The sequence below is a fragment of the Polynucleobacter sp. AP-Sanab-80-C2 genome (genome assembly GCF_035012965.1).
Lineage (GTDB): Bacteria > Pseudomonadota > Gammaproteobacteria > Burkholderiales > Burkholderiaceae > Polynucleobacter.
The window spans coordinates 230127-275698 of record NZ_JAYGQS010000004.1 but is presented as its reverse complement, the minus strand read 5'-3'; the positions used below and the strand labels follow the sequence as shown (position 1 = coordinate 275698).

Annotated in this window: 53 protein-coding genes (1 of these 53 only partly in view); 17 read left to right on the top strand and 36 right to left on the bottom strand. The window is 44.6% G+C overall.

The genetic code is table 11. The annotated features are described in order from the left end of the window. Positions 1-246: 246 nt before the first annotated feature. A complete protein-coding gene (locus tag VC178_RS08525; protein ID WP_251369930.1) occupies positions 247-1275 on the top strand; it encodes a Bug family tripartite tricarboxylate transporter substrate binding protein in 1029 nt (342 codons plus the stop codon). 5 nt (positions 1276-1280) lie between these two features. Here the strand turns inward: VC178_RS08525 and VC178_RS08520 are convergent, their stop codons facing one another. Continuing rightward, complete coding sequence (locus VC178_RS08520; RefSeq protein WP_323482218.1) at positions 1281-2939, bottom strand: thiamine pyrophosphate-binding protein; 1659 nt, start codon at positions 2937-2939, stop codon at positions 1281-1283. A 176-nt stretch (positions 2940-3115) separates the two neighbouring features. On the opposite strand from VC178_RS08520, the gene VC178_RS08515 reads away from it, so the two are divergent. The 5 genes from VC178_RS08515 to VC178_RS08495 all read left to right on the top strand — a co-directional run bounded on the left by VC178_RS08515 (position 3116) and on the right by VC178_RS08495 (position 8686). Continuing rightward, the gene (locus VC178_RS08515) at positions 3116-3985 is read left to right on the top strand and encodes a fumarylacetoacetate hydrolase family protein (RefSeq protein ID WP_323482217.1); all 870 of its coding nucleotides are present in this window, start codon (positions 3116-3118) and stop codon (positions 3983-3985) included. A gap of 101 nt (positions 3986-4086) precedes the next feature. Then, positions 4087-5406: a tRNA 5-hydroxyuridine modification protein YegQ gene (yegQ, locus tag VC178_RS08510; protein WP_416350546.1), complete on the top strand. Its 1320-nt coding sequence runs from the start codon at positions 4087-4089 to the stop codon at positions 5404-5406. A gap of 23 nt (positions 5407-5429) precedes the next feature. Continuing rightward, on the top strand, positions 5430-5969 hold the full coding sequence (locus VC178_RS08505) for a hypothetical protein (RefSeq protein WP_323482216.1): 540 nt from the start codon (positions 5430-5432) through the stop codon (positions 5967-5969). Positions 5970-5997: 28 nt separating this feature from the next. Continuing rightward, positions 5998-6870: a transporter gene (locus tag VC178_RS08500; protein ID WP_323482215.1), complete on the top strand. Its 873-nt coding sequence runs from the start codon at positions 5998-6000 to the stop codon at positions 6868-6870. A gap of 67 nt (positions 6871-6937) precedes the next feature. After that, positions 6938-8686, top strand: a complete 1749-nt coding sequence (locus tag VC178_RS08495; RefSeq protein WP_323482214.1) for an IlvD/Edd family dehydratase — start codon at positions 6938-6940, stop codon at positions 8684-8686. Between the two features lie 6 nt (positions 8687-8692). Here the strand turns inward: VC178_RS08495 and VC178_RS08490 are convergent, their stop codons facing one another. Beyond that, positions 8693-10363, bottom strand: a complete 1671-nt coding sequence (locus tag VC178_RS08490) for an AMP-binding protein (protein WP_323482213.1) — start codon at positions 10361-10363, stop codon at positions 8693-8695. Positions 10364-10382: 19 nt separating this feature from the next. Continuing rightward, the gene (locus VC178_RS08485) at positions 10383-10949 is read right to left on the bottom strand and encodes a 5'-methylthioadenosine nucleosidase (RefSeq protein ID WP_323482212.1); all 567 of its coding nucleotides are present in this window, start codon (positions 10947-10949) and stop codon (positions 10383-10385) included. 2 nt (positions 10950-10951) lie between these two features. On the opposite strand from VC178_RS08485, the gene VC178_RS08480 reads away from it, so the two are divergent. Further along, positions 10952-11470: an adenine phosphoribosyltransferase gene (locus VC178_RS08480; protein ID WP_323482211.1), complete on the top strand. Its 519-nt coding sequence runs from the start codon at positions 10952-10954 to the stop codon at positions 11468-11470. Positions 11471-11478: 8 nt separating this feature from the next. On the opposite strand, the gene VC178_RS08475 is transcribed toward VC178_RS08480, so the two are convergent. From VC178_RS08475 to VC178_RS08460, 4 genes are read right to left on the bottom strand one after another with little or no spacing between them, the layout of a single operon-like run. Further along, complete coding sequence (locus VC178_RS08475; protein ID WP_323482210.1) at positions 11479-11760, bottom strand: YqjK-like family protein; 282 nt, start codon at positions 11758-11760, stop codon at positions 11479-11481. 3 nt (positions 11761-11763) lie between these two features. After that, positions 11764-12132, bottom strand: a complete 369-nt coding sequence (locus VC178_RS08470) for a phage holin family protein (RefSeq protein WP_323482209.1) — start codon at positions 12130-12132, stop codon at positions 11764-11766. A 6-nt stretch (positions 12133-12138) separates the two neighbouring features. Then, a complete protein-coding gene (locus tag VC178_RS08465) occupies positions 12139-12480 on the bottom strand; it encodes a DUF883 family protein (RefSeq protein WP_323482208.1) in 342 nt (113 codons plus the stop codon). A 26-nt stretch (positions 12481-12506) separates the two neighbouring features. Beyond that, entirely contained in the window at positions 12507-12968 is a 462-nt protein-coding gene (locus VC178_RS08460) for a Smr/MutS family protein (protein WP_323482207.1), read from the bottom strand. Positions 12969-13012: 44 nt separating this feature from the next. Here VC178_RS08460 and VC178_RS08455 point away from each other — a divergent pair, with 44 nt between their 5' ends. Then, entirely contained in the window at positions 13013-14107 is a 1095-nt protein-coding gene (locus VC178_RS08455) for an alpha/beta fold hydrolase (RefSeq protein ID WP_215294682.1), read from the top strand. 70 nt (positions 14108-14177) lie between these two features. Here the strand turns inward: VC178_RS08455 and VC178_RS08450 are convergent, their stop codons facing one another. Then, the gene (locus VC178_RS08450) at positions 14178-14474 is read right to left on the bottom strand and encodes a hypothetical protein (RefSeq protein WP_215294684.1); all 297 of its coding nucleotides are present in this window, start codon (positions 14472-14474) and stop codon (positions 14178-14180) included. A gap of 380 nt (positions 14475-14854) precedes the next feature. On the opposite strand from VC178_RS08450, the gene VC178_RS08445 reads away from it, so the two are divergent. Next, positions 14855-15391 (top strand): hypothetical protein, encoded by a 537-nt coding sequence (locus VC178_RS08445; protein ID WP_323482206.1) that lies wholly within the window; start codon positions 14855-14857, stop codon positions 15389-15391. Positions 15392-15490: 99 nt separating this feature from the next. Here VC178_RS08445 and VC178_RS08440 read toward each other — a convergent pair whose 3' ends face one another. Continuing rightward, complete coding sequence (locus VC178_RS08440; RefSeq protein ID WP_215294687.1) at positions 15491-16063, bottom strand: phasin family protein; 573 nt, start codon at positions 16061-16063, stop codon at positions 15491-15493. Between the two features lie 358 nt (positions 16064-16421). On the opposite strand from VC178_RS08440, the gene VC178_RS08435 reads away from it, so the two are divergent. From VC178_RS08435 to VC178_RS08415, 5 genes are all read left to right on the top strand, one after another. Next, complete coding sequence (locus VC178_RS08435) at positions 16422-17690, top strand: tyrosine-type recombinase/integrase (protein ID WP_323482205.1); 1269 nt, start codon at positions 16422-16424, stop codon at positions 17688-17690. Beyond that, positions 17687-18175, top strand: coding sequence for a hypothetical protein (locus tag VC178_RS08430; protein WP_323482204.1), 489 nt, complete (start codon positions 17687-17689; stop codon positions 18173-18175). Before VC178_RS08435 ends, VC178_RS08430 begins: the two co-directional genes overlap by 4 nt. A gap of 72 nt (positions 18176-18247) precedes the next feature. Then, positions 18248-18427: a helix-turn-helix transcriptional regulator gene (locus VC178_RS08425; protein WP_323482203.1), complete on the top strand. Its 180-nt coding sequence runs from the start codon at positions 18248-18250 to the stop codon at positions 18425-18427. Then, positions 18427-18861, top strand: a complete 435-nt coding sequence (locus VC178_RS08420) for a hypothetical protein (protein ID WP_323482202.1) — start codon at positions 18427-18429, stop codon at positions 18859-18861. Before VC178_RS08425 ends, VC178_RS08420 begins: the two co-directional genes overlap by 1 nt. A 121-nt stretch (positions 18862-18982) precedes the next feature. Then, entirely contained in the window at positions 18983-19222 is a 240-nt protein-coding gene (locus VC178_RS08415) for a hypothetical protein (RefSeq protein ID WP_323482201.1), read from the top strand. A 199-nt stretch (positions 19223-19421) separates the two neighbouring features. Here VC178_RS08415 and VC178_RS08410 read toward each other — a convergent pair whose 3' ends face one another. Further along, the gene (locus tag VC178_RS08410; RefSeq protein WP_323482200.1) at positions 19422-19916 is read right to left on the bottom strand and encodes a DUF3192 domain-containing protein; all 495 of its coding nucleotides are present in this window, start codon (positions 19914-19916) and stop codon (positions 19422-19424) included. An 84-nt stretch (positions 19917-20000) separates the two neighbouring features. On the opposite strand from VC178_RS08410, the gene VC178_RS08405 reads away from it, so the two are divergent. Beyond that, positions 20001-20255, top strand: a complete 255-nt coding sequence (locus VC178_RS08405; protein WP_323482199.1) for a hypothetical protein — start codon at positions 20001-20003, stop codon at positions 20253-20255. On the opposite strand, the gene VC178_RS08400 is transcribed toward VC178_RS08405, so the two are convergent. After that, complete coding sequence (locus VC178_RS08400) at positions 20230-20469, bottom strand: helix-turn-helix transcriptional regulator (protein WP_323482198.1); 240 nt, start codon at positions 20467-20469, stop codon at positions 20230-20232. The two genes, VC178_RS08405 and VC178_RS08400, sit on opposite strands and share 26 nt — an antisense overlap. Positions 20470-21119: 650 nt before the next feature. On the opposite strand from VC178_RS08400, the gene VC178_RS08395 reads away from it, so the two are divergent. Beyond that, positions 21120-22415 (top strand): tyrosine-type recombinase/integrase, encoded by a 1296-nt coding sequence (locus tag VC178_RS08395; protein ID WP_323482197.1) that lies wholly within the window; start codon positions 21120-21122, stop codon positions 22413-22415. 77 nt (positions 22416-22492) lie between these two features. Here the strand turns inward: VC178_RS08395 and VC178_RS08390 are convergent, their stop codons facing one another. From VC178_RS08390 to VC178_RS08330, 13 genes are all read right to left on the bottom strand, one after another. Next, positions 22493-22723, bottom strand: a complete 231-nt coding sequence (locus VC178_RS08390) for a DUF2789 family protein (protein ID WP_062310083.1) — start codon at positions 22721-22723, stop codon at positions 22493-22495. 2 nt (positions 22724-22725) lie between these two features. Then, a complete protein-coding gene (locus VC178_RS08385) occupies positions 22726-25074 on the bottom strand; it encodes a heavy metal translocating P-type ATPase (RefSeq protein ID WP_323482196.1) in 2349 nt (782 codons plus the stop codon). A gap of 17 nt (positions 25075-25091) precedes the next feature. Continuing rightward, on the bottom strand, positions 25092-25592 hold the full coding sequence (locus VC178_RS08380; protein ID WP_015421812.1) for a TPM domain-containing protein: 501 nt from the start codon (positions 25590-25592) through the stop codon (positions 25092-25094). 2 nt (positions 25593-25594) lie between these two features. Then, complete coding sequence (locus VC178_RS08375; RefSeq protein WP_323482195.1) at positions 25595-26458, bottom strand: YgcG family protein; 864 nt, start codon at positions 26456-26458, stop codon at positions 25595-25597. Between the two features lie 14 nt (positions 26459-26472). After that, positions 26473-27075, bottom strand: a complete 603-nt coding sequence (locus tag VC178_RS08370; RefSeq protein WP_323482194.1) for a LemA family protein — start codon at positions 27073-27075, stop codon at positions 26473-26475. 87 nt (positions 27076-27162) lie between these two features. Continuing rightward, positions 27163-27423, bottom strand: coding sequence for a heavy-metal-associated domain-containing protein (locus VC178_RS08365; RefSeq protein ID WP_323482193.1), 261 nt, complete (start codon positions 27421-27423; stop codon positions 27163-27165). Positions 27424-27425: 2 nt separating this feature from the next. Then, complete coding sequence (locus VC178_RS08360; protein ID WP_172793423.1) at positions 27426-27680, bottom strand: copper-binding protein; 255 nt, start codon at positions 27678-27680, stop codon at positions 27426-27428. A gap of 64 nt (positions 27681-27744) precedes the next feature. Further along, positions 27745-28212, bottom strand: a complete 468-nt coding sequence (locus tag VC178_RS08355) for a DUF411 domain-containing protein (RefSeq protein WP_323482192.1) — start codon at positions 28210-28212, stop codon at positions 27745-27747. Then, complete coding sequence (locus VC178_RS08350; RefSeq protein WP_215350260.1) at positions 28193-28699, bottom strand: cupredoxin domain-containing protein; 507 nt, start codon at positions 28697-28699, stop codon at positions 28193-28195. The genes VC178_RS08355 and VC178_RS08350 overlap by 20 nt, the downstream gene beginning before the upstream one ends. 326 nt (positions 28700-29025) lie before the next feature. Then, complete coding sequence (locus tag VC178_RS08345; protein WP_215386691.1) at positions 29026-30438, bottom strand: multicopper oxidase family protein; 1413 nt, start codon at positions 30436-30438, stop codon at positions 29026-29028. Between the two features lie 12 nt (positions 30439-30450). Then, on the bottom strand, positions 30451-31884 hold the full coding sequence (locus VC178_RS08340) for a TolC family protein (RefSeq protein WP_323482225.1): 1434 nt from the start codon (positions 31882-31884) through the stop codon (positions 30451-30453). Continuing rightward, the gene (locus VC178_RS08335) at positions 31884-32201 is read right to left on the bottom strand and encodes a hypothetical protein (protein WP_323482191.1); all 318 of its coding nucleotides are present in this window, start codon (positions 32199-32201) and stop codon (positions 31884-31886) included. The genes VC178_RS08340 and VC178_RS08335 overlap by 1 nt, the downstream gene beginning before the upstream one ends. 66 nt (positions 32202-32267) lie before the next feature. Continuing rightward, entirely contained in the window at positions 32268-32573 is a 306-nt protein-coding gene (locus tag VC178_RS08330; protein WP_315129811.1) for a hypothetical protein, read from the bottom strand. A 273-nt stretch (positions 32574-32846) separates the two neighbouring features. Between VC178_RS08330 and VC178_RS08325 the strand changes: the two genes are divergently transcribed. Beyond that, positions 32847-34115: a hypothetical protein gene (locus VC178_RS08325; protein WP_323482190.1), complete on the top strand. Its 1269-nt coding sequence runs from the start codon at positions 32847-32849 to the stop codon at positions 34113-34115. A gap of 128 nt (positions 34116-34243) precedes the next feature. On the opposite strand, the gene VC178_RS08320 is transcribed toward VC178_RS08325, so the two are convergent. The 12 genes from VC178_RS08320 to VC178_RS08265 form a co-directional block, all read right to left on the bottom strand. Beyond that, the gene (locus VC178_RS08320) at positions 34244-34585 is read right to left on the bottom strand and encodes a M15 family metallopeptidase (protein WP_293598183.1); all 342 of its coding nucleotides are present in this window, start codon (positions 34583-34585) and stop codon (positions 34244-34246) included. Continuing rightward, on the bottom strand, positions 34582-35115 hold the full coding sequence (locus VC178_RS08315) for a hypothetical protein (RefSeq protein ID WP_323482189.1): 534 nt from the start codon (positions 35113-35115) through the stop codon (positions 34582-34584). The genes VC178_RS08320 and VC178_RS08315 overlap by 4 nt, the downstream gene beginning before the upstream one ends. A 173-nt stretch (positions 35116-35288) precedes the next feature. Beyond that, on the bottom strand, positions 35289-35699 hold the full coding sequence (locus VC178_RS08310; RefSeq protein WP_323482188.1) for a hypothetical protein: 411 nt from the start codon (positions 35697-35699) through the stop codon (positions 35289-35291). Positions 35700-35709: 10 nt separating this feature from the next. Next, a complete protein-coding gene (locus tag VC178_RS08305; protein WP_215314594.1) occupies positions 35710-36756 on the bottom strand; it encodes a phage major capsid protein in 1047 nt (348 codons plus the stop codon). Between the two features lie 526 nt (positions 36757-37282). After that, the gene (locus tag VC178_RS08300; protein WP_323482187.1) at positions 37283-37795 is read right to left on the bottom strand and encodes a hypothetical protein; all 513 of its coding nucleotides are present in this window, start codon (positions 37793-37795) and stop codon (positions 37283-37285) included. A 17-nt stretch (positions 37796-37812) separates the two neighbouring features. Continuing rightward, entirely contained in the window at positions 37813-39210 is a 1398-nt protein-coding gene (locus VC178_RS08295) for a hypothetical protein (protein WP_323482186.1), read from the bottom strand. Continuing rightward, a complete protein-coding gene (locus VC178_RS08290) occupies positions 39188-41134 on the bottom strand; it encodes a hypothetical protein (protein ID WP_323482185.1) in 1947 nt (648 codons plus the stop codon). The genes VC178_RS08295 and VC178_RS08290 overlap by 23 nt, the downstream gene beginning before the upstream one ends. 52 nt (positions 41135-41186) lie before the next feature. Next, the gene (locus tag VC178_RS08285) at positions 41187-42632 is read right to left on the bottom strand and encodes a hypothetical protein (protein ID WP_323482184.1); all 1446 of its coding nucleotides are present in this window, start codon (positions 42630-42632) and stop codon (positions 41187-41189) included. A gap of 98 nt (positions 42633-42730) precedes the next feature. Then, complete coding sequence (locus VC178_RS08280; protein WP_323482183.1) at positions 42731-44038, bottom strand: terminase; 1308 nt, start codon at positions 44036-44038, stop codon at positions 42731-42733. 3 nt (positions 44039-44041) lie between these two features. Next, positions 44042-44446 carry a hypothetical protein gene (locus VC178_RS08275; RefSeq protein WP_323482182.1) on the bottom strand — a complete coding sequence of 135 codons (405 nt, stop codon included), beginning with the start codon at positions 44444-44446 and terminating at the stop codon, positions 44042-44044. Continuing rightward, the gene (locus VC178_RS08270) at positions 44443-44685 is read right to left on the bottom strand and encodes a hypothetical protein (RefSeq protein ID WP_323482181.1); all 243 of its coding nucleotides are present in this window, start codon (positions 44683-44685) and stop codon (positions 44443-44445) included. The genes VC178_RS08275 and VC178_RS08270 overlap by 4 nt, the downstream gene beginning before the upstream one ends. Further along, on the bottom strand, positions 44675-45572 hold the 3' portion of the coding sequence (locus VC178_RS08265) for a YdaU family protein (RefSeq protein WP_323482180.1). Its footprint extends 44 nt past the window's final position; only the last 898 of its 942 coding nucleotides appear in the window; the start codon falls outside the window, past its right edge — the gene reads right to left on this strand; it ends in the stop codon at positions 44675-44677. Before VC178_RS08265 ends, VC178_RS08270 begins: the two co-directional genes overlap by 11 nt.

The following is a 45572-nucleotide window of genomic DNA, read 5'->3' as shown; positions in this document are numbered from 1 at the left end:
CGACACAAATTTGAGCTTTTCATCCATCTTCGTACTTTCATTCCACGGCATAGAGTGGTCCCTCCTATGCCAAAAACTGTAAAGTATGTGTCCGGTATAAAGTGTTAACTATGTGTCGAGTCGTACAGAAGGGTCTAGAGAAATCTAGGCCCTTTTTCATTTTGATCCCCTCAGTTTGCTCTGTTATGCTTAAATTAAGCAATTAAAAATCATCATCAGAATGATTTTCATCAACAGGAGATGGCAATGATTCAAAGTAGCCCTTTTAACGCGTTTGGCCGTGCAATGCAGTGCTGCATCATCATTGCTACCTTCTTTGCAGGATCGCAAACGTCTTTTGCGCAATCTGATTACCCCAATAAGCCAATCCGTTTTATTGTTCCGTTCCCGGCTGGTGGTGCAACTGACAATATTGCTCGGCCACTCCAAAATGAACTGTTAAGTACTGCTAAGTGGAATGTCATCATCGACAATAAGCCCGGTGCCGGCGGCAATATCGGTGCTGAGATTGTTTCTAAATCTGCTCCTGATGGTTACACCTGGCTCATGGCATCAGTAGGTACACATGGCATCAACCTTCCGCTCTACACACAAGGTGGCGGTAAATTACCATTTGATCCGATTAAGGATTTCACACCGATTACCTTGGTCGCCGAGTTGCCTAACGTATTAGTGCTCAATCCAGAATTTGCGTCTAAGAACAACATCAATAGCGTAAATGATCTGATTGCTTACGCCAAAGCCAATCCAGGCAAGGTCAATATGGCATCGAGCGGTAACGGTACCTCCATCCATATGGCTGGAGAGCTGTTTAAATCAATGACTAAAACCTATATGGTTCACCTCCCCTACAAAGGAAGCCCGCCAGCAGTGACTGATCTCATGGCCGGCAACGTTGACATCATGTTTGATAACTTACCGTCTTCGATTAACTATATTCGGGCTGGACGTTTAAAAGCATTAGCAGTGACGAGCGCTAAACGGTCTCCTGCATTCCCAGATTTGCCAACCATTGCTGAAGCAGCAAACCTCCCAGGTTATGAAGCTACCTCTTGGTTTGGAGTAGTGGGCCCTGCAAATATGCCTGCCGATATTTTAAATAAAGATAGTTCTGTATTGATGGCTGCTATCAATAGTGCCGCAGTCAAAGAGAAATACTTAGCCATGGGTGCACAACCGGTTGGCAATACACCAGCCCAATTTTCAAACTTCATCAAAAATGAAATTGCGAAGTGGACTAAGGTTGTAAAAGATTCTGGAGCGAAGGTAGATTGACCCTGCTACTTTCCTAATTGAGAAAGTAGCTTGCTTGGCGAGATCACTTCTTGGTCGAGCACCAATTCTATTAATGCGCCCTTCTTGCTTGCTAACGCTTTTGCAAATGCGGGCGCAAACTCTGCCGTTTTAGTCACTCTAAATCCTGGCACACCAAAGCTATCGGCAAACTTCACAAAATCTGGATTAGTTAAGCCTGTGGCAATCACGCGAGAGGTAAATTCTCGCTCTTGATGCATGCGGATTGTTCCGAGCATATTGTTATTCACCACAAAAACAATTGGAAAGGCGTCATACCGTGCTGCCGTTGCCAGCTCTTGGCAATTCATCATGAAATCACCGTCACCGCAAACTGCAATCGCCACCTTTTCAGGATTGGTTATTTTGGCAGCAATTGCTGCTGGCAGGCCATAACCCATGGATCCATTGGCTGGAGCTAATTGCGTTTTATAAGGGCCATAGGGATAAAAACGATGCACCCAAGTAGCAAAGTTACCGGCGCCATTAGTCATGATTGAGTCACGTGGAATAGAGCTTGGTAATGAAGCCATAATCTGCGCCAACTGCAGATCACCAGGAACGGTTACCGGGCTTGAGAATGTTAAATACTCAGCATGCGCCGTCTTCATGACTGCTGAGTCATAATTCTTAGCCATCTTTACCGTCTTGAGTGCTGCGCAAAAATTTTCTGGGCTGCAATTAAGGGCAAAGTCTGGGCGATAAACGCGTCCCAACTCTTCGGGTCCTGAGAGGACGTGAATTAATGTTGCTTTAGTTTGCGGAACAGACAATAAGCTGTATCCCGCCGTTGTCATTTCTCCTAAGCGCTCACCAATCACCAAAAGAACATCAGCCTCTTGAATCCGCTTCACTAAGGCAGGATTGGCACCGATACCTAAATCACCTGCAAACGCTGGATCTAGATTATCAATGACATCTTGTGAGCGAAAGCTGGTCGCCACCGGTACACCTTCTCTATTGACCCAGCTTCTCAAGTCCTCACAGGCAGCACTATTCCAATTGCCCCCACCGGCAATGACCATAGGCTTGTTGGCTGATGCAAAAGCTTGCATTGCCTGTTGAAAAACATTCCCATCTAAGCCTGGCTGAACGATATGAGCAGGCTTCACAGGGTTTTCTTGGCCAGTCATATACAACACATCTTCTGGCAAAGCTAACACTACAGGTCCTTTGCGCCCTGCCTGTGCTACGTGGAATGAATGCGAAACAAATTCGTCAATGCGATCAACGCGATCAATACTACCAATCCACTTTGCACATTCTGAATACATGCGGCGATAGTCGATTTCTTGAAAGGCTTCACGCTCAACCATATCAGTGCCAACTTGCCCTACCAATAAAACCATGGGCGTTGAATCTTGATAAGCCGTATGCATGCCAATCATGGCATTTGATGCGCCTGGTCCACGCGTGACCATCAATACACCTGGCTGACCGGATAACTTTGCATAGGCCTCTGCCATATAAGCAGCACCACCTTCTTGTCGGCAAGTAATGAATCGAAACTTAGGATGATCTACTAGACCATTTAATAAGGGAAGAAAACTCTCACCTGGCACACCAAAGGCAATATCCACCCCTTGCCTTACCAATGCATTTGCCAGGATCTGGCCACCATTGAGCAGCGTGCTTGGTGTATCCATGATGTTTTTATGCTTTCTTATAATTAATAATATTCATGCGTATGACTGAAAAGTTATCATACTTTAATAGGCTAGAGGCCTTTAAATGGATGAATAGTCGACCTTTTGATGCATGAAGGCTGTCATATACTGCATGACTAAGATAGAAATCAAACAATGAAATTGGAGATATTGACATGAGGCTATTTGGCTTTAGAGGTCCAAATGGATATGAGAGTGTTGGCGCCCTCTCAAAAGGTAGTCACGATACCTACATTGATCTGTGCGCCACAGATCCACTCATTCGGAATAACTTACAAGAAATCATTCAATCTCCAGAGCAATTGGAGCGAGCAGCCTTGGCACTTAAAAACTCCAAAGCAATCGGCGGCAACCTCAAAGAGATTTCTTTTAAGGTTCCCATTGAAAGACCGGGGAAAATTGTCTGCATGGGCTTGAACTATGCTGACCACGCAAAAGAAGGTGGTAACGCGAGACCTGAATACCCGAGCTTTTTTATGCGCGGCCCAAGTTCCATGACAGCGCATTTAAGTCCGATAATTCGACCAAAGGTGTCTGACAAACTCGATTACGAGGCTGAGCTGGCTTTTATTGTTGGCAAGAAAGCGCGTCACCTAACACTAGAGAATGCCTTAGATTGCGTTGCTGGCTATAGCATCTTCAACGATGGCAGCATTCGTGATTACCAACGTAAAACTACTCAGTGGACGATTGGTAAAAACTTTGATCAAACGGGTGCATTCGGTCCATGGTTAGTGACGCCAGATGAACTTCCCTCAGGATGTGATGGTCTCAATATTCAATCACGCTTAAATGGTCAAGTGATGCAAAACGCCAATACTAAAGATTTTCTTTGGGGTGTTGCAGAGACTATTGTGTTGATTTCTGAATGTATGACTTTAGAGCCAGGAGATGTTGTGATCACGGGTACTCCTGCTGGCGTAGGTTACGCAAGAACACCTCCTGTCTTTATGAAGCCAGGCGATATCTGTGAGATTGAAATTGAGTCTATTGGCGTCTTACGTAACACCATCGCAGACGAATAAACTGCTGAGCGTCTGAATTACCCCCTAAATGAGGCCTTTTAAGCACATTTAGGGCACTTTCTCACCAAGCAAATGGGCTAAGCAGGCATTAAAATAGCCCCATGATGAAAACGCCAGAACTACTAGCCCCCGCGGGCAGCCTCCAAATGCTCGAAACTGCTTTTGATTTTGGAGCAGATGCTATTTATGCAGGTCAGCCACGCTATTCCTTACGCGTTCGTAATAATGACTTCGGAAAGATTGAAGTTCTTAAACAAGGTATCGATACTGCCCACGAATTAGGAAAAAAGTTTTATCTCGTTTCTAATTTATTGCCTCATGGTGGAAAGACGCGGACTTATATTCGAGATATGTCTCCAGTTGTAGCGCTAAAACCAGATGCTCTCATCATGTCAGATCCTGGTTTGATCATGATGGCTAGAGAAGCCTGGCCAGACATGCCAATTCATTTGTCTGTGCAAGCGAATACGGTAAATGGTGCCTCTGCAAAATTTTGGCGTTCAGTTGGCATTAGTCGTGTCATTTTGTCTCGCGAACTCTCTTTCGATGAGATTGAAGAGGTTCGTCAAGACTGTCCAGAAATGGAACTAGAAGTTTTTGTACATGGTGCTTTATGCATTGCCTACTCTGGACGGTGCTTACTCTCAGGTTACATGTCACATCGTGATTCGAATCAGGGTGCTTGCACTAATGCTTGCCGTTGGGACTATAAAGTAAAACCAGGACAACAAAATCAAAGTGGTGATGTTGTATTGCTCCAAGAAGCCAGAAGGCCGGATGAATTGATGCCCATGGAAGAGGATGAGCATGGTACTTACATCATGAACTCCAAAGACTTGCGAGCGGTTGAACATATTGAACGGCTCACTAAGATGGGTGTAGATTCTTTTAAGATTGAAGGTCGCACCAAGTCTCCTTATTACGTTTCTCGCACTTGCCAAGCTTATCGCTCAGCGATTGATGACGCTGTTGCAGGCAGACCATTCAACAAAATATTGCTTGGTAATCTTGAAGGCTTAGCCAACCGTGGGTATACCGATGGGTTCTATGAACGCCACCACGATAAAGAGTATCAACTCTATATGCGAGGTTATTCGCTCTCAGGCAGAAGCTTATATGTTGGTGAAACTCTCGATATAGATCAGTCTAATGGTCGCGTGAAGGTCGACGTCAAGAATCGTTTTTCTGTTGGCGACAAACTCGAAGTCATCGAACCTCAAGGCAATCAAGATATGGTTTTAGATGCGATGTGGAATATGCAGGGAGAGCCCATTACTGTTGCACCCGGCTCAGGACACTTTGTATGGATCAAGCTGGCCTTAAAAGATAAGAAGGCCTATATTGCTCGCTATACCACTGAACCTGCACCCGTTGAAGTGAGCTCTGCATGCGCAAGTGGCGAATCTTGTTGTAATGCTTAATCGCAGTCCTATAGATTGCCCTCATGACCAATACACCAGCTACAACTGATCCTAAACGCAGCCTGCTGCAAGGATTGATAGGTGAGGCTGAAAAGGCATTAGCCCTGTCCATTTATTTTGGTATTTGGTTTTGCTCTCTCACGTTTTTGGGCGTCACCTCACTACATGAGCGCCCTATTTCGCTGACTATTTTTGGCCTAGCACTGATCAAGGCTGGGCTTTCGGCAAAATTTATGTTGGTTGGCCAAGCGATTTTCCCGATCAAAGTGAATAAGACTTATGGCATTCTGAAATCACTTTTTGTTGAATCCTTCATTTACCTGGCAATTGTTTTATCCCTTAACTATCTCGAAGCTGGGATTGATGGCGCCATTCATGGCAAAAACTTTCTAGCTTCCATGGCTGCTTTTGGACAAGCTGACCCCTTACACGTTATTGCAATGGCTTTGGTCTATTGGTTGATAGTGTGGCCCTATCTCATTTTTACTGCTATGCAAATGATGATGGGTAAAGAAAATGTACTGAGCTTATTTTTCGGCAGCCGCATTTCAGAAAGTAAATAATTTGTATTTAAGGCAGTTATCTTTGCGAGTGCTGGCTGCCCGCCTTTGCTTGATCTTTGTTTTATCTTTTTCTATCACTCATGTTCAAGCCCAAGAAATAGAAGCCCGCGCTTACTCTAATGCGCCTATTGGCATGAACTTTGTCACCGGCGGCATTGCGCAGGCCAAAAGTGGCTCTTACACCCTCCATACTCAAGCAGTTAGTCTGACTCACGTGATTGATGTCGCCGGACAATCTGGCAGACTTACCTTGGCGCTGCCTTATGGGGAGCTATCGGGTACAGGTCATGTTGGTGGCCAAGCGATAAATGCCTCAGCGGAAGGACTCTCAGATCCCATGATCAAAGCCTCTGTCAATCTCTATGGCGCGCCTGCACTATCCAACAGTCAGTTCAGAGACTATCAACAGGACTTAATCATTGGGGCGAGTATCGCTGCCACTATTCCCTGGGGTGAGTACAACAGCAATCAGATGATTAATGTTGGTGCCAATCGCTCCCTGATTCAGCCAGCCATGGGACTTTCCCAAGCACTAGGACCTTGGAGGCTAGAGTTAGCTAGCATGGCAACCATTTACACCAGCAATACTAATTATTTAGGTAATAACACCCTTTCACAAAGCCCAATCTACTCTGGTGAAACCCATGTGATTTATTACTTCCCCAATACGGCATGGGTCTCTGCTGATGCCACCTATTTCACTGGCGGTCAAACTTATGTCAATGGGATTCCCGTTAACGGTACACAAGAAAATTGGCGCTTTGGTAGCACCCTCTCCTATCCAATTGATAAGCAAAACTCAATTCGACTTACTGGTAGCAAGGGAGTCTACTCACGCACTGATACGAGCTACAACGCTGTTGGCATCTCCTGGCAATACCGTTGGGGTGGCAACCACTAGGTCATACTACGCCCAAATAGCTACAATGAGCAAAACAGCCTTTTAATCATCAACCTTTGAGACAAGCATGAGTTCCAAACCAAAAGACAACAAAACACCATCGGAAACAGGACTGCGCAAAGGTCTAACGAGTTATGGCGATAAAGGCTTCTCATTATTTTTACGCAAAGCATTTATTAAAGGGGCTGGTTACACCAATAGCGCTTTAGATCGACCAGTCATTGGCATCATTAATACCGGTAGCGCCTACAACCCCTGCCACGGCAATATGCCGCAATTACTCGAGGCCGTTAAACGTGGTGTGATGTTGGCTGGTGGTTTGCCCATGGAATTTCCGACAATATCCATTCATGAAAGTTTTGCGGCACCAACCAGCATGTATCTACGTAACTTGATGTCGATGGATACCGAGGAGATGCTACGTGCACAACCGATGGATGCCGTTGTGATGATTGGCGGCTGTGATAAAACTGTTCCTGCCCAAATGATGGGCGCAGCTTCAGCGGGTCTACCTGCTATTCAACTGATTACTGGGTCTATGCTCACGGGCTCACATCGGAGTGAACGGGTTGGCGCTTGCACTGACTGTCGCCGCTACTGGGGTAAATTCCGCGCTGGTGAGATTGATGAAGTTGAAAAAGATGAAGTGAACGATCAACTGGTTGCCAGCGTTGGCACTTGTTCTGTAATGGGTACCGCTAGCACCATGGCGTGTATCTCCGAAGCACTTGGCATGACAGTGCCTGGGGGTGCCACACCTCCTGCTGTGACTGCAGACCGTATTCGGGTTGCTGAAGAAACTGGTGCCTGCGCAGTACAGATGGCCAAAGATGGTTTAACGATTGATCAGATTTTGACAGCGGATGCCTTTGAAAATGCGATGCGGGTATTACTGGCGATTGGTGGCTCTACGAATGGCATTGTTCATTTAGCAGCTATTGCTGGACGCATGGGTCTAGAAATTGATCTTGATGCGCTCGACAAAATGGGTAATGAGACCCCGGTCTTAGTTGACTTAAAACCATCCGGTGATCATTACATGGAAAATTTCCATGATGCAGGTGGCATGACTACGCTTTTACGTGAACTTAAACCACTCTTAAAACTGGGTACGATGACTGTAACGGGAAGAACCTTGGGCGAGGAAATCGATGCGGGCCCGCCAAGCTTCAAGCAAGATGTCGTTCGAAAAATGAGTAATCCGATTTATCCTCGTGGCAGCATTGCCGTTCTGCATGGCAACCTTGCTCCCGGTGGCGCTATTATTAAGCAATCTGCTGCAGATGAAAAACTCATGGAGCATGAAGGTCGAGCCGTAGTCTTTGAAAACTCAGAAGACCTAGCCAATCGCATCGATAGTCCAGATTTGGATGTCACTGCCAACGATATTATTGTTCTGAAAAATATTGGTCCTAAAGGCGCACCTGGAATGCCCGAAGCTGGCTATATTCCGATTCCGATGAAGTTGGCTCGTGCTGGCGTTAAAGATATTGTGCGTATCTCGGATGGCCGTATGAGTGGCACTGCTTTTGGCACGATTGTGCTGCACGTCACCCCTGAGTCTGCGATTGGCGGCCCCTTAGCCCATGTCCGTAATGGTGATCGCATTCGTCTCAGCGTCAAAAACCGGGAGATTAGCCTGTTGATTTCTGAAGCAGAATTAGAAAAACGCGCCAAAGAAAATCCAGTCATCTCCCCAACTGCTGAGCGCGGCTACAAGAAGCTATTCCTCGACACTGTTACTCAAGCAGATAAAGGCGTGGACTTTGACTTCTTAAGAGCTGCCAAGATGGTGGGCAAAACTCCTAGCAAGTAATTTTCCTCAAATATTTCTGAGTTCGCGCCTGAGAATTTTCCCAACATTAGATTTTGGGAGCTCATGAATGAATACTACTTTTCTTGGTCTCTTGTAGCTAGTCAGATGCTCTTTGCAGTATTGCAAAACGCCTGCTTCAGTAATGTGATGATCTGATTTGACGATATAAGCTTTGACAATCTCACCAAGCTTGCGGTGCGGAACGCCAATCACTGCGCATTCTTTAATGCCAGGCATTTGAGATAAGACATCTTCCACATCATTTGGGAAAACCTTAAAGCCGGCAACCACGATCATGTCTTTTTTGCGGTCAACAATTTGAATATGGCCATCCTCAGTCATCAGGCCAATATCGCCAGATTTAAAGTAGCCGTCAGCCGTCATGCAGTGCGCAGTTTCTTCTGGTTTATTCCAGTAGCCCGCCATCAGCTGTGGCCCTTTAATGCAAATCTCACCGGGAGTGCCCTGGGGTAGTTCTACTTCATCATCATCCAGAATCACAAGGTCTGTACTGGGCATGGGCACACCAATATGTCCTGTAAAGTGTTTCTCTAAAGGGCTATTGACGCAAACTACGGGTGATGTTTCAGATAAGCCATAGCCTTGGGCAATGGGCGAACCTGTCAGCGCCTGCCAGTGATCGGCAGTTTTCTTATGCACCGCCATGCCCCCACCAATAGTGACCAATAAATGCGGTAGCTTGACCTTCTTAAACTCGGGGCGATGTATCAATGCATGAAAGAGTGTATTGACGCCTGGAAAAATATTGATCTTGGGATGCTTGATCAGCAACTTAATAAAGCCATCAATATCCCTTGGGTTTGCTACCAGGACTAATAAGGCCCCTTTAGCTATACCCAAAAGAGCACAAGCTGTGAGGGCAAAAATATGGGTCATGGGTAACGCACATAAAAAATTCAGTTGTTGATCCGGTTTATGTTTTAGACCCGGATTTAACCAAGACTCAATTTGCATCACATTAGAAAGAATATTGCGGTGGAGTAAAACCGCCCCTTTGGAGGTTCCAGTAGTGCCGCCGGTATATTGCAAGAAGGCAATATCATCCAGGCCAATCTCAGGTCGATGAAATGGATGTCGACTACCTATGGTCAGGGCGTCTTTAAAGTTGGTGTGCGCAACATTCCATGCTGGCACGATCTTTTTGATATTCCGGGCTACCCAATTGACGATATGTCCTTTTAAACCCAAGAGCTCCCCGGGACTACTGATAATGACTTGTTTTAAAGTCAGCCGTTCTGCTATTTGCTGATATGTATTAGCAAAGTTTTCCATCAGCACCAATACGCTAGCTCCGCTATCTTGCAATTGAGCCTCAAGCTCTCGTGAGGTATAGAGTGGATTAATGTTGACGACTGTATAGCCCGCACGCAGTGTTCCAAGCATCGCAATCAGATACTCAATCACGTTGGGGTACATCAAGGCTACCCGTGCTCCCCGATCTAATTCCAGGGTTTGAAGATAGGAAGCAAAGTCTTTTGATAATCGATCAATTTGACCATACGTGAAAAACTTGCCCATCGACTCCACTGCCTTGCGATTACTAAAGCGATCAAAGCATTCTTCTAAGAATTCGGTTAAGGATGCATGAGAAGGGTCGCCAATTTCCTGCGGGACTCCTGCAGGATAGTTTTTTAGCCAAGGTTTTGGAGTATTCATACAAATCCTATTGATAGGCTTAACTCATGATTTGCTTGAGTTTATCAATGAATAGCTCTTGCCCGTGATTTACTTTTTCTTGCCAATCATTACCAGAATTTTCATTAGCATCATCAGTAATATATTTGAATGACCGCCATACAATCTGATGCTGATGCGCTACCGCTGCGAGCGCAAACAACTCCATATCGACAACATCAACCCCTTGACTATTGAGCCAAGGATCCTGCGCAGTCACAAAGCTATCGCCAGTACCACATAGAAATTTTCCAGATGAGAGATATTCTGATGGCTTATTACAAAACGGGGTTTGGCCTCGAGGAGCAAGCGGCTCTGTATCCATATCACGCTGAATGACCTTGCCGATATCTATTAAGCCATGAATTTGAGGGTTCACCTTCCCAGCGGTCCCAAAATTAATAATCTGATTAGGCGTATATTGATGCATTGCTTTGACACAGGCGATCGTTGCGTTTATTTTGCCAATCCCAGAGTAGACAATCTCAACGCCTGACGGGAGCACCTCGCGCTTGAGCTCAGTCTCTAATGCGGTAATAATGAGGTAATTCGTTTTCATGTCTGCCATATATGAATTTATTAGATTATCTACCCGGTGTACCCAATTTTCCGAAACCTGGAATTCTGTTTAGAGATATTTCCCCTTTATTAGCAGACCCAGCAGCCTTCAAAGAAGCGATTGCGAAGCTCGATGAATTAGCCCAATCATTTGACTATACCCATATTTTAGGGATTGAATCGCGAGGCTTTATTTTTGGCTCCGCCCTTGCACATCATGCTCATAAAGGCCTAGCCCTCGCCAGAAAGCCCAATAAACTTCCCTTAGTGACCCATCGAGAGTTTTATGGCTTGGAATACGGCTCAGACTCCTTGGAAATTCAGCAGTCGACCCTGCCAAAAGATGCTCGGGTCTTGATGATTGATGATGTACTGGCAACTGGAGGTACTTTAATAGCTGCTGATAAGCTGATTCGCAATGCTGGCTTTACTGTCTGTGGTGCGATTACGCTGCTTGAAATAGGCGCACTCAATGGCAGTGCTATTCTGAATCAACATGGAATACTGAATAAATCTGTATTGATTAGCTAAATCTTGACCTAGACTAAGCGCTTGACACTCTTGAGCAACTTCATAGCACCCCAACCAACCGCTAAAACCTTGCTAGCCAACTTAGGCTTGTAATGAGCTAGGGCCGCAAAGGCACTCGTCCATAGTAATGGGTTATCTTTGAGAAAGTGGAAGGCATCAATACCCTTATCAGCCCATGAGAGTGGCTTCTCCCAAGGCTCAAAGTGCTGAGAAAATTCAAGGCGCTCATGGCTGGATCTTTTTTGAAGCTCTTGACGACGAGCCTCCAGGGCTTTGAGTGTATTGCCCATACCTTAGCGCGAAAGCTCTTCCCTGTCTTTAGCGAATTCTACAATCGATGCTTCGAATAACTTAGGCATATTGCGTAACGCTTGCATAATCACAAGCGCCAAAATTAAGCCGATGGAGATAAATGCGGTAGTGAGCAAGCCTAAAGCTAACATCCGATCAGATTCCCAACTATAGATGACGATGAGCAAAGCCAACATTACCAAGCCAAAGAATAAAAAGAATAAGGCACTCACAATCATTACCAGCAGGCTGATCAATTTGTTTCTGGCAATTTGCACATCAACCGATAAAAGCTCTAAGCGAGTTTGCGCAATAGATGCACCCGTTGAGGCAAGGTTTTTAATGGAGGAGAGTAAATTTTCTTGAGACATACGAACCTAGCGACGACGGATCAAAAGACCAATTAATAAGCCTAAGCCAGCAGCAACACCAACTGCCTCCCACGGATTACGATGCACAAAATCATCCGCACCTTCAGCAACTAACTTAGCTTTTTCGGTCAAAGTCCCCTCAAGATTTGATAGACTTTCCTTAGCACCGGAGATAGTTTCAAGCGCCTTTTGGCGAATAGCGCTAATTGTCTCACTGGGATGATCTTCAGTAGCCTGAATTAAAGCCTCAGCATCGGCCATTAGAGATTTAAATTCACCGATTAATTGATCTGCGCTAGAAGTTGATGCTTCTTGAGGAATGGCGTGTTGTGATTTCTGAGTGGTCATAAGAGTTTCCTAGATACCTGTCTATTCTAAGTACTTCTGGGGGCAGAACCTAGCAATAAAACTGTCATACCTGCATTGCCAGCCTTGAAGTGCTTTAAATACCGTTTTAAACCTGGGCGCTTTTTCAATAAATCCTGATAAGCTGGGCTTGCATAGGGAACATTCTCCCCATAGAAATACTCCTCAACCCGATCAGCAAACCGATTATTTTCGAGCGCCTCATGAATCGCCCATTTAATACGACCACCCTCACCAGATGAGCCATAGCCGTGTATTAAAACGATCGCCTTCAGACCAAGCTCATAAGCAGCTCTCAGATATTCAGTTAAATGGTCCAAGGCCTCTTCAACATTTGGAAAGCCCTGCTTAATATTGAATTCGGTGACATCTACAAACACGCTGGGTAACTCTGTGCTCCCACAATGCTGACAGGAGCCCATTAAAAATCTAGGATTACCGCACTCTGCACACTCAAATGCCTGGGTCATCAGAAAATCCTGCTATAAATAAATAATAATAAAAGGAGACAAGTATGTATTTAGCCATTATGAAGGGCGTTGCGCTCGCCCTCACAATTACCTCACTCAATGCACTAGCCCATAAGCCGACTGAACCGGCTCATCAACTCTATTCTGAGGGCAACTTTCAACTAGAGAATGGCTCCATCATTCAAGATTTTAATTTGTCCTATACGACACAAGGCACCCTGAATGCCGATAAGAGTAACGCCATTTTGATGGTGACAGCCATTGGCGGAAATCATCATCGCATTGATTACCTGATTGGTCCTGGTAAAGCATTAGATACCGACAAGTACTTTGTCATCTGCACTGATGCTATTGGTAATGGCTTGAGCACCTCGCCATCCAATAGCAAAGCACAAGCTAATGTTAGCTTTCCAGAATTTAATATTAGGGATATGGTCAACACACAACATCAGTTGGTTGTAGATCACTTTGGTATTAAAAAATTAGTTGCGGTAATCGGAGCCTCTATGGGTGGTATGCAAGCCTTACAGTGGGCTGTCTCCTACCCAAATGCCATGCAAGCAATCATTCCAATTATTCCTTTAGCTAAAACCCCAGCATGGACTACCGGCGTGTTAGAGATGCTTCGTCAAAGCATCATGACTGACCCCGGCTACCAAGGCGGCAAATACGATAAACCGGTGGAGCAAGGCATGCGTCTATGGTCGGGTTGGTTAAGTGGAGTAATCGTCAGAACACCCGCTTATCAGGAACAATTAAATCCAACGCCTGCAGCAGAAATTGAATACCTTAAAAAGGTGCAAGATGCTGGTTGGAAAAGAATGGATGCTAATGACTGGATCTGGCAATCACGTGCCTATGACCGTCATGACGTAGGACAAACTAAAGGCTTCGACAATAATACGGCAGCGGCACTGAAATCTATTAAAGCTAAAACATTAATATTGGCAGGTACCGGTGACTTGCTTAATCCAGAGTCAGATGCCAAGTCTTCAGCAAAACTCATTCCTGGAGCCAAGTACATGCCAATCAATGATCGTCTGCCAATGGGTCACTTGTCTGGGGCTGGCGCAACTCCAGATGAAAATGCTTTTCAGAATAAAGTAATTAAAGACTTTTTATCCACTCTCAAGAATTAACTAGATAAAAATTGTGTCAACTATTCACACCCCGCCTAGCGCGGGGTTTTTTTAACCGCCCTGTCCAGAATTAGGAACAGTACTTCACTTCAAGAACGCTGGCGTCAGTAGATTTGTCGTCAACCATCAAGCTCAACTTCTTATGAGCGCTCTCTCTATTTTCCTGAGTCTTCAAGTGACGATCAATCAAACTAGCAACATCTTTACGAATTGAAGTATTGCCGTATTGCAGGCCTTTCAATGTAGATACCGCTTCCGCAGAAATCTTGCACTGCTGAGTTACTAATGCAGAGGAATCGGATGCGGTATTTGCGTATGCAAAGGCAGCGACTGAAATAGTAACAACAACCAATAGAGTCTTTTTCAACTTAGTTCCTTATTTTGTGACCACATGTTGGGCAACAACCCATATCTTTTGCCTTCGTTTTTCTGAGGGCGGCATACACACTGGACTCTGAAATCTCCATCTTTCGAGCGGCCTGAGCTGCGCTCATGCCCTTCCCTATCCACTCCAAGGCTTGATGTGTTTTCGGTATTTGTCTCTTCATTTCCTCTCCCAGTCATCAGACTATAACACAACTTCATAAGTTGTGAAGTTGTGAAGTGCAGTAAATTAATCATGACAAACCCTAGGTTTTGAACTAAAACGCTGAAGTTGATAAAACGAAGGTCTTCAACCTGATTTGAAGAGAATGGTCAGGGAAGCTGGCAGACGATAGTATGATTTGGGGATCTAAGGAGCTAAATATGTACCGTTTTGCATTATTACTAGCAATCAGCTGTGGGCTAATCGCCTGTGCCAATAACGATAAAAAGATTAGTGCTTGGGAAGTCAATGATGTCTATCAATCTACGATAGTCACCCCTAATACCCCTGGTGGAAAGACCTATGTAGGGCCATCGATCAATACGATGGATGAATCCAATACCTATGAAATGTTTAACTTGCGTAGCGAGAAAACCCAGCAAGGAGTGAAGTCCTATGAACTCCAGGTTCACTTGACCTATTTCACACAAATGCGCAATTACGATTCTGCAACCCTGCTCAATGGACCAGTTACCACTTTTAAGGCGATCTCCAAAGAGGCTGGTCTGTGTGAGGCCAGAGGATGCATCTTCAAGGAATTAGTGTCGATTAATCTGACTGATGCTTTTTTAAAGGATCGCGTGAAGGACGGTTTTCAACTGACCCTCTCCTCAAAGGCTGGTATCAGTACGGTGATATATGTTCCACCGCAATATTTAAAAGGCTACCTAAAAGCGGTTGACGGTATCAACTATTAGAGCCTGCTATGCATTGCTGCATATAGCTTTGCAGCTTATTGCAGAGAAATAAAAAACCGCCCGAAGGCGGTTTTTTATTGAAGCAAGTAAGTCTAAGAATTAAGCAGCTTTACGTGCTTTTGCAGCTGGCTTAGCTACAGCGTATTGACCTTGAATGTTAGCCAATGCAGCGTCAACACTTTTCTCAAAGCTTGCGAATGCATCAGTTGCAGTTGCGCGAACTTGGTCAAACTGTTGAACTGAAGCTTCAAATGCAGTTTTGAATGCAGCAACAAATGCCTCAGAACCAGCAGGAGCTGTCTTAGTAGCTTCTTTAACAAAGTTAACCATATCGTCACGTGCATCATCGATTGAAGCGTCAATCACTTGAGCAACTTCTTTGTTACCGTTACGAACAACTTTGCTAACTTTAGCTTGATATGCAGTTGCATACTTAACAGCTTCTTGAGCAGTTTCAGGTTGAGCTAATTTAGCCAATTGTTGTGGATCCTTGATTGCCAACAATTGTGAGCTTGTATCTTGTGCAGCAGCTAATGCATCTTTAGCAGCAGCTTGGTTGATTTCTGCTAATTCTTGCGCACTTTCAACAGCAACTTGTGCCAAATGTTTAGCGTTTTCAACAGCTTTAGCTTGAGCTTGAGCGATTTGATCGTTTAATTGATTCTGGAACATGGTTAATCCTTTATTTAGTAGATGGTTGTATAACTTGTTGCGATGCACCATTGTAAGAAATATTTTGTTGTGTTGCAACATTTATTTGGTGCGAAGCAACATAATATGTAAAAAACTGTTGGATTTTTGATAATTTAAGGAATTTATGAAAACAAAAAACCCAGTAACTCATTGAATTTACTGGGTTTATTTGAAAAGTACTGGCGGAGACGAGAGGTGCAATTTATACCTTTCAGCCAATTTCACCCAATATCAGTATTGACCATACAACACCCTATTCTATTGGACTATTTGACTCTAGCCATATCAAACCATATCATCTAATTACATAAATTTTTGGTACATAGAAGGTACAAAAATGCCCAAAATAGCCAAGCAACTGACTGCTATCGAAGTAAAACGGCTTGAGAAGGAAGGATTCCACGCTGTAGGGACTGTTTCAGGCCTTGGATTGAACATTACCAAGGAAGGCACTAAAAGCTGGGTATTTAGGATTGCCTATGGCGGTCAGCGTAGAAAGATGGGGCTTGGTAGCTATCCAGCGGTGACTTTAGCCCAAGCAATTGAAGGTGCTAGAAGGCTTAAAAATGAAATCAGCACAGGTGTTGACCCAATCCAAGCCAAAAAGACCATCAAAAGCACTCTAATTGCTGAACGCGCTAAAGCAAGAACCTTTGAAGAGTGTGCCAACCTTTTTCTAGCTACTAGAAGCTTCAATAACAAGAAACATAGCAAGCAATGGGAATCAACCCTAAAAACATACGCTTATCCATTTATAGGCAAGATGCTTGTTGGTGATATTGGAATTGCAAACATCAAGGCAGTACTTGACCCAATATGGAAAACAAAAACTGAAACTGCATCAAGAGTTCAAGGTCGTATCAAATCCATTATTGATTACGCCATTGTTAGTGGTTACAGAGATAAATCAAATCCAGCAATATGGGATGGCTTTTTGGATTCCATTTACCAATCACCAAAGAAACTTAAGGTGGTTGAACATATGGATTCCCTACCCTACTCCAAGCTACACGACTTCATACTGGCGCTACGCAAACACGACACTATGAGCGCTAAAGCATTGGAGTTTCTTATCCTCACGGCCGTGCGGTCTGATTCTGTAAGGTCAGCCACATGGAGTCAAATAGACCTCGATAAGAAGGTTTGGACAGTTCCCAAAGCGTTTACCAAGACCAAGAAGCGTGACCATACTGTGCCGCTATCTACTCAAGCCATAGAGCTTTTAAACAATTTGGAAAGATTTGAAGATACAAACCTTCTCTTCCCATCAGCCACACTAAAAAAGCTATCTGATAGCACTATTAGCAAGCTAATGCGTGATATGTACACTAATAAAGAATTTACTGATAAGGCTGTACCGCATGGCTTTAGGTCAACCTTCAGGGTTTGGTGTCTTGAACAGACAACTTACTCATCGGAGTTAGCAGAACTATCCATGATGCATGAAGTTGGCGATTCCGTTTATAAGGCTTACCAACGAAGTGATGGCTTGGAAAGGCGTAGAACCATCATGCAAGACTGGTCTAACTTCGCAAATAGTCCTTATGTGGCAGTTAAGCAAAACGATAAGAATGTCGTATCAATTCAAATGGCCAAATCAGCATGATTAAGAAACCTGAAGCCCTTACCCCAGCCGATTATGTCCGAGGTCAAGATTCTGTTGATAAGAAAAAAATTGCGCAAAAGCGATATGAAGAACACATCCTGACCGAATTAGTTAAGGAATTTGGCACCGCTTCTATTGGTGAACTTTTATTTAGCGTTGTCGAAAAGTACCATTCAAAGCTAAAGATTAAACACACAAAAGGTGTCAAGCAACAATGGAGCCAATTACTTGGTGCAATCATTAAAGTTGAAGTTGATGCTAGAAGGTCTAGCAAGCCAACTCTGAAGGCAGTAATCCATGAACTAGAAAAAGACCCATTATGGAGACCCTTCATACTCAATAGCGAAGAGCAATTTAGGAAAATTTATAAGCAAAAGCATGATGCATTCTGCTACAAATACGCAAAGCACTGCCGTAAATCCGATAAAGAGTGGAATGAGCTGGTTAAGTCGGAGCGAAGTAAATTTCTGCAATTCAAAAAATAACTTGGGACTAAATTCACAAATTAATTAGTCCTAGGCTTACTTGAGTCTTCTTGCTACATAAGGAGATTTCAAGTGGAACCAAAACAAGGATTTATTCGCCAAAAAGGGTTGCTTAACCTAGTAGGCTTTTCAGCCCCTACTTTATGGCGCAAGGTCAAAGCTGGCACATTCCCAAAGCCAGTCAAGCTAGGTCAAAACATGACCGCATGGCGAATGGAAGAAGTTAATCAATGGATGAATAGCATTCAATAATGAATCCCACAATCAATGATTGGGCTACATTTCTTCATAGTCAGGGGCCGTTTCAATGGGCAATAACTATGAATCTGAAAAAGCGCCATCCAATTTATCAAACCTACATTACCCCTCAAATATTTGAACAAACTGGACGACATTATTTATCGTTGGTAAATAAGGGGATATTTAAAAGAAAGTACCGTTATGGCCGCGCCAAGCTGAATGGGATTTTTTGTATGGAAGTTGGGGAGTTAGAGAAGCGACCTCACCTGCACTTCGCTATAGGTAGTGACAGCGAGTCCCATAAAGATGCTTTATTAATAGAGCTGAATAAAGCCTGCAAAAAAATGGATTGGATTAAGGGCGATATTCATGTCACCCCATATCAAGATAGCGGCTGGTTGAATTACCTCCTAAAGACAGGTTTCAATGAAGTTGTACTGCATTAGAGGTTTTAATGACATTGGCTTGATGAGTCGTGTCATGTATTTAATAAAAAGGCTCTAACCAAGCTATCCCCTTCCACAACCATATTCAGCCCAATTACTCTGCACAATATATTGACCGACTATGCATACAGATACTGAAGTTATTGATGACCCCACCCCTCGTATCAATCTAGCAACATCAGAAGATATAAGAAGGGAAATGGCAAAAGTCTATCGTGAAACTAGGTGCAACAAAATTTTGCCCAGCAACGGCACAAAACTCGTTTACATGCTGATAAACATTCTTAAAGCATACGAGGTCACCGAAATAGAGCAACGCCTTAAAGACCTCGAATTAGCCCATTTAGAGGGTGCTAAATGACGCTCAAAAGGCGCCTACAGAGGCTGACTAATAAGCTAAAGCCTGAAGCAACCAAAATCTACTATATGGGTTGGAAGGATTGCACATGGAGTGAGTCCGAGGGGCTTTTTAGGCAGGCAGGAGAATCTAAAGAAGACTTCTGTAATAGGGTCTACCAAACCACCAAGAAACAATTTCTTTGGTTTGATTAATGCAATTCTCACCTACAGGTTACCGAACCAAAAGCACTTGGCGAACAAGTAACGCTAGGATTTTGCACAGGCAATTGTGGCTGATTTGGCAAAAACGCAGGCTGTCTTGGTAAGACCATTGGTGGCTCGCTATAAGACCTCACTGGAGCAGGATTTGGAACCATTAATACTCCACCGCCACCTCCAACAGGGGCTGGAGAAACACTTTCTGAATTCCTAATATCTTTGTAATAGTTGTTGCCCCATCCAACAACTCTTCCATCATTTAAGAGAACAGGTGTGTAAGCCAATCTGTCATCACCACTAACACCTGTCTTATAAAACCAATACTCGTTCTTGCCATAGACTTCACGACTCTTTGGTTGCCCCATTAAAGCAAGAAGTTGCTCTTTAGTGTCGCCTGCACTCAAGCTCAAAAGAGCGCTTGAATTTTTATTTGCGGTAACAACGCCGCAACCTGTGAGTACAAGAACTATGGAGATTGCAGTAATGACTCTCTTCATATTGATTGGTGATTGAATCTTAAATGAACATGAAGGATATGATACCCATAAGAAAACAACAACATCAATACCTATAATCAAACCATGTCACTCAAAAAAGCCTTTATCTACTCATTAAGCTTGTTTTTGCTTATATGTTTGTATTTTTGGATAGAAAAGTTATTGGGCTATCCACCAAGAGTAGAGGTTACAAATGACCAAGACGCAATTGTTCAGGGTGTTAGAAGAACTGTTGGGGTTATGCTGGGCTTTGTGGTCAGCGCACTTCTCTTTATGCTTCTGACGCTTTATGTATATCTAAAGCGGGTGTTTATTAGCGTTTTCCAAAAAAATCCTTAATCCCAACACCTAATGCATTAGCAATTTTTTCTAGATTCACAACAGCAACATTGTGGTCACCTCGCTCTACTCCACCGTAATATGAACGGTCTAATCCACTGGTAAATGCTACGGATTCTTGGGATAGCCCCTGCTTTTCACGAATAAAGCGAATCCTTTTACCCAAATCAACTAGAACTGGGCATCCAGCGTGCGAGGGGGATGGTTTTGCCATGCCCTCTATCGTCTTGTCTTGATGGATATAGTTCCACAGGATAAGATACCCAAATGATGAATATCTTTAGGCGCTTATTAAATGTTTGCACCTTATTAATTTTGGTGGGCACATGCATAGGTTCTTATGAAGCCCTAACTAGCTCTCACATAATCTATGAACTTTATCGAGCGGTAGGCATTGGATTGCTTCTTTTGATACTCATTGCCGCCTTGAATTACATACTTTTTAATAAGCCCACTGTCTTCCATAAGTAGAAAAAGGGCTGTCTCTTACTTTAAATTAATCAGGCTTTAGATTTGGCGCCCGATTTTGACTTCGGCGATATGCTTTTAATTGTTTTTATACCAATTGCTTTATTTGTGTTGTATCTAAAAGACCAAATTACATCAATAGCTTGAAGCTAATAAGTCTTTTTTTGTTTAATTTTATGGTACCAATGTTGGTACAAAATAAAAAAAGGACTCTTAAGTCCTTGATTTATATAAAGTACTGGCGGAGACGAGATCTAAATCTAGACCCTCCTGGAAAATCCACCAATACCCATAAATCCCTTTATTTATATAGGCTTAAGAGCAACCCTACTCCTATCTAGCCCATCCCGATTCACTACAATCTTGGTTTAACTGGTGGGTAGGATGGTGGGTAGATTGAGCTCCAATTCTGAAGAGAAAGGACCTGGCAATAGCCGAAAAAGTAACTTCACTGCTCGTGGAATTATCTCACTTGCAATGCCTGGTTACCATGCTGATCCGGATAATAAAGGCCTCTATCTCCAGATAACCAAGTTCAAAGGCTCAATCACTAAAAGCTGGATTTTTCGCTTCTCAAGCCCTGTAACACTGAAAAGACGGGAAATGGGCATAGGCTCACTGGAATCATTTTCGCTAGCTAATGCTCGGTTAAAGGCCTTGGATTTACGGCGTTCAATCCTGGATGGAATCGACCCTCTCGAACAGAGAATAGCTAAGCGCACTAAAGCAATCGAAGCGAGTAATAATTCAATTACCTTTGCGGATGCAGCTGACAGATGCATCAAAACCAAACAAGCTGAATGGTCAAACTCAAAACATAAAGACCAATGGGTAAGCACAATTAAGGCTTATGCCCTTCCAATTATTGGGAAACTGAAGGTCGATCAGATAACTACTACTCACATAGTTAAATTACTCGAGCAGGAGATTAAGAAGAAAAGTGGTGAGGTAGAAGGAACTTTCTGGAAGGTCAGAACTGAGACTGCAACAAGGGTTCGTCAGCGTATTGAGGTAATTCTTGATTGGTGCAAGGCTCATAGATACATTAGCGGAGATAATCCAGCACGCTATCAAGGAGCCCTATGCCATCTACTGCCTAAGGCCAACAAGATCAAGAAAGTAGTCCACCACCCCGCCCTACCGTTTCAAAGAATTGGTGAATTCATAAGCGATTTACGAACTCATACCGGCTACTCCGCTTATGCGCTCGAATTACTGATTCTTACTGCTACGCGCACTAGTGAAGTGATTGAAGCGAAATGGAGTGAATTTGATTTGGAAGCTAGGGTTTGGACCATTCCTGCTGAGCGAATGAAAGCTGGCAAGGAGCATCGAGTACCGCTCAATACTAGGGCGATGGAAATCATTGAGCAACTGAAGACAATCAGAGTGAACTCCTATTTATTCCCTAGCTCCCTGCATAAGGAGCGCGCTCTATCAAATATGGCTCTACTTGCAATGATGAGAAAAATGCCCAAATATTCAGACTATGTTCCTCATGGCTTTAGATCAACCTTTAGGGATTGGGCGGCTGAGACGACGGAATACTCAAACGAGACTGTCGAGCTAGCTTTAGCCCATACGATTCAAAACAAGGCTGAAGCAGCATATAGAAGACAGGATCAACTAGAGAAGCGGGCTTGCTTGATGGGCGATTGGGGAAATTTTATCGAAAAGCGCTTGAATCATTAGTCCACTATCGACCCAAAGCAGACCATCAATTCAATAATCTGAGTACGCTAACTCTCACCCAAAACTGAGCGACCTGCTTAACGTAAGTCTTTATTTAACTGATCCACAATCTCGGCCCAATCAGCATCTAAAAGCAACTCATCACGAAGAAGCCTTGCTTGAGATGGTGTCCAGAATGGTGCATCCGCTAATTCAATCGCTTCATCTAAAGGCGCATGCCGATCAATGAATGCCTTAATACTATTACCATCAGAAGGTAGTCCTAATTGAAGGAATAACTCAGAGAATGGATGAAATGACTTTTCCATGATTAATTTCTCCTTAAACGTAACGCATTTGTAATGACCGAGGCTGAGCTCAAGCTCATGGCAAGTGCAGCAATTAATGGTGAGAGTAACCATCCAGTGAAAGGATATAAGAGACCAGCAGAAATAGGAATGCCCAGTGCGTTATAAAGAAACGCAAACACTAGGTTTTGCTTCATATTGCCTACCGTATCGTCTGAAAGCGACTTAGCAATCGCAATACCCCTGAGATCACCCTTCACTAAAGTAATTTGGGCGCTATTCATAGCAACGTCAGTACCGGTGCCCATAGCAATACCAACATTGGCTTTTGCTAAAGCCGGAGCATCATTGATGCCATCACCTGCCATTGCAACAATCCGACCTTCATTTTGTAGTCGAGTTACCAATTCGAGCTTATCTGCTGGCTTAACCTCTCCATAGACCTCTTCAATCCCAAGGCGCTTGCCAACAGATTTAGCAGTTGTTAATCCATCTCCAGTTGCCATCACAATTCGCAATCCCGCCTCTTTTAAGGTTTGCAAAGCCTCTGGCGTAGTAGCCTTAATAGGATCAGAGACAGCTAAAAGTCCAGCAAGCTTTCCGTTGATAGCTAAATGCATCACGCTAGCGCCTTCAGAGCGGAGCTCCTCTGCTTGGGCTTTCAAAATATCAACAGAAACTCCCAGCTTATCCATCAATGCAGTATTACCCAACGCCAAATGAAACAAGCCAACGCTACCTTGAACTCCAATTCCTGAACTAGATTCAAAGTTTTCAGGTTTCTCCAGGGGCAAATTACCATCTCTTGCAGCACGAACAATCGCATCGGCAAGAGGATGCTCACTACCCTGATCAAGGCTTGCCGCAAGCCTTAAGACCTCATTGCCATCAAAGCTGGGGGCGGCAATGACTCTATCAAAAATTGGCTTACCCTCTGTTAAGGTGCCTGTTTTATCAATAATGAGGGTGTTCACCTTACGAAGATTTTCAATGGCCGCAGCATCACGGAACAAAATTCCTTTTGTCGCCCCCTTACCAGTAGCCACCATAATCGACATTGGTGTAGCAAGACCTAGGGCGCAAGGACACGCAATAATTAATACAGAGACCGCATTGATTAAACCAAAGACCCAACTTGGTTCGGGGCCAAAGATCCCCCAAATGAAAAAAGTCAGTAAAGCTATCGCTACAACCGTTACTACAAAATATCCCGCAACAATATCTGCCATTCGCTGCATTGGCGCTCTGGAGCGTTGGGCTTGAGCTACCATTTGCACAATTTGAGCCAGCATGGTTGATGAACCAACACGCTCGGCCTTAATAATCAATGCGCCATTGGTATTCATCGTTGCTCCAATGACACGATCACCGATACGCTTAGTAACTGGCAATGGCTCTCCGGTAAGCATGGATTCATCAAGCGCACTAGAGCCTTCAACAATGACGCCATCAACAGGCACTTTTTCACCTGGGCGCACCCTCAATAAGTCTTCAATATGCACATTTGATAAGGGGATGTCTTCCTCGGATCCATCTGCCTTAATTCTTCTGGCTGTTTTGGGCGCTAAGCCCAACAAGGATTTAATTGCCGCAGAAGTTTGTGAGCGTGCCTTTAGTTCCAACACCTGACCAAGCAGAGTCAATGAAATAATGACGGCGGCTGCCTCAAAATACACACCAATCCTGCCCATAGACATAAAGGAAGCAGGAAATACTTGTGGAGCTACCGTAGCAACAACGCTATAAAAAAATGCAGCACCTGTTCCCAATCCAATCAAAGTCCACATATTTGGACTACGATTGGCTATGGATTGCCAGCCACGATGAAAGAATGGCCATCCTGCCCATAAAACAATTGGTAGGGATAGGAATAATTCAACCCAGGTTTGGGTTTGAGACTCTAGTAGATTAAGTTTATGGCCAAACATCGCAAGGACAGTCACCACTGTCGTCAAAGGCAGCGTCCACCAAAATCGTCTTTGAAAATCAACTAATTCTGGATTTTCTTCTTCCTCTAATTCAGGCAACAGAGGCTCTAAACTCATTCCACAAATTGGGCAATTACCTGGTTGATTCTGCCGAATTTGCGGATGCATGGGGCAGGTATAAATTGTGCCGGCCACCGAAGCAGGCGACTCTGAGTCCTTTAGTCCCCCATCTAGATACTTGCTGGGCGCTCCAATAAATTTTTCTTTACAACCATTGCTGCAAAAGTAATACGCAATATTCTTAAGCGAGTAACTATGCTTAGACTGAGAAGTGACCGTCATCCCACAAACAGGATCCTTCAAGGAATTTTCATCTGAAGAATGTTCGTGATGGGAGTGATCGTGTCCATGCTCATGATGATTGTTCTCATTGTGCTTACTCATTGCAAATCCTTGTTTACCTAATTCATTAAAACTGGCGTATCTGGGATTTCATTATCTGAAGATGATTTACCTGGGAATTGACTTTGCAATAGTTGACTCACCATTTCAATTCCAGACAAAATGCCAGCCTGATATTCATTGAGCGCAAATTTGGATTCGATCTCATGACAAATAACATCCCACGCACTGGCATCCGCATTTGAATGAATGCCTCTATCGGCAATTATCTCTACAGCATGATCGGCTAATAAAATATAAATGAGCACCCCATTATTGTGCTCGGTATCCCAAACTCTGAGATTGGTAAAGACTTCAATTGCACGATCTCTAGGGCTTAAGTCTTTTAACAAGGCAAGCGTATCCAGGGCACCTTCCACGGCAAAACAGATTTGACCCGAATGTTGAGCCTCACTATCTCGAATCGCATTTGTTATTGCGGCAAGATCTTCCTTGGAAAAGCATTTCTCTACCTTGCGACTATGAGACCAGAGATGTTTTATTAATCGATTCATATTCATGCTTACCATCTCCCCGAGGAGCCACCGCCACCAAAGCCGCCACCGCCACCACTAAATCCACCACCTCCACCATGGCCTCCACTGCTATAGCCACCAAAGCCATGTCTACCCAACCCCATTCCGGATAGAGCAACGACCAATGCCACAACACCGGCAATTAAGGCCATAGAAAACGCACCGAACATAAACCAGGCGATAAGAGCTACAAATCCTCCAGTAACTAGGGATCCAGGTAACCTGCCGAGCATCGATCGTAAGATTCCACCAAGCACTAAAGCCACAATAAAAATGATTGGTAAAAACGAACGAATATCCCCGGGGTCACGCATTTCTGTATTAGTTGGGTTTGGCGCTGGTAACGCCTCACCATCAACCACGCTAATCACAGCGTTTAGGCCATCCGTAATGCCGCCATAAAAATCCTGCTGTTTGAATCGGGGCACAATGATTTGGTCGATGATTCGCTTGCTAGTTGCATCAGTTAATACTCCTTCAAGGCCGTAACCTACCTCAATCCGAAGGGCTCTATCCGCTTTAGCAATAATCAGAATCGCACCATCATCTACTTTTTTCCGTCCAATCTTCCATTGCTCAGCTACACGAATAGCATATTGCTCAATAGCTTCAGGGGCTGTAGATTGCACCATTAACACCACAATCTGACTACCCTTTTTAGCCTCAAAATTACTTAAGGTTTGATCTAGAGAGCCAATCTGACTGGGTGTAAGAGTACCTGTTTGATCAATGACCCGCCCTGATAAAGCTGGCACCGTCTGCTGCGCCACAGAAAACTGAGGCCAGCAGAGCAGCGCCAAAAGCGATAGCAAGGCGAATAGGCGTTTAGGCAGCCAGAAGATGCGAGTCACGAAAGTTGCTCCAGTTATTTCGCCGCAGGAGTATCAAATGAAACGCTAGGAGGAGTTGCTAATTCCTTTTCATTCTCAACGGCAAAGTTTGCCTTAGCTTTATAACCAAAGACCATTGCTGTTAAGTTAGATGGGAATGAGCGAATCGTGACGTTGTACTCCTGTACAGATTTAATGTAACGATTACGAGCAACTGTAATGCGATTTTCAGTGCCCTCTAGTTGCGCTTGCAAATCCCTAAACCCTTGATTTGCTCGTAAGATCGGGTAGTTTTCTGAAACGACTAATAGTCTGGATAAAGCCGAAGTGAGCTGTCCTTGCGCTTGCTGGAATTTCTGGAAAGCTTCTGGGTTATTTACCAAATCAGGAGTAGCTTGAATTGAGGTCGCTTTAGACCTGGCTTCTACAACTTTGGTGAGGGTATCTTGTTCGAACTTAGCCTCACCCTTAACGGTGCTCACTAAATTAGGAATCAGGTCGGCTCTACGCTGATATTGATTTAATACCTCAGACCAGCTAGAAGTTACCTGCTCATCTTGGGACTGAATTTGGTTATACCCACAACCTGATAACAATACCGCTGCTATTGCCAACAGACCGATAAGATATTTACGCATTTGTTACTCCTTTACTTAATTGAAGTTTGAGTCTTTAAGAACAGTCACCTTTTTAGATGTCTAAAAAATTGGGAATTAAAGAGAGTGTTAACCACAACAGCAACCACTAGATTTTTTCTGTGGCACTTGAACGCTTCCGTCAAGATCCAATGAAGATGGATAACCATCCTCATTAAGCGCATAAATCAAATCATCACTCTTCCGGCTCGTCCTATCTAAATGAACTTTGCCGTTTTGCAAGTCAACATGGATATTAGAAACGCCATCTAAAGATTCAAGCGCCTTGGTAACGTGTTTGACACAAGAGCCACAGGTCATGCCGGCCACATTTAAATGAATTTGACTCATATTCAGTCTCCTTTTTTTAATTCGATGACATACAGCTTTCCGCCTTCGCTTGATGCTACGAATTCCACTTGGTCTCCAGACTTAAGACCATTTAAAAGAGTTTTGTTTTTCACGTTAAAAATCATGGTCATTGGGGGCATATCTAAATTCTTGATTTCCTCGTGACGAATGGTGACTTTGCCTTGCTCCAAATCAACTTTGCGTACCTGACCAGCCGTATATGCACCAGTAGATTGGGCGCTTACTATATGAGTCAAGATTACTCCTGATAGTAGAAAAATAACACTCAGATATTTTTTTAGATTGTTCATAATTTAATTCCTATCGATAAGATTGATAAATTTGGGATTGACCATTTTTAGAGATCAATAAAACGTCATAAGGATCTTTTCTAGATCCATACTCAGGACCATCCATTCCTGGAGAGCCTATGGGCATCGCTGGTACAGCAATCCCTACAGCATTGGGCTTCTCGGCTAATAAACGCTTAATTTCTCTCGCTGGGACATGACCTTCGATTGCATAACCATCAATGACTGCGGTATGGCAAGACCCAAACTGAATGGGCATACCCATCTTCTTTCTAATCTGGTCATTGCCATCGCTGATCACTTTAGTAGCAAAGCCGTTTTTCTCAACATACGTAATCCAATCCTTGCAACAGCCACAAGTTGGACTCTTCCATACTGTGATCAATGGTTTTTCACTGGCAGCACGGGATGCAAACGGCACTAGCACCAATCCCATTGCTATAGCCCTTCTTGTTAAATTAATGTTGATGGGAGCCATGGCCGTCCCCTTTCTGTGCTGGTGAAACAGATTTAGGTCCAGCTACCGAAATTGATCCCTTCATTCCCGCATCGTAATGGCCTGGTTGTAGGCATGCAAATTGCACTTTTCCAGATTTCGTAAATTGCCAAATAATTTCACCTGTTTGACCAGCGCCTAAGGTAACCATGTTTGGCTCGGCATGCTCCATTTCTGGAAACTTCATCATCTGCTTGTAGTGCTCTTGTAGCTCTTGATCTGTACCAAGCACCATTTCATGTTTTGTTTTACCCAGATTCTTGACTACAAAGTGGATAGTTTCGCCTTGCTTGACTTGAATACTGCTAGGATTAAATCTCATGTTGTCTGTCATGCGAACTCTAATTGTTCGATTTACTTTGGCTGCAATACCCGGCTGTCCAACACTAGAATTTTCGCTGGCATGATCATGACCACCACTAGCGCCATGGTCATGAGACATTGCGCCCATGCCACCCATAGCCCCCATGCCTGCGCCTGATCCCTGCATCTTGTCATGCATCGCCTTACATTGACTAGCACTCATCTCAGGATGCATTTGTTGGCACATTGCCACCCTTTGTTCAGGAGTCATTTTTGCCATATTCTCGTGCATCGCCTTACATTGATCAGGACTCATTTCAGGATGCATTTTTTGACACATCGCTGCCATTGGATCTTGGTTCATGGCCCCTTGATTCATCATCCCCATACCGCCAGGTTGTGTTGCACCTTGCGCAAACACCAAACTAGATGCTGCCATCGCAATTGCTGCCAATGTAAATTGAATATTTTTCATTTTGTTTTCCTTAATTATTAATGTCCAGAATGCCCATTGGGCTTTCTTACTTGCACTTCGATTTCTTTTGTAGAGCTTGGTCTTGTTGATTGCATAGGTTTTGCAGCATTTAGTTGCGTTGGAGCTGCAGGTAACGCGCCTTTGTAAGCCTCTGCCACCGTACCAGCCGGATGCTTATACCAACCCGGATCTGCATAATCGCCAGGCTTTTGATCCTTACGTACTTTTAATACGCTAAACATACCGCCCATCTCTACCGACCCAAAAGGACCCATACCCGTCATCATGCGAGCCGTGTTATCAGGAATAGGCATTTCCATTTCAGACATATCACCCATACCCCTTTCACCCATCACCATATAGTCAGGTATCAGACTGTTGATCTTCTTGCCAACCCCCCGATGATCAACGCCAATCATGGTGGGGAGGTTATGCCCCATTGCATTCATGGTGTGGTGGCTCTTATGGCAATGGATCGCCCAGTCACCCTCTTCATCTGCAAGAAATTCAATTTGCCGCATCTGCCCAACAGCCACGTCAGTGGTTACCTCAGGCCAACGAGCAGTTTTTGGAACAGGGCCTCCATCAGTGCCTGTGACCGAAAACTCATGCCCATGAAGATGAATTGGATGATTGGTCATTGTTAAGTTTCCTACTCTGATTCGGACCTTGTCATTTAGGGCGACATTCAAAGAATCTATGCCAGGAAAAACGCGGCTATTCCAGCTCCATATATTGAAGTCAACCATCGTGGCTACTTTTGGTGTGTAACTACCAGGATCAATGTCATATGAGCTCAATAAAAAACAAAAGTCCCTATTAACATCATCAATAAGTGGATTTTGATCTTTAGGATGCGTAATCCACATACCCATCATTCCCATTGCCATCTGCGTCATTTCATCGGCATGGGGGTGGTACATGAAAGTCCCCGGGCGGCGAGCAACAAACTCGTACATAAAGGTTTTTCCCGGCGGAATACCTTTTTGAGTTAAACCTGTTACACCATCCATACCATTTGGTAATCTTTGGCCATGCCAATGCACTGAAGTCTGCTCTGGTAACCGGTTAGTAACAAATATCCGAACTCGATCACCTTCCACCACTTCGATTGTTGGCCCAGGGCTTTGACCGTTGTAACCCCATAGGTGCGCCTTAAATCCAGGAGTCATTTCTCGCACTACTGGCTCAGCGACTAAATGAAACTCTTTAACGCCTTCATTCATTCTCCAGGGCAATGTCCAGCCATTTAAGGTAACAACTGGATTGTATGGGCGACCTGTACTAGGTGTTAATGGTGGCATCGTATTAGCGTTTACCTGCGTCACTAATTCTGGGGCACCAGATAAGGCATAGCGGCCAACTGCTGCAACCGCGACAGCACCGCCAGCAATACCGGCATATTTAAAAAAATCTCTTCTTGAACTCATTATTTTTCCTTATCAATGTCCGGCAGGGTTTGCTAACATCCCCGCCCCAGTAACGCTAGGCACCTGGAGTATTGTTGGTCTGCCAATTAAGGAGGACTGCAAAGCAGCATCTGTTAACCAAAATTGTTGCTGAGCATTAATTGCTGCAATTACTGCAGAGACCTGATCTCTTGAGTCGGCAATCAACTCAAAGACACCAATAATCATGCCGTTATAGCGAAGCTGACTTTCTTCAGCGATGGCTTTGCGTACAGGTATTACTTCTTTTCGATAGTGTTGGGATATATCGTATGCAGTTCGATAGGCCGAGTAAGTCTCCCTCAAATTGGAACTAGCGTTTCGAGTAACGCCCTCTAGCCGATTAAATGCGGCTAAAGTTTGGGCATTCATGGCATCCCTACTCATATTTCCCCAATCGAAAATTGGTAGTCGAATCGAAATTTCATAGCCCTGCTTTGGGGTACTCTCTCCAGTAGATGAATTAAATTTAGTGCCGCGATCAAAGCCTAATTCAATATCGGTAAAACTAGTGATGTTGTTAAGCCCCTGAGCTTTCGCTGCCGCCTCTAAAGTTGCTGTAGCCAAGCGTATATCTAGCCGCTCTACACCGGCTTGCTGCGCAATAAATTCAGTATTCGGCGGTTGCTTAGGTAGATCAGGTAAGCGATCTGGCAATTTCAGTTCTTTTGCCTGAGCTTCACTTAGCCCAAGAGCACGAACAAGCTCCTCCCTACGGCTTACTGAAGTCTGTTTTGCATTAGCAAACTGCGTGGCCGAGTCTGCATAAAAAGCTTGCTGCCTTGCACGAGTAATCTTATTGAGATTACCTACCGCCTCCATGCGCCTTGCTAACTCAGCACTCACCTCTGCACTTCGAAATACTTGATCGGCATATTTGAGGGATTGCTCTGCTGCAACTGCACGAACCCAAGCCTGGCGAACTAAAGTCACTTGATCAATGATTTCGGTCGTTAAACGCAATTGAGCTTGTTCAATTCTCTTATCAGCTATTCCTTTGCGTTGAGGCAAAGTAATCAGATCTAATAATCCAAATACAAGCCAGCGATTAAATTCAATCTCTGGACTGGTAACCATTCGCTCAAAAGTAAAATAGGGATTAGACATTCTGCCTGCTTGGGCAGCAGACGCTGCTTCAGACCAATTTTGGGCAATGAGTGCTTGAACAGCTGGACTATTAATTAAGGCAAGCTGAACAGCATCGCTTTGATTTAAATTCTTTGCCAGTAGCTGCTGGGCTCTTCCCTGAAGAACATCTCGCTCATCTGACGATTTTGCTAAAACAACCTGGCCATTAGTAAATTTACTCGAATCCAGATTCGTTTTTTGCAAAGTCTCTTCAATATTGACACTAGCGCATCCAGTAAGAGCGCTAACAAATAAGATTGATGCGAGTCTGTATCGCTTAACAAAAGGGATAGTCATCATCATTTAACTCCCTCGTGATGATTTCTTGAATGCCCTTCGCTTGTTGGCGCCGTATCAGCCTGAGCAGCTTCTTTGGCATACGCTTTCCATCCGCCGATCTTTTGGACGGTAGCGTTAGCCTGCTTCCAAGGAATGATCTCCTCCTCCGAATAAGGCTGATAATTTTTAAATACTGACGTGTACTGCAGCGACTCGGCAATAGACTTTGCCGAAGAACCATTTACCGCCGCATCTTGCGCCGATGCAACTGGACTACCTAGTAATGTGAGCGCTAATAGAAACATTCCATTGCCCCACATGCTTTTAAACATGCTCATAATTTCTCCAATAGACAAACGTAGCGACAAGACTAGTCGCCAAAATCTACTTACTACTGAGGAAATTTAAATCCGAGGGGGTTTGTAAATGTTACCTAGCGATTGGCCGAGTGCCAAAGTAGGAGCATAAGGCAGTAGATTGTCCGCATACTGCAAAGGAGCAATCACGGAAGAAGAGGCTGTTAAATCAGCAATACCAACGCAGCACTGAGAAGCGGTATGGCACTTTGTAGCCACTTTCTTTGCCGACTTTTCTATCGATGAAGTGCAATCGTTACATTGCTTATGCTGCATATGAGAGTCAGCATTATCAGCATGAGTCGCAGCTTGGGACTGGTGCGCATGGTGTAGATCGGAAACGAATACGGGCATACTAGCCGCATGAATCAGGCTAATAAAAAAACTTAAGCATAAGAAAACGCATACTTTCCGCATTTCTTAACATTACACTGAATTTGGCGTTTTGTCAGCCTCACCCTTCACTTTTTTGAGTCTAGGCATTAACTTATTAAGCTATTGAGGCTATAAACCCAAGCAAATTCAAGAAGATGTGAATAATCCATTGGGTTTGGGAAGGTGCGTTTATCGTAAAGTGCTACAAGAAACCCCACCATCCCCACTGAAGAGATAGTAGATACGAAATCCATGTCAGATAAAGCCACCAAACTCAATGCACAGTGCAATTGCATCAGCGTTGACAAACAGAAACTAGATATTGAGGTTCATCGCCTTATTAGTGATCTGGAGCTTGCTGCTTCAACCGCTAAAACGATAGGCTCGATGCTCTCAAGTAGCGGAGTATTTATTGACCAAGCCGCCTTAGATCAGATGAAAGCATTAGTAAAGGCGGTCTATAAAGTTTGCGAAATGCCTTTATTTCAAAAATTTGTTCTTGAGCAAGCACCATTGATTGCTAGGCATCAACAAAGTACAAGTGGTGTTTTTTATGGATTTGATTTTCACCTAGGGGTAAATGGCCCGCAATTAATTGAAATCAATACCAATGCAGGCGGCGCTATGATTTCTGCCCTTGAAATTGGGGCATCGAAAAATTGCTGTGAGCCAGTAGAGAGACGCTTGGGAGTAAGAAATATGCCCAATGAAATTTATGAGACTTTTCTGGATATGTTTACCCAGGAGTGGAGGTCCTTCAATAGGGATCCTTCTGCCCAATTAAAGACAATTGCAATCGTTGATGAGAATCCAACTGAACAATTCTTATATCCTGAGTTTCAACTCTTCCAAGCCCTGTTTCAAAAGCATGGAATCACGACAATGATCACCTCTCCAGACGGCCTCACCATTAAAGACAAAAAGGTTTACTTCGGTAAAATTCAAATTGACTTAATCTACAACCGAACGACTGACTTTTATTTTCAAGATTCGTCATACGAAGTGCTTAGAGACGCTTATCTTCAAGATTATGCGGCTATCACCCCAAACCCCTTTAATCATGCAGTATTTGCCAATAAAGATAACCTTTGCATCTTAAGCAATCGGGAACATCTTGACTCCCTAGGGGTTGACTTGTCTATACAAGAAATACTCCTGAGTCACATTCCGGAGACTGTAAAAGTTTCCTCTAAAAACGAAGAATCTCTTTGGGCCAATCGTAAAGAGTACTTTTTCAAGCCCAGTCAAGGCTATGGGAGTCGCGCTGTATATCGCGGAGATAAATTAACTAAAGGCGTATGGGGTCAAATTAAGGATAAAAGCTATATTGCACAAAAAGTAATTCCACCAAGCAAACGAACCATCAAGATTGATGGCAATGAGGCTGATCTTAAAGTCGATATTAGGGATTATGTCTTTGAAGGTAACTCACTCATTTCAGTAACACGTATATACCAAGGACAAACTACAAACTTAAGAACCTTGGGGGGCGGCTTCTCGCCTCTTTATAGCATTGACTAAGATTGATACGATTTAAGACACAATTTAAATTTCTATCTTCTTTAATTCTGAAATTGTAATTAAATGAGTTCAGTTACTAGAATTGCAGTGACTACTTCTGGCCGATAGCCGACCTCTGGGGGTTAACCTCAACACACCCGTTCAAAATGTGGCACATCCACAAATCCTTTGAAATTTCCACCCCATCTATTCTTAGGGTCTAGGCTTTCCCAGTATTCGCCAACCGTACGGATGAGATCTTTATCCCAGACAAGTTTTCCATTCCAGAAGAAATTGAAATCAATAGCGCAGCGCCTTAGATGATTGCTGTTCATTGTTTTAGACCTACCGCTTTTGAAATAGATCTCTTGCTGCTCTGGTGAGCGCCAAAGCTCCCCACCAGTGATTACCCATCCTTCTGCAGCTGCAAACTGAATGAGGCGACTGACGTCAATTAGGAATGCTGCCTGCTCTTTTACTAAATTGCTCATTGCTCTTCTTTTTTGTTTAAGCCATGCATACGCATCTCAAAGATCTTTTCTACCGATCTACCGCCAAAGTAAGCCAGCATGACTAGTTGCCCCCATTCTCCTAGGAGCTTTACATAAGCCTCATTGATATCAATTCCCATGGCGGAGAGCAAAGCGAACAAGAGGTAGGCCGTCAGGATGTATACGAGCGTTCCCGGTCTGATGTTCTTCGATAGTTTGGAATCGCTACCCATATCGGACTGCCACCGTTGTGTTGCGCTGTCTTGAGAAGCTCGATGCATCTCCGCTAGAAGCTTGGATTCCTCTATCTCAAGTTCCTTTTGCTTGAGCGTGTATTGCAAGAGAAGTTGTTCTTGTTCGACCTCTAACTGCTTAAGTTTGATGAGATCTTCCTGGCTGGGATTGTCTGGAATGCGCGCCCCAATCTTGCTCTCAATGAACTCCTTACCTTTCGCCTGGACGGCGCCTGCAAGTAGACCAAGGCCGTTGACGGCCAAGGTTTGCACTAGAGAGGTGATGATTGGAAGCATGTAATAGGTTTTTTTCTTGATGCTTGTATTTAGAAGTCCACCGCCCCACTACCGCCTAGGCTGTTCTTTGGTGTTGGCAGTGGGGCGCAGTTACGCGCGCCCACACACCATGGTTACTTCAACACCCGCAGCCGCACCCAAACACCTGCTGCTAGCGGTGGTCTTCCCTACTGCTAGCGTTTCTTGGCTCCTTTAGTTTCTGGTGACTCTTGATGAGGTCCTGCTTGATCAATAGTCTCTTCTAATGCTTTCTCTTGCGCTGGAAGCTGACCCTCTTTCATCAAGCCCTCCACGATCTCCATTAGTCGATCTCCATCATCCTCACCAAAGACTTTGGCTACGACTTCATGGCCATACTTGGCACAGAGGCGGTCGTACTCTTGCTCTGGCGTAATCGTGGTCTTTGATGGGCGCTCGAAGACAGTGACGTTCTCGCGCCCAAAGAGATTGCGAAGGATGTTGGTCTCATAAGGTGGTACGTGCACATGGATGGTTGTAAATGCATCCCTGCGTACTACCGCTTCCACCTCCTTGATTTGGAAGTCACTATGAATGAGTTCTTTATGGTTCATGCCGTTATGCATTTCTTCCTCCTTATTGAATCGCCAATACCGCATGGGCATTGGCACGTGAAATAGATAAGGCGCAGCGTAAGTTCACCATGGCGTACATGGCTAACGTGTCGTGCGGACGGATTGGGGCAACGATGTCTAGGTCGTCATCGCGTAGCTTCATAAAGCGGGTATTGAGGAAGTAGCAGCGCTTACTCCACTCCACTGTGCGATTAGCCATAGCATCGAGTTCATCAAACTGGGGGTCCCAGATAATCTCCACTCCTTTGAAGGCAAGGCCTGTGTTTACTCCAGCACCTACGCCAGCATCGATGTACTTGGTTTCACCTGATCCAGCAATATGGGTCACGGTGACTTGTTTTCGATAGGTATCAATGAACTTGCCGCCTGCGATGATGAAATCAGGGCTACCGCCATGCTTAATGCATTGGCGCCATGCGGTCTCCATCTCCCCCACTAAGTTACCTGGCGATGTTGAGGCGATGTCTTTAACTGCGTAGTTACGCCAGTAACTTGCTTTGGCTCGATCGATTCCGCCTACCGTGCCGGCATCGGGAGCAAGACTGACTAGACTATCTAAGCCAACAAGGGCGTCTGCGCCGTGCGAGCCGTCGCGGTGCAGTTCTAGGTCTAACTTATTGAGAAAGCCCTCTCTAAGGACCTCTAACTGCTCATCCAAGAGGTTGATCAATTGCACACGCTCGTTGTATTCCAATTGGAAGCCTCGCGCGCCACCCTCACGCACTTTGATGCCATTGCTAAACAAACGGTCATAGTCGATATAGAGGCCATCGACTGCTCTACGCCATGGGAATGAGGCTTGCTCAGTGGTATTGCGCTTATTGAACTTCACCGTCTCCTCTCCAAAGGCCCAGCTAAAGTTACTGCCATGCTCTTTGCGTATGTTCTCCACCACGTTCTGCTTTGCGCCTAATAAGCTTTTGCGCCCTTCCATGAGTTTTTTAAGGAAAGGCCTCTCTACCGCGATTTGATCGACTGGTAGATTGCGCAGGTACTCATCTAAGGAAACCTTAGCTAACTCTTGCAAGTCTGTATTTGAAATTGGCATATGCCACCCCATCAATAGTTATTTAATAAATTGGTTGGCTTCAATACCTGGTGATGGAGCGTGAACCCATCCATTGCTACGCTACTAGGCGCGACTCTAGCTTTAACGCATTGATGTGAAGCAGTAGATAGAGTGTTTAGCTCTCTCTACATGAATTGATTATTGGGGTGCTTGGTGTGGGGTTTGGATATTTCTGGGGTTTTTATTTGCAATGAACCCACTTCTGCTTCTATGGTTAAGGCTCCTTTTTGTCACCTTAACCATCGAAATAGTGTCTTTTAGCCATCGCACATCAAGGTAAGCTTCGCCACCCCTATGGGGTGACCTTGATTTTGCAGGCAGTGTCGGTAAATTTTTAGCCAAAGAAAAAGGGCCCGAAGGCCCTTTCCTTGAGATCTTATGGGATCTCGCTGCGAGGCTCTGTTACCCCTGCTGGCTTGCAGGACCTATTGCTAGGCAGCTAGTTCGTATACTCACTCGCTCTCGAACTGTCTTTCCAAGATTATTACCCCCTGAAAAACTTTTGTCAAGATACCCCCAGCACATCACACACCAAGCCCTTAAAACGCCATTTTTGCGCATTTTTACCAGACTTTAAAGGGCTGATATAGGCACTTTTGACATAAAGTTTTAAATCTACAGCATTGGCACTTCCCATCCTTTCTAAGCTAAAAAATATGGAATACGGCTGTGGTCCATTCGGCGAATCAATCACAATCTGCGATACATAGGTGTAACTTTTATCTGACCGGTAAATAAGTCCATTTAACAAAGTCTGCATCACTATAGGCAAATGCTTTGAGCATTGGTAACGAAGTGGATCAAAGGCTCTTAATTCTCTGAGGTGCCTATAGACATGCTCTTCACGATGTTTGCTTGAGTCAAACTCTTCTGTGAAGCAGTGGCATCCAAATGTCACAAAAATTTGGATGGCCTGATCCACACGATTGATTTCCAAGTCAAGGCCCAAGGTAATTGGCTTTAAGTGTTCAAAAGTAAAAAGTTGCCCTTGAAACTGCTTATGTGAAAAATCACTCATGACTTAGTAATAGGCCCTTAAATTCCCATGTTACCAAGATGCTGCGCAATACGATCCATCGGTTGCTCAGAGCTAGCTACCGGCGAACCTAGAGTTGCTGTTCGCGCCCTTATTGGTTGAGGCTGTGGCTGAGCCTTAGGTTGATAAGTCTCAACCTTTGACTTAGACCAATCTGGCGCAGGCAACCCAATCGAGTTGTAAATTGAATCGATCACAGGCCACCACTCCGAAGCCTGATTGTTTTGCACAAATACATTCATATAGAACGGGTCTTGCATGTATTTCAGGAACAATACTGACTTATGCGTGTGATCAATCTCATCCTCCCTGGTTGAGAGATATTTGAGCATTTCTTTTTTAGCCTCATCTACAACGCTAAATGGCTTAGGCTTTAGATACCGCTCTGCTGCATTCTGCGGCGGGGCCTGACGCTTTGCACGCTCTTGTGTATCCAAGATGCTGCCTACTAACTCACCTTCTACCTGGTAGCCGTGCACTTCATCTAATAACTTCTCGACCCTTGCTTTAAGAGTTTGGTTTTCTTTTGCAAGATCGCGGTTGGTATTGATGATCTTCTGAAATCGATTCTCACTGCGAGCTGATTGTGGCACTTGCTCCTGATCTTCAGGCGCTGGTTCGGCGCCCGTTAGGATGCGGTCAATAAGCTCTTTGCCACTTTCTACTTGCACCTCTGGCTGTAGAGCAGTCTCTATAGTGAGAACGGGAGGTGCGGGCATCAGCGCGCTCATGTCATAGGCTGCAGGCAACTCTGTCTTAGCATCTACGCTTGCATCCATAGCATGTATTGATGCTGGCACATGAACTGCGCCCTTCACTATTTGCAATACCGGTTCCTCGACCTCTAACTCTTCTAGCTCTTCTGGATCCTCAGGCTCTTTAGCCACCACTACCGGCTTTGGAGCTTCTGCCTTAGGTGCATCTGGGGCTTTGCTTAGATCATCCAATAGCGCTGCAGCTTGGGTCTGCTTTTGGTTTTGACGATCAAGCTCTTGCTGCTTTGCCAGTAGCGCAGCAACCTCGGCGGCAGCTTGTTTGGCAGCTTCCTTCTCTTTGTTTTCTGCAAGCCTTCTTTCTAGGTCTTGTTGTTTTGCTAAGCGAGCGGCCTCCTTGGCTGCAACAGCCTTCAGTCGCTCTTCTTCATCACGGGCTGATTTTTCCGCGGCCTTACGCTGCTTTTCTTCTTCGGCAGCTTGTCTTGCCTTAGATTGCTCAACCAATTCAATGGCGCGATCTTCTCTGGCTTTATTGCGTCTTGCGGCTGATTCGGCTGCATGCTTTTCATATGCTTCTTTTTCTAGGCGCTCACGCTCTCTCTTGGCTTCACGGTCTTGTACTCGCTGAATCGCACCACCATTACTTAATACTCCAGAACTAAAGTTTTTCACTTCTTGCATCTGCTGTCTCCTCTTTTGATTGTTGTTCTGTACTGCGATTGTCTCCACCCATTTGCCACATCCGATTCATTGAAAGATCACTGTTGATATCTACGTATCCCTCCGCTTGCTTTTCTATGTTCGGTATAAATAGATTTGAATCGATACGATCGTCATATCGCAAGAGAGTCTCCTGTAGGAGATTACGGATATGTTCGTAGTCCATTCCTCTTGCTTGCAGGTTTTGCATTTGTATTGATAGATTCGTAATCATGGGTAAAACTTTGAGCCAGCTCTCTTTATCCTCTATGCCATCTGGCGCTCCAGTAGTGCCTGCTCGAATACGCAAGTCCACCATGTCAAAGATTCGGTCTTTGGTAAGTTCTGGCCAGTCGTAGGTTTTCTCCGTAGTCACGACTAGTTCGCCATTGATCATGGCCGTCTTGGTGCTTGGTGGCCCCATGTAGCGCTCTACTTGCTCTTTGGTAAGTTCTTGCAAAAGTACCTGGGCGCTGTATTGGGCGATCTCTTGTAACCAATCCTCTATTTGGTCTTTGAATTCAAATACGCGCCCAGATAAAGCTCTTTGCAAGATATTGGCTTCGGTAGCTGTCTTGGGCCTTACTACTGTAGAGCGCGCAGCATCTTGCAAGCCAGTGACTTGCTCCCAGTCATAACGCACTGCACTGGTGTCATAGACGATCGGGTCAATCTTGGGATGACCCCTGGGGATGATGACTTGATTTAAAGGCTTGCCTTCGGTATCGACAATCGTGATTTCACCAAAGCGGGAGTCTGAGTGTTTCTTAATAGTTTTTTCATTGATATCGGCAGAAGCTACCCATCCTGGTATGCAGAGGTCTCGATGTTGATTGAATCGATCCCTGGCTTCGTTATGCTCGTCTTGCAAGCGCTCAGTTAGATCTACTAGGCTTGGACCAATGAATTGACCATCGACTACCTGGTATGGCAATAAGAAGAATGGGTACCAGCGCTCTCCTGCCCTTGGTGGTGAATAGGGTTCACGCAGCCATTCGGTCGCGCCCTCCACCATCGTATATACCCGTTGGGTAGTTCTGTCCCAGATCTCTAGCACTGCGATTTGCTGATCATCGATCACTAGGCCCGAACCAGCATTCATTTGCATTGAAGCTAGGCGTTTAGCTTTCTTATGAGATGGTTCGCCTTGGCCTGGTTGGTAGATCTTGGCATTTGCTAGATTCTTCTTGTAGAGCGATTCAGCCTGGCCACGCTTCATGGGGATGATTTGGCAAATCCAATCGGCATCGGTATAGTCCCAGAACTCACAGATAGATGGGTCGATGAGGAGATTTTCTGTGAGGACTCTGTCGATTACTAGACCTTCGGCAGATTGCACTTCGGTTTGCTCTTGTAATGACTTGATGAGCTCTTCTAACTCCGCCCTCTTGGCATCATGATGATGTTGATCATCGCCTTGAAGATCTCGAACCAAGTCTTCTATGGCTAGGAGGTTTTCTTGGGCATCATTAATGCGACCTTGGATATAGGAATCCTTGCTAGGATCTCTTTGATACATCACTTTGAGAATTCCGAAGCTACAGGTCAGCGCTGCCCTTACTGTGGACTTAGCTCGATTCTTGAGCTGGGCATGTTCTAGCGCTCTATTAGTGACCTTCTCTAGCGTTTTACAGAAGAGTTTGATATCTGCGCCCGAGTGGGTGGGTGTAGTAGATATTTCCGGATTTCGTGCGTAGACGTTAGGCAGTACTGCTGAAATAGTTCCATGAATAAGGTTGGCTCTTAGACTATAGAAGTCTTTACCAGTGGGATCGGCATTCCAGTTAAAGCCGGCTACGGTATTACGGTTGTGCCTTATGCGTTTATGAAATGTTGCCCAGTGAGCGCGCGCATGTGTGATGCGGGCAGTCCATTTTTGTTGAAGGGCTTTGGAGTCTTGGGGCACATACTATTTATAAATTCAGGATGTGCCAAGAATGAATTTAAGTTGAATAAATCTACTCAGGCGTCGAAACTACTGCAATCTTTTTCTTGGCCATAGTCTCAAGCAACTTTTCTATTAACTCCTGAGCAGGCAACTTATCTCCATGTTTTGCATCAAGTGTTGCCGATGCATTATATGCAATTGCATCAATAGTTTTCACTATAAATGCTTTTTGCATTTCAACATCACTCTCATCTAGGGCTAGTATTTGCTTTTTGTAACTATCGTAAGATTTTGCCAAAGCCTCTTTATGCGCATACTCTTGTTGCAATCTTTGACTCTCACTTCTTCTCTTGCTAAAAAAATATGCCAGCCATAAAACAGGGCCATAAAATGGGGCTTTGCTTATTAAGCGTCTAACCGTGTCATCCCACGTCCCAAGTTCAACAAGGGTTACCCAGCTATTCCCACCAATGCTACTAGTTGCAAAAAATAAAGAGCCAAAGATCAATACGGTAATCGCTGTATAGAATCCCTTTGTATAGAAATCAATTGGCTTATTAAAAGAATTCTTCATCTCCTGATAGGCACTTGCAAGGCCTGCGCTAGTGGCTCCAGGGAGCAAATCTTCAATTTGCTTATTTAGCGTCTTATACTTTTCTGACTGGGTTTTTTCGAATTCAGCTAAAGCAGAGATCCTAATATCAAGCTCATTATCCAATCCACCCTCGTATTTGCCTGTCTCTGAGCTTTTCTTTCCAACCACTTTTTCATAGAAATTACCTAAGGTTAAAAGATTCTCTTTCGCCGCATCTAACATGAGGATAATGTTGTTTTTATTCGCCTCTATCTCATCCTTTGCGGTTTCAATTTGAGATTTGATGGAGGGCGAATCATCTTTTCCCTCAATAATTTCCTCATAGGTTGAGGCTAATTCCGTATTTATTTTTTCAATTTCTTGAACAATTGTCTTAATCCTTGCATCAATTCCCCCGGAATTCTCGTCCACACCGAATAAATTAACCTGAAGTCCCTGCGCCCTTCCCTCGATATCTCTCAATGAGTCAGCTAGGCGCCTTCCCTCCTGATGCGAGGTATTAATATCTTGAATTACTTGGTCGGTATCAACCTTTAATTTTTCAACAGATTGATTAACCGCCTCCGAATATTCCTTCGCAGCATTCTGTAAAGCGCGGCCAATCTTTCCATCAATGACCATGTAGGGCCTAATATAGGAAAGAAGGTTATCCAAGTGAGAATTTGCGGCCTCTAAAGAACCAATATTTCGTGTTGATTCATAGCTTTTAAGTTGTTGCAAACACTCATTTACTTGGTTATTAAAATTTCCCCATACCGTCAAAGGGACCAACTCTGGCTCCAGCGATGTCACTACACCTTCGATGTAACCCATCACCTTCTTTAGACGCGCTAACTCCTCAACCGAGGTTAAAACTGTGACATCATCAACCGAGGCACTGGCTACCGATAGCTTCAAATCAGTCCATGAACTTTGAGACATGCTTCCATCAAAACTTTTGGTCCATCTTGACATGGTTTAACTATCCTTGAGATTTATTAAATATACTAAATTTGATAATAATCCCAATTTAATTAAATCTATAAACCAACTCTCCTAGACCGCATTACCCCATACCTGGTGGCGTCCCAGGCATGGTCTTCAGTATCTGTATCTACGTCTTCGGGATTAAGTGAATCTGGCGGCAACTGAGGGATGGTTCTTAGCCAATGCTTACAGGTTGAGAAGATTTTTAGCCTGTCTTCAGCTAGTAACCTAATGATTTCCTGTGCTCCATTTACTCGGCTTCTTGGGGCGTTATAGGCCTCGGTCCATTTAACTCCCTTATCTCTGAAGATTTGCCCGATCGACCTCTCTGCCCCAATCTTGGAGAAGATGGATGGGTCAGCTAGGTTCATGCGGTATTCATATCCAAGGCGTTGGTCGTGAATTTCTATCTTTTTGATCTTCTCCGCCACAACCGTTGCATCCTCTCTGGTGCCCGTGTTTTGTTTATCGCCATATCCATAGAGTTCTCTCCATAGGTAATAGACCCCATCATTAGATAGCGCAAACCAATAGACGGCATATGGCCTGGCATATCCCCAATCCATGGATCGCCATACTTTCCAGGTTGCTGGAATTGCAAAGGGTTCTACAACGTGCTTGGAGGGCTGCCATACGCCTTCCAAGAAACTCCCCACATGGATATCCCAATCTCCCTCTAACCACGCTCTACGTCTGTTTGGATCGCTTAGCGACTCTAGACTCATCAGGTAGTTGGGGTCGTTTTTTAATAGATGCGTGTTCTCGTAAATCGTTGAATGAATTCGCACCCTTGGGAGTGCACCTTCCTGCCTAATGATCTGCCCAGCAGGAATAGCTCTAATCTGAAATCTTTCCTTCACGGATGCGTGACCTACTCCAAATGGATTGCAAGTAGCTCGCACCATCCTTGGCATGCCAGGATGAGATGACCTACAGGTGGAATGCATGGCTTCATAGAATGAGAGGTTGCGCCAGTTGGTGAGCTCTTCAAATCCTAGCCAAGGGTATTCGTGGCCATGATAATTCCAGTAATCGTCTTCATTAGCTCCATAACGAAAATAGAGCATCTCTCCGGTAGGCCACTTCCACACATAGTCAGATTCATTGAACTTGGCACCTGGGAAGATTTGATAGAACCAGCGCTTGCTCTTGGCTACTACGTCAGCCAGTTGGGGATAGGTGAGGCGAAAGAGTGTGCCGCGCCAGTGATCTCCAAAGCCTCTACCTACATGCTGGGCATAGCTCATGAGTAAGGTATCGGTCTTACCCCCTCCTCTGGTGCCTTCGAGCAAAACTTCATAGACAGGGCAAGTCAGAAATAGTGTCTGGCTACCAGGCAATGGCGCCCAGATGGTTTTCATGGGCTAGTGTTTTGCTTGGGCGGCTTGTTCCCACTCATCTATGCTCATAGCGCTTGGCACGACCAGAACTCCACTTTGTAGGGGTGCACCATCTTTACCTGTGTGCTCAATGGCAGATAAGCGGGGATGTACGTAAGGTGCAGCGTGCCTTCCTACGGTGGCAGCCATGTTCAGAAGCTTTATGCGAGCTTCATTTGCTAATGCTTTATCGCCAAGCTCCTCTTCTTGAACATTGCTAGCTTCTTCGTATAACTGGTGCATCACCTTCATCATGACCTCTAGAGGTGTGATCCCCTGGGTAGCAACAGCCTCAGCAATCTGGCGGGTACGCTTAGTTAGGCTGCCAGTCTTGCGACCGGCCCCCTGTCTTTTTCCACCCTTTGATTTCTTTTGATTGTTTTCAATCATGGGGTGACAGTTGGTTCTTTGATGAGCTTCAAAAGATGGGGTTGCAATGCGACTGAATCACCAATGGGCTCATCAAACTCAATGATGATTCGCTGGAATAAGTCATGACGGCTTTGGGCCCCGCGATGTTTGACCACGGTACCTACGCGCCCACTTGGGGTCTTCACCTTTGATCCAATGGGAAAGTCTTCCATGTCTAGGCGATCAATGACGCCAGCTATAGCGTGATTAGTTTGCATTGGGCTTCTCCATCGCTTCTGTGCGCTCTTTTCGCTTGTGTAGTTCGGCAAAGATTCGGGTTTTGAAGGATTCGTAGCTTTCAGAGCCTTGAGCCTTCATCGATAGCTCCCTGCCTTTGGCGTCTATGCCTTCATTAGTTTTCCACCAAGCCTCTTCTTCTGCGCTAGCCACTTCCACCTTCTTGCGCGCCCCTTTGAGTATGGCCAAGACATAGCCTGCGTTGATAGGGGCTGGGTTTGAGACTTTCATTCGGGTTTCCTTTGCTGTGGCAATCGCCTCTGCCACTTCGGCTTCCGTTACCCCGAGATTGACGATGTCTCGTATGCGATAGTCGTCTACGGGTATAGCTCTGCCCTCCTTGCTGATCATGGCCGCAAAGCTTTTGTATTTTTCGATACGCCCCTGAAAAAGTTTTTCTTCATCGGATAGCGTTGTTGGCTCTTGGGGAATTTTTTCCTTTTCACCCCCATTGTTTTGTTTGCCTGGTGTATGGAGATTGGTTACTGGTGACTGGTGTTTGGTGTCTGGTGAGCAATGCGTTCGCATTGCGGTCGCATTGCGAACGCATGCATTACTTGGGGTGATTTCTGGCTGGGATTCGTCCGATGGAAATGATTGCCATCTGCCTTCTGCGCTACGCCTAGCTTTAAGTTGCTTATCTTTGAAGCGGGCTATTTCATGGTCACAGCGCTCTTGTCGCCAGCCAGCATCAGTGGGGGTAAAAAATTCATTAAGAACGGAGACAACTGCATTTTTTTCTTCTTTTGATCGTGCATTGATCAATCTTTGCACCAACTTGATCTCGTTAGGTAGCGGTTTTTCTGTGGCGTAGTACTTTCTAATGAGGCGGCTATAGGTTGCATCCTCTATGAATGTAAGATGCGCA

Coding starts and splice junctions, on each gene's coding strand:
- yegQ (WP_416350546.1), top strand. CDS start 4,087: ATGATGAAAACGCCAGAACTACTAGCCCCCGCGGGCAGCCTCCAAATG.
- VC178_RS08310 (WP_323482188.1), bottom strand. CDS start 35,699: ATGCATAACGGCATGAACCATAAAGAACTCATTCATAGTGACTTCCAA.
- VC178_RS08325 (WP_323482190.1), top strand. CDS start 32,847: ATGTCAGATAAAGCCACCAAACTCAATGCACAGTGCAATTGCATCAGC.
- VC178_RS08470 (WP_323482209.1), bottom strand. CDS start 12,132: ATGTCTCAAGAAAATTTACTCTCCTCCATTAAAAACCTTGCCTCAACG.
- VC178_RS08390 (WP_062310083.1), bottom strand. CDS start 22,723: ATGGAAAAGTCATTTCATCCATTCTCTGAGTTATTCCTTCAATTAGGA.
- VC178_RS08435 (WP_323482205.1), top strand. CDS start 16,422: ATGCCCAAAATAGCCAAGCAACTGACTGCTATCGAAGTAAAACGGCTT.
- VC178_RS08355 (WP_323482192.1), bottom strand. CDS start 28,212: ATGGCTCCCATCAACATTAATTTAACAAGAAGGGCTATAGCAATGGGA.
- VC178_RS08335 (WP_323482191.1), bottom strand. CDS start 32,201: ATGAGCATGTTTAAAAGCATGTGGGGCAATGGAATGTTTCTATTAGCG.
- VC178_RS08350 (WP_215350260.1), bottom strand. CDS start 28,699: ATGGGGGCTATGGGTGGCATGGGCGCAATGTCTCATGACCATGGCGCT.
- VC178_RS08420 (WP_323482202.1), top strand. CDS start 18,427: ATGAATCCCACAATCAATGATTGGGCTACATTTCTTCATAGTCAGGGG.
- VC178_RS08440 (WP_215294687.1), bottom strand. CDS start 16,063: ATGTTCCAGAATCAATTAAACGATCAAATCGCTCAAGCTCAAGCTAAA.
- VC178_RS08525 (WP_251369930.1), top strand. CDS start 247: ATGATTCAAAGTAGCCCTTTTAACGCGTTTGGCCGTGCAATGCAGTGC.
- VC178_RS08520 (WP_323482218.1), bottom strand. CDS start 2,939: ATGGATACACCAAGCACGCTGCTCAATGGTGGCCAGATCCTGGCAAAT.
- VC178_RS08300 (WP_323482187.1), bottom strand. CDS start 37,795: ATGAGTGATTTTTCACATAAGCAGTTTCAAGGGCAACTTTTTACTTTT.
- VC178_RS08465 (WP_323482208.1), bottom strand. CDS start 12,480: ATGACCACTCAGAAATCACAACACGCCATTCCTCAAGAAGCATCAACT.
- VC178_RS08385 (WP_323482196.1), bottom strand. CDS start 25,074: ATGAGTAAGCACAATGAGAACAATCATCATGAGCATGGACACGATCAC.
- VC178_RS08295 (WP_323482186.1), bottom strand. CDS start 39,210: ATGCAAGAAGTGAAAAACTTTAGTTCTGGAGTATTAAGTAATGGTGGT.
- VC178_RS08380 (WP_015421812.1), bottom strand. CDS start 25,592: ATGAATATGAATCGATTAATAAAACATCTCTGGTCTCATAGTCGCAAG.
- VC178_RS08280 (WP_323482183.1), bottom strand. CDS start 44,038: ATGAAAACCATCTGGGCGCCATTGCCTGGTAGCCAGACACTATTTCTG.
- VC178_RS08370 (WP_323482194.1), bottom strand. CDS start 27,075: ATGCGTAAATATCTTATCGGTCTGTTGGCAATAGCAGCGGTATTGTTA.
- VC178_RS08460 (WP_323482207.1), bottom strand. CDS start 12,968: ATGACCCAGGCATTTGAGTGTGCAGAGTGCGGTAATCCTAGATTTTTA.
- VC178_RS08330 (WP_315129811.1), bottom strand. CDS start 32,573: ATGCCCGTATTCGTTTCCGATCTACACCATGCGCACCAGTCCCAAGCT.
- VC178_RS08320 (WP_293598183.1), bottom strand. CDS start 34,585: ATGAGCAATTTAGTAAAAGAGCAGGCAGCATTCCTAATTGACGTCAGT.
- VC178_RS08480 (WP_323482211.1), top strand. CDS start 10,952: ATGAATTTATTAGATTATCTACCCGGTGTACCCAATTTTCCGAAACCT.
- VC178_RS08365 (WP_323482193.1), bottom strand. CDS start 27,423: ATGAGTCAAATTCATTTAAATGTGGCCGGCATGACCTGTGGCTCTTGT.
- VC178_RS08455 (WP_215294682.1), top strand. CDS start 13,013: ATGTATTTAGCCATTATGAAGGGCGTTGCGCTCGCCCTCACAATTACC.
- VC178_RS08275 (WP_323482182.1), bottom strand. CDS start 44,446: ATGATTGAAAACAATCAAAAGAAATCAAAGGGTGGAAAAAGACAGGGG.
- VC178_RS08400 (WP_323482198.1), bottom strand. CDS start 20,469: ATGGCAAAACCATCCCCCTCGCACGCTGGATGCCCAGTTCTAGTTGAT.
- VC178_RS08430 (WP_323482204.1), top strand. CDS start 17,687: ATGATTAAGAAACCTGAAGCCCTTACCCCAGCCGATTATGTCCGAGGT.
- VC178_RS08405 (WP_323482199.1), top strand. CDS start 20,001: ATGTCACTCAAAAAAGCCTTTATCTACTCATTAAGCTTGTTTTTGCTT.
- VC178_RS08485 (WP_323482212.1), bottom strand. CDS start 10,949: ATGGCAGACATGAAAACGAATTACCTCATTATTACCGCATTAGAGACT.
- VC178_RS08445 (WP_323482206.1), top strand. CDS start 14,855: ATGTACCGTTTTGCATTATTACTAGCAATCAGCTGTGGGCTAATCGCC.
- VC178_RS08495 (WP_323482214.1), top strand. CDS start 6,938: ATGAGTTCCAAACCAAAAGACAACAAAACACCATCGGAAACAGGACTG.
- VC178_RS08270 (WP_323482181.1), bottom strand. CDS start 44,685: ATGCAAACTAATCACGCTATAGCTGGCGTCATTGATCGCCTAGACATG.
- VC178_RS08285 (WP_323482184.1), bottom strand. CDS start 42,632: ATGTCTCAAAGTTCATGGACTGATTTGAAGCTATCGGTAGCCAGTGCC.
- VC178_RS08505 (WP_323482216.1), top strand. CDS start 5,430: ATGACCAATACACCAGCTACAACTGATCCTAAACGCAGCCTGCTGCAA.
- VC178_RS08410 (WP_323482200.1), bottom strand. CDS start 19,916: ATGAAGAGAGTCATTACTGCAATCTCCATAGTTCTTGTACTCACAGGT.
- VC178_RS08475 (WP_323482210.1), bottom strand. CDS start 11,760: ATGGGCAATACACTCAAAGCCCTGGAGGCTCGTCGTCAAGAGCTTCAA.
- VC178_RS08515 (WP_323482217.1), top strand. CDS start 3,116: ATGAGGCTATTTGGCTTTAGAGGTCCAAATGGATATGAGAGTGTTGGC.
- VC178_RS08415 (WP_323482201.1), top strand. CDS start 18,983: ATGCATACAGATACTGAAGTTATTGATGACCCCACCCCTCGTATCAAT.
- VC178_RS08305 (WP_215314594.1), bottom strand. CDS start 36,756: ATGCCAATTTCAAATACAGACTTGCAAGAGTTAGCTAAGGTTTCCTTA.
- VC178_RS08315 (WP_323482189.1), bottom strand. CDS start 35,115: ATGCTTCCAATCATCACCTCTCTAGTGCAAACCTTGGCCGTCAACGGC.
- VC178_RS08490 (WP_323482213.1), bottom strand. CDS start 10,363: ATGAATACTCCAAAACCTTGGCTAAAAAACTATCCTGCAGGAGTCCCG.
- VC178_RS08340 (WP_323482225.1), bottom strand. CDS start 31,884: ATGATGACTATCCCTTTTGTTAAGCGATACAGACTCGCATCAATCTTA.
- VC178_RS08345 (WP_215386691.1), bottom strand. CDS start 30,438: ATGAGTTCAAGAAGAGATTTTTTTAAATATGCCGGTATTGCTGGCGGT.